General features: G+C 58.5%; 55 protein-coding genes and 1 other RNA gene (2 of these 56 cut by a window edge). 31 read left to right on the forward strand and 25 right to left on the reverse strand.

Annotated features, from left to right (window positions below):
- Together ACODS3_RS21450 and rsd are read left to right on the forward strand one after the other, a co-directional pair.
- Positions 1-505 carry the 3' portion of a disulfide bond formation protein B gene (locus ACODS3_RS21450; RefSeq protein WP_304574132.1) on the forward strand. 23 nt of this gene lie to the left of the window's left edge, so only the last 505 of its 528 coding nucleotides appear in the window; its start codon lies off the left edge, out of view; it ends in the stop codon at positions 503-505.
- 174 nt (positions 506-679) lie between these two features.
- Entirely contained in the window at positions 680-1,153 is a 474-nt protein-coding gene (rsd, locus tag ACODS3_RS21455) for a sigma D regulator (protein WP_201001118.1), read from the forward strand.
- A 76-nt stretch (positions 1,154-1,229) separates the two neighbouring features.
- Here the strand turns inward: rsd and ACODS3_RS21460 are convergent, their stop codons facing one another.
- A complete protein-coding gene (locus tag ACODS3_RS21460; RefSeq protein WP_489036167.1) occupies positions 1,230-1,904 on the reverse strand; it encodes an FKBP-type peptidyl-prolyl cis-trans isomerase in 675 nt (224 codons plus the stop codon).
- A 216-nt stretch (positions 1,905-2,120) separates the two neighbouring features.
- Between ACODS3_RS21460 and ACODS3_RS21465 the strand changes: the two genes are divergently transcribed.
- Positions 2,121-3,050: an AlgP family protein gene (locus ACODS3_RS21465; protein WP_489036169.1), complete on the forward strand. Its 930-nt coding sequence runs from the start codon at positions 2,121-2,123 to the stop codon at positions 3,048-3,050.
- Here the strand turns inward: ACODS3_RS21465 and ACODS3_RS21470 are convergent.
- Positions 3,047-3,511, reverse strand: a complete 465-nt coding sequence (locus ACODS3_RS21470) for a TIGR02444 family protein (protein ID WP_304574129.1) — start codon at positions 3,509-3,511, stop codon at positions 3,047-3,049. The genes ACODS3_RS21465 and ACODS3_RS21470 overlap by 4 nt on opposite strands.
- 46 nt (positions 3,512-3,557) lie before the next feature.
- Here ACODS3_RS21470 and ACODS3_RS21475 point away from each other — a divergent pair, with 46 nt between their 5' ends.
- The 4 genes from ACODS3_RS21475 to ACODS3_RS21490 all read left to right on the forward strand — a co-directional run bounded on the left by ACODS3_RS21475 (position 3,558) and on the right by ACODS3_RS21490 (position 8,184).
- Complete coding sequence (locus ACODS3_RS21475) at positions 3,558-5,468, forward strand: ATP-binding cassette domain-containing protein (protein ID WP_304574128.1); 1,911 nt, start codon at positions 3,558-3,560, stop codon at positions 5,466-5,468.
- A gap of 16 nt (positions 5,469-5,484) precedes the next feature.
- Complete coding sequence (locus tag ACODS3_RS21480; RefSeq protein ID WP_201019432.1) at positions 5,485-6,078, forward strand: mechanosensitive ion channel family protein; 594 nt, start codon at positions 5,485-5,487, stop codon at positions 6,076-6,078.
- Between the two features lie 160 nt (positions 6,079-6,238).
- Positions 6,239-7,120, forward strand: a complete 882-nt coding sequence (locus tag ACODS3_RS21485) for a TauD/TfdA dioxygenase family protein (RefSeq protein WP_201019431.1) — start codon at positions 6,239-6,241, stop codon at positions 7,118-7,120.
- Positions 7,117-8,184 carry an ABC transporter substrate-binding protein gene (locus ACODS3_RS21490; protein ID WP_489036172.1) on the forward strand — a complete coding sequence of 356 codons (1,068 nt, stop codon included), beginning with the start codon at positions 7,117-7,119 and terminating at the stop codon, positions 8,182-8,184. The genes ACODS3_RS21485 and ACODS3_RS21490 overlap by 4 nt, the downstream gene beginning before the upstream one ends.
- Before the next feature lie 3 nt (positions 8,185-8,187).
- On the opposite strand, the gene ACODS3_RS21495 is transcribed toward ACODS3_RS21490, so the two are convergent.
- Entirely contained in the window at positions 8,188-9,147 is a 960-nt protein-coding gene (locus ACODS3_RS21495) for a LysR family transcriptional regulator (RefSeq protein ID WP_201019429.1), read from the reverse strand.
- Between the two features lie 236 nt (positions 9,148-9,383).
- On the opposite strand from ACODS3_RS21495, the gene ACODS3_RS21500 reads away from it, so the two are divergent.
- The 3 genes from ACODS3_RS21500 (at position 9,384) to ACODS3_RS21510 (ending at position 13,750) form a co-directional block, all read left to right on the forward strand.
- The gene (locus tag ACODS3_RS21500; RefSeq protein WP_201019428.1) at positions 9,384-11,582 is read left to right on the forward strand and encodes a TonB-dependent receptor; all 2,199 of its coding nucleotides are present in this window, start codon (positions 9,384-9,386) and stop codon (positions 11,580-11,582) included.
- The gene (locus ACODS3_RS21505) at positions 11,582-13,033 is read left to right on the forward strand and encodes a sulfatase family protein (protein ID WP_489036175.1); all 1,452 of its coding nucleotides are present in this window, start codon (positions 11,582-11,584) and stop codon (positions 13,031-13,033) included. Before ACODS3_RS21500 ends, ACODS3_RS21505 begins: the two co-directional genes overlap by 1 nt.
- An 84-nt stretch (positions 13,034-13,117) precedes the next feature.
- On the forward strand, positions 13,118-13,750 hold the full coding sequence (locus ACODS3_RS21510; protein ID WP_201001124.1) for a LysE family transporter: 633 nt from the start codon (positions 13,118-13,120) through the stop codon (positions 13,748-13,750).
- A gap of 76 nt (positions 13,751-13,826) precedes the next feature.
- On the opposite strand, the gene ACODS3_RS21515 is transcribed toward ACODS3_RS21510, so the two are convergent.
- From ACODS3_RS21515 to ACODS3_RS21530, 4 genes are read right to left on the reverse strand one after another with little or no spacing between them, the layout of a single operon-like run.
- Positions 13,827-14,564: a penicillin-binding protein activator LpoB gene (locus ACODS3_RS21515; RefSeq protein ID WP_201019426.1), complete on the reverse strand. Its 738-nt coding sequence runs from the start codon at positions 14,562-14,564 to the stop codon at positions 13,827-13,829.
- Between the two features lie 3 nt (positions 14,565-14,567).
- On the reverse strand, positions 14,568-15,158 hold the full coding sequence (gene lpoB, locus ACODS3_RS21520) for a penicillin-binding protein activator LpoB (protein WP_201001128.1): 591 nt from the start codon (positions 15,156-15,158) through the stop codon (positions 14,568-14,570).
- A gap of 38 nt (positions 15,159-15,196) precedes the next feature.
- Positions 15,197-15,568, reverse strand: a complete 372-nt coding sequence (locus ACODS3_RS21525) for a YcfL family putative periplasmic lipoprotein (protein ID WP_201019425.1) — start codon at positions 15,566-15,568, stop codon at positions 15,197-15,199.
- A gap of 13 nt (positions 15,569-15,581) precedes the next feature.
- Complete coding sequence (locus ACODS3_RS21530) at positions 15,582-16,976, reverse strand: COG3014 family protein (protein WP_489036178.1); 1,395 nt, start codon at positions 16,974-16,976, stop codon at positions 15,582-15,584.
- Between the two features lie 355 nt (positions 16,977-17,331).
- On the opposite strand from ACODS3_RS21530, the gene ACODS3_RS21535 reads away from it, so the two are divergent.
- The gene (locus ACODS3_RS21535; RefSeq protein ID WP_489036180.1) at positions 17,332-19,209 is read left to right on the forward strand and encodes an FTR1 family protein; all 1,878 of its coding nucleotides are present in this window, start codon (positions 17,332-17,334) and stop codon (positions 19,207-19,209) included.
- A 71-nt stretch (positions 19,210-19,280) separates the two neighbouring features.
- On the opposite strand, the gene ACODS3_RS21540 is transcribed toward ACODS3_RS21535, so the two are convergent.
- Positions 19,281-19,928 (reverse strand): DedA family protein, encoded by a 648-nt coding sequence (locus ACODS3_RS21540; RefSeq protein ID WP_489036181.1) that lies wholly within the window; start codon positions 19,926-19,928, stop codon positions 19,281-19,283.
- 232 nt (positions 19,929-20,160) lie between these two features.
- On the opposite strand from ACODS3_RS21540, the gene hemB reads away from it, so the two are divergent.
- A complete protein-coding gene (gene hemB / locus ACODS3_RS21545; RefSeq protein ID WP_201001137.1) occupies positions 20,161-21,171 on the forward strand; it encodes a porphobilinogen synthase in 1,011 nt (336 codons plus the stop codon).
- Positions 21,172-21,187: 16 nt separating this feature from the next.
- Positions 21,188-23,398 (forward strand): polyphosphate kinase 1, encoded by a 2,211-nt coding sequence (gene ppk1, locus ACODS3_RS21550; RefSeq protein WP_201019422.1) that lies wholly within the window; start codon positions 21,188-21,190, stop codon positions 23,396-23,398.
- Here ppk1 and ppx read toward each other — a convergent pair.
- The 5 genes from ppx to ACODS3_RS21575 form a co-directional block, all read right to left on the reverse strand.
- Entirely contained in the window at positions 23,385-24,887 is a 1,503-nt protein-coding gene (gene ppx, locus ACODS3_RS21555; RefSeq protein ID WP_201019421.1) for an exopolyphosphatase, read from the reverse strand. The genes ppk1 and ppx overlap by 14 nt on opposite strands.
- A 258-nt stretch (positions 24,888-25,145) precedes the next feature.
- On the reverse strand, positions 25,146-25,880 hold the full coding sequence (locus tag ACODS3_RS21560) for an amino acid ABC transporter ATP-binding protein (RefSeq protein WP_201001140.1): 735 nt from the start codon (positions 25,878-25,880) through the stop codon (positions 25,146-25,148).
- The gene (locus ACODS3_RS21565; RefSeq protein ID WP_201019528.1) at positions 25,867-26,517 is read right to left on the reverse strand and encodes an amino acid ABC transporter permease; all 651 of its coding nucleotides are present in this window, start codon (positions 26,515-26,517) and stop codon (positions 25,867-25,869) included. Before ACODS3_RS21565 ends, ACODS3_RS21560 begins: the two co-directional genes overlap by 14 nt.
- On the reverse strand, positions 26,514-27,179 hold the full coding sequence (locus tag ACODS3_RS21570) for an amino acid ABC transporter permease (protein ID WP_201001141.1): 666 nt from the start codon (positions 27,177-27,179) through the stop codon (positions 26,514-26,516). Before ACODS3_RS21570 ends, ACODS3_RS21565 begins: the two co-directional genes overlap by 4 nt.
- A gap of 29 nt (positions 27,180-27,208) precedes the next feature.
- Positions 27,209-27,994: a transporter substrate-binding domain-containing protein gene (locus ACODS3_RS21575; protein WP_201001142.1), complete on the reverse strand. Its 786-nt coding sequence runs from the start codon at positions 27,992-27,994 to the stop codon at positions 27,209-27,211.
- A 251-nt stretch (positions 27,995-28,245) separates the two neighbouring features.
- On the opposite strand from ACODS3_RS21575, the gene ACODS3_RS21580 reads away from it, so the two are divergent.
- From ACODS3_RS21580 to ACODS3_RS21605, 6 genes are all read left to right on the forward strand, one after another.
- Positions 28,246-28,950 (forward strand): FadR/GntR family transcriptional regulator, encoded by a 705-nt coding sequence (locus ACODS3_RS21580; protein ID WP_489036183.1) that lies wholly within the window; start codon positions 28,246-28,248, stop codon positions 28,948-28,950.
- A gap of 122 nt (positions 28,951-29,072) precedes the next feature.
- On the forward strand, positions 29,073-29,402 hold the full coding sequence (gene trxA / locus ACODS3_RS21585; RefSeq protein ID WP_201001146.1) for a thioredoxin TrxA: 330 nt from the start codon (positions 29,073-29,075) through the stop codon (positions 29,400-29,402).
- Positions 29,403-29,628: 226 nt separating this feature from the next.
- Positions 29,629-30,888 (forward strand): transcription termination factor Rho, encoded by a 1,260-nt coding sequence (gene rho, locus ACODS3_RS21590; protein WP_025257997.1) that lies wholly within the window; start codon positions 29,629-29,631, stop codon positions 30,886-30,888.
- 268 nt (positions 30,889-31,156) lie between these two features.
- Entirely contained in the window at positions 31,157-32,623 is a 1,467-nt protein-coding gene (gene ubiD, locus ACODS3_RS21595; RefSeq protein WP_489036186.1) for a 4-hydroxy-3-polyprenylbenzoate decarboxylase, read from the forward strand.
- Positions 32,623-33,591 (forward strand): CDP-6-deoxy-delta-3,4-glucoseen reductase, encoded by a 969-nt coding sequence (locus tag ACODS3_RS21600; RefSeq protein ID WP_489036188.1) that lies wholly within the window; start codon positions 32,623-32,625, stop codon positions 33,589-33,591. The genes ubiD and ACODS3_RS21600 overlap by 1 nt, the downstream gene beginning before the upstream one ends.
- A 205-nt stretch (positions 33,592-33,796) precedes the next feature.
- Complete coding sequence (locus ACODS3_RS21605) at positions 33,797-34,471, forward strand: gamma-glutamylcyclotransferase (RefSeq protein ID WP_201019419.1); 675 nt, start codon at positions 33,797-33,799, stop codon at positions 34,469-34,471.
- A gap of 1 nt (position 34,472) precedes the next feature.
- On the opposite strand, the gene glpT is transcribed toward ACODS3_RS21605, so the two are convergent.
- Positions 34,473-35,816, reverse strand: coding sequence for a glycerol-3-phosphate transporter (gene glpT / locus ACODS3_RS21610; protein ID WP_201001154.1), 1,344 nt, complete (start codon positions 35,814-35,816; stop codon positions 34,473-34,475).
- 272 nt (positions 35,817-36,088) lie between these two features.
- On the opposite strand from glpT, the gene ACODS3_RS21615 reads away from it, so the two are divergent.
- Both ACODS3_RS21615 and ACODS3_RS21620 read left to right on the forward strand, forming a co-directional pair.
- Positions 36,089-36,772 carry an energy transducer TonB gene (locus ACODS3_RS21615; RefSeq protein WP_201019418.1) on the forward strand — a complete coding sequence of 228 codons (684 nt, stop codon included), beginning with the start codon at positions 36,089-36,091 and terminating at the stop codon, positions 36,770-36,772.
- On the forward strand, positions 36,773-37,420 hold the full coding sequence (locus ACODS3_RS21620) for an energy transducer TonB (protein WP_201001158.1): 648 nt from the start codon (positions 36,773-36,775) through the stop codon (positions 37,418-37,420).
- An 89-nt stretch (positions 37,421-37,509) separates the two neighbouring features.
- On the opposite strand, the gene ACODS3_RS21625 is transcribed toward ACODS3_RS21620, so the two are convergent.
- The 4 genes from ACODS3_RS21625 to ACODS3_RS21640 form a co-directional block, all read right to left on the reverse strand.
- Entirely contained in the window at positions 37,510-38,358 is an 849-nt protein-coding gene (locus ACODS3_RS21625; protein WP_201019417.1) for a hypothetical protein, read from the reverse strand.
- Complete coding sequence (locus ACODS3_RS21630) at positions 38,339-38,629, reverse strand: bacteriocin immunity protein (protein WP_201019416.1); 291 nt, start codon at positions 38,627-38,629, stop codon at positions 38,339-38,341. Before ACODS3_RS21630 ends, ACODS3_RS21625 begins: the two co-directional genes overlap by 20 nt.
- Positions 38,626-40,560: an S-type pyocin domain-containing protein gene (locus tag ACODS3_RS21635; RefSeq protein ID WP_201019415.1), complete on the reverse strand. Its 1,935-nt coding sequence runs from the start codon at positions 40,558-40,560 to the stop codon at positions 38,626-38,628. The genes ACODS3_RS21630 and ACODS3_RS21635 overlap by 4 nt, the downstream gene beginning before the upstream one ends.
- A gap of 285 nt (positions 40,561-40,845) precedes the next feature.
- A complete protein-coding gene (locus ACODS3_RS21640; protein WP_201019414.1) occupies positions 40,846-41,823 on the reverse strand; it encodes an NADPH:quinone oxidoreductase family protein in 978 nt (325 codons plus the stop codon).
- A 130-nt stretch (positions 41,824-41,953) separates the two neighbouring features.
- Between ACODS3_RS21640 and ACODS3_RS21645 the strand changes: the two genes are divergently transcribed.
- Positions 41,954-42,361 carry a flagellar basal body-associated protein FliL gene (locus ACODS3_RS21645; protein WP_201001167.1) on the forward strand — a complete coding sequence of 136 codons (408 nt, stop codon included), beginning with the start codon at positions 41,954-41,956 and terminating at the stop codon, positions 42,359-42,361.
- A gap of 6 nt (positions 42,362-42,367) precedes the next feature.
- Here ACODS3_RS21645 and ACODS3_RS21650 read toward each other — a convergent pair whose 3' ends face one another.
- Positions 42,368-42,817, reverse strand: coding sequence for an EVE domain-containing protein (locus tag ACODS3_RS21650; RefSeq protein ID WP_201001175.1), 450 nt, complete (start codon positions 42,815-42,817; stop codon positions 42,368-42,370).
- 188 nt (positions 42,818-43,005) lie between these two features.
- Between ACODS3_RS21650 and ACODS3_RS21655 the strand changes: the two genes are divergently transcribed.
- The gene (locus tag ACODS3_RS21655; RefSeq protein WP_201001177.1) at positions 43,006-43,158 is read left to right on the forward strand and encodes a hypothetical protein; all 153 of its coding nucleotides are present in this window, start codon (positions 43,006-43,008) and stop codon (positions 43,156-43,158) included.
- Positions 43,159-43,209: 51 nt separating this feature from the next.
- On the opposite strand, the gene ACODS3_RS21660 is transcribed toward ACODS3_RS21655, so the two are convergent.
- The 4 genes from ACODS3_RS21660 to ACODS3_RS21675 form a co-directional block, all read right to left on the reverse strand.
- Complete coding sequence (locus ACODS3_RS21660; protein ID WP_201019412.1) at positions 43,210-43,830, reverse strand: 5-formyltetrahydrofolate cyclo-ligase; 621 nt, start codon at positions 43,828-43,830, stop codon at positions 43,210-43,212.
- A gap of 90 nt (positions 43,831-43,920) precedes the next feature.
- Positions 43,921-44,099, reverse strand: a non-coding RNA gene (gene ssrS, locus ACODS3_RS21665) — 6S RNA.
- Positions 44,100-44,129: 30 nt separating this feature from the next.
- Positions 44,130-44,459 carry a cell division protein ZapA gene (locus ACODS3_RS21670; protein WP_201001180.1) on the reverse strand — a complete coding sequence of 110 codons (330 nt, stop codon included), beginning with the start codon at positions 44,457-44,459 and terminating at the stop codon, positions 44,130-44,132.
- On the reverse strand, positions 44,456-44,665 hold the full coding sequence (locus tag ACODS3_RS21675) for a TIGR02449 family protein (protein ID WP_117163697.1): 210 nt from the start codon (positions 44,663-44,665) through the stop codon (positions 44,456-44,458). Before ACODS3_RS21675 ends, ACODS3_RS21670 begins: the two co-directional genes overlap by 4 nt.
- A gap of 148 nt (positions 44,666-44,813) precedes the next feature.
- Between ACODS3_RS21675 and ACODS3_RS21680 the strand changes: the two genes are divergently transcribed.
- The 8 genes from ACODS3_RS21680 (at position 44,814) to gcvH (ending at position 53,764) form a co-directional block, all read left to right on the forward strand.
- Positions 44,814-45,368, forward strand: coding sequence for a YecA/YgfB family protein (locus ACODS3_RS21680; protein ID WP_489036194.1), 555 nt, complete (start codon positions 44,814-44,816; stop codon positions 45,366-45,368).
- Positions 45,369-45,444: 76 nt separating this feature from the next.
- Positions 45,445-46,779, forward strand: coding sequence for a Xaa-Pro aminopeptidase (gene pepP, locus ACODS3_RS21685; protein WP_489036196.1), 1,335 nt, complete (start codon positions 45,445-45,447; stop codon positions 46,777-46,779).
- Positions 46,776-47,963: a 2-octaprenyl-6-methoxyphenyl hydroxylase gene (gene ubiH, locus ACODS3_RS21690; RefSeq protein ID WP_025258011.1), complete on the forward strand. Its 1,188-nt coding sequence runs from the start codon at positions 46,776-46,778 to the stop codon at positions 47,961-47,963. Before pepP ends, ubiH begins: the two co-directional genes overlap by 4 nt.
- A gap of 51 nt (positions 47,964-48,014) precedes the next feature.
- On the forward strand, positions 48,015-49,235 hold the full coding sequence (locus tag ACODS3_RS21695; protein ID WP_489036198.1) for a 2-octaprenyl-3-methyl-6-methoxy-1,4-benzoquinol hydroxylase: 1,221 nt from the start codon (positions 48,015-48,017) through the stop codon (positions 49,233-49,235).
- Positions 49,236-49,395: 160 nt separating this feature from the next.
- Positions 49,396-50,397, forward strand: coding sequence for an extracellular solute-binding protein (locus ACODS3_RS21700; RefSeq protein WP_201001184.1), 1,002 nt, complete (start codon positions 49,396-49,398; stop codon positions 50,395-50,397).
- Between the two features lie 88 nt (positions 50,398-50,485).
- Positions 50,486-52,102: an ABC transporter permease gene (locus ACODS3_RS21705; RefSeq protein ID WP_201019409.1), complete on the forward strand. Its 1,617-nt coding sequence runs from the start codon at positions 50,486-50,488 to the stop codon at positions 52,100-52,102.
- A 147-nt stretch (positions 52,103-52,249) separates the two neighbouring features.
- Complete coding sequence (gene gcvT, locus ACODS3_RS21710) at positions 52,250-53,332, forward strand: glycine cleavage system aminomethyltransferase GcvT (protein ID WP_489036201.1); 1,083 nt, start codon at positions 52,250-52,252, stop codon at positions 53,330-53,332.
- A gap of 45 nt (positions 53,333-53,377) precedes the next feature.
- A complete protein-coding gene (gene gcvH / locus ACODS3_RS21715) occupies positions 53,378-53,764 on the forward strand; it encodes a glycine cleavage system protein GcvH (RefSeq protein WP_201019407.1) in 387 nt (128 codons plus the stop codon).
- A gap of 53 nt (positions 53,765-53,817) precedes the next feature.
- On the opposite strand, the gene ACODS3_RS21720 is transcribed toward gcvH, so the two are convergent.
- Both ACODS3_RS21720 and ACODS3_RS21725 read right to left on the reverse strand, forming a co-directional pair.
- The gene (locus ACODS3_RS21720; RefSeq protein WP_201001189.1) at positions 53,818-54,138 is read right to left on the reverse strand and encodes a DUF2388 domain-containing protein; all 321 of its coding nucleotides are present in this window, start codon (positions 54,136-54,138) and stop codon (positions 53,818-53,820) included.
- 57 nt (positions 54,139-54,195) lie between these two features.
- A protein-coding gene (locus ACODS3_RS21725) for an NfeD family protein (RefSeq protein ID WP_201001191.1) crosses the window boundary here: on the reverse strand, positions 54,196-54,559 show its 3' portion. The gene runs 89 nt beyond the window's last position; 364 of the gene's 453 nt are visible here — the last part of the coding sequence; its start codon lies beyond the right edge, outside the window; it ends in the stop codon at positions 54,196-54,198.

Below are 54,559 nucleotides of genomic sequence, written 5' to 3' on the forward strand. Positions count from 1 at the left end.
CTTGTTCTTCCTGGCATTCATCGCAAGTGCACTGATCATCGGTACCACCATCTACTTGCAGCGTGCGTTCGGCTTGCTCCCCTGCATCCTTTGCCTCTTGCAGCGAACCATCATTGTCGCGTGTGGCCTGCTTTGTCTGGTGGCGGCTGTTCATGGTCCGCAGGAAACCGGTTGGCGCCGTTATTGCCTGGCCCTGCTGTTGCTGTCGCTGACCGGCGTCCTGGTGGCGGGGGTTCAGATATGGCTGCAAACGGCATCTGCCGAAGAGTTGGGCTCCATCATTGGCCGACATGAATATGTGATCAATGCACTGTCGCTCGAGGGCGTGGGTGAACGGCTGCGTAACGACACTTATCTATGCGCCGAAATCAATTGGTCCCTGTTCGGTATCACCCTTCCCGAGTGGAGCCTGCTGGCTTTTGTGATCCTGAGCTTGCTGGCGTTGTATCCAATTTTCAGTGGGTTACATCGCTGGATGTCCACGGGTGGTGGCAGAGGGTATTAAACGCTTGTATGAACTTTCTCTCCTGCGTACCTTGATGGCCTTGGCGTGCGGGCATAATCTGAGCCGCACGCGTCATTGGGAGTATGCTGTCCTGACGCTTTCATCAGGCTAGGTTCTTGCGATACTGTAAGGCCAGCACAGGACCGCATGCCCCTTAAGGGAAGAGAGAACATCATGCTGGAAAGTTGTCGTAATGCTCAGGAACGCTGGGGCGGTGTCAATCTGCTGATTGACCGCTGGTTGCAGGACCGCCATGAATTGGTTCGAGCCTATGACGCTCTCGGCGATACGCCAGAGTTGCTGGCCGCGGATCGTGGGGCACTGCTGAAGTTTTGTGAAATTCTGGTCGACTACGTTTCAGCCGGTCATTTCGAGATCTATGAGCAACTGAACAGCGAAGCCCAGGCGTTCAACGATGAGCGCGGGCTTGAACTGGCCGATACGATCTATCCCCGTCTGGAAGGTATCACCAAGCTTGCTCTGACTTTCAACGATCACTGTGAAAAAGGCGATTGCTCGGATGGCGTAGTCTTTGCCAACGAGTTCAAGAAGCTGGGTGGTCTGTTGCATGAGCGCTTCGAGCTTGAAGACTGCCTGATCGAAGTCCTGCACAACTCCCACAAGGAAGAGGCGGCCTCTCAGGCCTGACCTGCTCCTGTCGTTTTCGGGGGAATGTGTATTGCCAAGGGTGCGTTCGCACCCTTTCGCATTTCTGTCTCTGCCGTTACTGCGAAACGGCGACCAGCTCGATTTCAAAGACCAGCGGCGTGAACGGGTCGATCAGATCGCCTGCGCCTTCTGCGCCATATGCCTGCGCAGAAGGAATCACCAGACGCCATTTCGCGCCCACGGGCATGCCTTGCAGGGCCGTGGTCCAGCCACTGATTACGCTGTCGAGTCGAAACCACTGCGGCTGCGTGCTCTGATCGAAGATCGTGCCGTCGGGCAAGCGGCCGACATAGCGGACTTCCACCCGGCCATTGGCTTCAGGTTTTGGCCCCGTCCCGGGTGTCAGCTCGGTCATCAGAATACCGTCGGCCAGCGTCTTCACGCCGGGCTTGGCTTTTTCGCTGTCCATGAAGCGACGCTCCGCGCTCAGGGCTGCTTCGCTCTGTGAATCGGTGCCTGAAGCTTCGGCTTGCGCCAATGCCGCGTCATGCTCTCTGAGAATCTGATCAATACGCTCTTGCTTGAGCGCCAGAGGCTTGCCCTGATAGGCCTGCTTCAAACCTTCCACCAGCGCCGTCAGGTCAAGGTCCGGGACCTCCTGATGCAGACGCTCACCCAGGCTTGCGCCCAGGCTGTAAGCAAGGTCGTGGGAGTCCTTCGCCGGAGTGGTTTCGCCGGCGTGTGCCAGGGGAATCAAGAGGAACAACGACGTTAACAGGTAGCGCGACATGAATGCTCTCCGGCCTGGGAAGTCAGCGATTATGCCAGTGCAAGGGCTTGCGGTGATGGCTCTGGGCAAGTGAATTTCGTATTGCTCCTGCAACAGTTGCGTTAATCATTTGTTGTCGTATGCAACAGGGTGCATCTGAAGCTGTCAAGATGCCCTAGCGGCGCTTCGGACAGAGGTCTAGTATGGGCCGCAATTTCGTCAGCCAGGAGGTAAGTCATGTCGGCCAAAAAGAAGCCAGTAAACACTCCATTGCATCTGCTCCAACATCTTTCGAGCAGCTTGCTCGAACATCTGGAAGACGCCTGCTCTCAAGCCTTGGCTGATGCCGAGAAACTGCTCGCCAAGCTTGAAAAACAACGCGGTAAAGCACAGGAAAAACTGCACAAGTCTCGCACCAAGTTGCAGGACGCTGCTGCTGCCGGCAAGGCAAAGGCGCAGACCAAGGCCAAGAGTGCCGTTGCAGAACTTGAAGACTTGCTCGACGCACTCAAGGATCGCCAGACCGAAACCCGCACCTACATTCTGCAACTCAAGCGCGACGCTCAAGAGAGCCTTAAACTTGCCCAGGGTGTTGGTCGTGTCAAGGAAGCCGTCAGCAAGGTTCTGACCTCGCGTGAGGCCAAGCCTGCTGCACCTGCGAAGGCTCCGGCTGCCGCCAGGAAAACTGTGGCCAAGGCACCTGCCGCCAAGGCTCCAGCTGCTGCCAAGCCAGCAGCCGCGAAAGCTCCAGCTGCGGCCAAGCCGGTTGCTGCAAAACCGGCAGCCGCCAAGGCTCCAGTGAAAGCTGTGGCCAAAACCGCTGCGGCCAAACCAGCCGCTGCAAAAACGGCCGCCAAGCCGGTTGCCAAACCTGCTGCCAAGCCAGCGGCGACCAAAGCCCCGGCAGCAGCGGCCAAACCTGCTGCGAGCAGTGCGGCAAAACCAGCGGCTAAAGCACCAGCCAAGGCCGCAGCCAAACCGGCAGCCAAGCCCGCCGCAAAACCAGCAGCCAAACCTGCTGCCAAGCCGGCGGTAAAAGCAGCCGCCGCGAAACCGGCAACGCCAGCTCCGGCAGCCAAGCCTGCTCCAGCCGCCGCAGCAACACCGGCTCCAGCAGCGCCAGCGCCATCGACCGCCAATAGCGTCACGCCAACCAGCGGGTCCTAAGGCTGGTCCGCCGCGACGCGCAGCACATGCAGCGCGTCGCGGTTCTTGCCGGCTGCCTCTGCGGATAACCCGTCCAGCCAGCGCTGCAAGTCATCTGCTTCCTCAACTGACCAGTCCTGTGTCAGTGCCTGCAATCTCACGAGCAACTGCTGCTCGGCTTCCAGCTCCAGTGTTTTCACTCGCTCGCGCAATGCGCCCAGCGATGCATCGGTTTGTGCCGCGTTACGCCATTGCGTACGTAATTCTCTGAGAGGGCGCACCACTTCATCGTGCCATGGCGTCGCCAACTGTCCGATTTCCTGTAATCGCTGCGCATCACATTTCACGCCACGTTTGCCCAGCCAGACACCACAAAGCACCATGCAGACATTGGCCCCGTTGGTTTGCAGGCGCAAGCATGCTTGCTCGACACCGGGCCTGGCATAGAAATCGAGGGTGAAACTCCAAAGGTCAGAAGGCATAGTGAGCTACCTGTTTGAGACGAAGCTGGTAGACTCCGCCGCCATTATGATTCGACTTCAAAGCCTTACCTTACAGCGTGGTCCGCAACGTCTGCTAGAAGACGCCGAGCTGACCCTGCACGCCGGCCAGAAAGCCGGCCTGATCGGTGCCAACGGCGCCGGCAAATCCAGCCTCTTCGCCTTGTTGCGTGGTGAGTTGACGCCTGACTCCGGTGATTGTCTGCTGCCTGCCGATTGGCGCATTGCGCACATGCGTCAGGAGGTCGATACCCTTGAGCGTCTGGGTGTTGATTATGTCCTGGACGGCGACCTGCGGCTGCGTGAGGTTCAGCGTCAGCTCGCTGAAGCCGAAGCGGCCCAGGACGGTGCTGCCCAGGCGCGTCTGCATGCCGAACTCGACAGCGCCGATGGTTACACCGCCGATGCCCGTGCGCGCAAATTGCTGGCGGGCCTGGGGTTCACCAACGAGCAGATGGAGCGTCAGGTCGGCAGTTTCTCCGGTGGCTGGAGGATGCGCCTGAACCTGGCGCAAGCCCTGATGTGCCCTTCGGATCTGCTGCTGCTCGATGAGCCGACCAACCACTTGGACCTCGACGCCATTCTGTGGCTGGAAGACTGGCTCAAGAGCTATCCCGGCACCTTGCTGCTGATTTCCCACGACCGTGATTTCCTCGACGCGGTGGTCGATCACATCGCCCACGTCGAACAACGCAAGATCACGCTTTATCGCGGTGGTTACAGCGCCTTCGAGCGCGCCCGTGCCGAACGTCTGGCCCAGCAGCAACAGGCTTACGAGAAGCAGCAGGCGCAACGTGCGCACATGGAAAAATACATCGCACGTTTCAAGGCTCAGGCCACCAAGGCCCGTCAGGCGCAGAGCCGGATCAAGGCCCTTGAGCGCATGGAAGAGCTGTCCGCCGCGCATGTGGACTCGCCGTTCAACTTCGTTTTCCGTGAATCCGACAAAATCTCCAGCCCGTTGCTGGACCTGTCCGAAGCACGTCTGGGCTATGGCGAAAAGACCATCCTGGAGAAGGTCAAACTGCAACTGACGCCCGGTGCCCGCATCGGTTTGCTGGGGCCTAACGGCGCGGGTAAATCGACACTGATCAAGAACCTCGCCGGTGAGCTTGAGCCGTTGGGTGGCCGTCTGGTGCGTGGCGAGAACCTGACGGTTGGCTATTTTGCCCAGCATCAGCTCGACTCTCTGGATGCCAAGGCCAACCCCTTGCTGCACTTGCAGCGTCTGGCACCGACAGAGCGTGAACAGACGTTGCGCGACTTCCTGGGTGGCTTCGACTTCCGTGGCGCTCGTCTGGACGAGCCGGTGGTGAACTTCTCCGGTGGTGAAAAGGCGCGTCTGGCGCTGGCCCTGATTGCCTGGGAAAAACCTAACCTGTTGCTGCTCGACGAACCGACCAACCACCTGGACCTGGAAATGCGCCTGGCGCTGACCATGGCCTTGCAGGAGTTCAGTGGCGCGGTGCTGGTGGTTTCCCACGACCGGCATTTGCTCAAGAGCACCACCGATGATTTCCTGCTGGTCGCCGATGGCCGGGTTCAGGAGTTCGATGGCGACCTGGATGACTACACGCGCTGGCTGGCCGATTACCGCCTGCGTAATGCGCCGGTCAGCAACACGCCGGTCAACGCCGACAAGACCGACAAGAAAGCCCAGCGTCAGCAGGCAGCAGCCTTGCGTCAGCAACTGGCTCCCCACAAACGCGAAGCCGACAAGCTTGAGCGTGAACTGGGAACCTTGCACGAGAAACTGGCCAAGGTCGAAGAAGCTCTGGCTGACAGCACCAACTACGAGGCTGCCAACAAGGACAAGCTGCGTGATCTGCTGGCAGAGCAAGCCAAGCTGAAAACACGGGAGTCCGAACTGGAAGAGGCCTGGATGGAAGCGCTGGAACTGCTTGAGTCGATGCAGGCCGAGCTGGAAGCGTTGTCGTAATTGAAGTGAGGGGCTGATGGAATTTTTCGGGTTGCCGCTGACGGCCTACTGGATCGAACCGCTCTGGCTGGGCATACAGATCCTGTTGATCCTGCTGGCGGGTTACGTGTTGCAGCGCTTGATAGGCCGTTTTCTGACCGGGCTGGGCGAACGCTACCCGCTGCCACCTGAACTTCTGGTGCCGGTCCGTGGCGGTTTGCGCTGGTTGATCATGGGCAGCGCGTTTGTCTTCGTGCTGGGCCGGCTCGGTGTTTCCGCCACTGTGCTGTGGACTGCGCTGTCAGGCTTTGTCGCGGTTGCGGCTGTCGCGTTCTTCGCCATGTGGAGTGTGCTCTCAAACCTGCTCTGCGCCATCCTGATCTTCACCATCGGCCCTTTTCGCATCGGCGATGTGGTTGAGCTGGTCGAGACGCTGGACAAGCCGGGCGTCAAAGGCCGGGTTGTTGCCATCAACCTGATGTTCACCACCCTGATCGAAATGCCCGAGACAGGTGGCGCACTGGTGCAGGTGCCGAACAGCCAGTTCTTCCAGAAAGCGGTTCGCCGCTGGCGTGGCAGCGATGTATTGCCACAGGTGATTGCCGAGAGGCCGACCGGCGAAGCGAAATAGCGGCAGGCTCGGCAGCGTAGGAGCGAATTCATTCGCGAATGAATTCGCCCCGAACCTGCATTCGGCCACTGCATGACTTCCAGACCTGCAATGCATTGGTTGTTCATGGCCTTGCCTGCCTAGAGTCGTGACCCTCTGTTTGGATTCGAGAGGGTGAAACATGCAGCCTGCGGTTATTCAAGACGATCTTCAGGGCCACATCACACGGCTCAACCCCTTGTTGGGCGCGCGGGTCGATGGCATCCAGCTGCAAGCCCTGGATGACCGGCAACTGGCGCTGGTCGAAGCGGCTCTGGTGCGTCACAAGGTATTGTTCTTCCCACATCAGCAATGGACAGCCTTGCAGCAGCGCGACTTCGCTGCGCGGCTCGGTGAGCTGCATGTGCATCCGACCTTTCAGGCGCACGCCGACACTCAGGAACTCGTGGTTTTCAACTACGACGAATCGCGCAAGGGCGCCAACGATACCTGGCATGCCGATGTGACCTTTGCCGAACGTCCGTTGAAATACGGCGTGCTGCATGCCGAAACCATTCCCGAGGTGGGTGGCGACACGCTATGGGTCGATACCGAAGCCGCCTATCAGGCATTGTCCGAACCGCTGCGCGGGTTATTGGACAGGCTGGAAGCGATTCATAGTGTTTTCCCCGCGTTCGACTATGCAAGCAAGCTGGAGCAGCCGGGCATACTCGACAACCTGCTCAGGCTGCCGCCACCCACGCGCCACCCGGTCGTGCGCCGTCATCCGGTTTCCGGGCGGCCTTCGCTGTTCATCAATCGTGCCTTTACCTCACATATCGTCGGGCTTTCCTCGCATGAATCGCGGGCCATTCTGGATCTGCTGTTCCAGCATCTGGAAAACCCTGCCTTTCAGGTCCGCTGGCGCTGGCAGGCCGGTTGTGCGGCAATCTGGGATAATCGCAGCACCCAGCACCTTGCCGTTTCGGACTATTTCCCGGCGATTCGTCGGGTACGTCGCGCCGCCGTGCTCGAAGAGCAGCGTCCGCAAGCCGCCAACCCGTTGAATGGAATCCAGCCATGAGCTTCGTATCGCGAGCCCTGAGTGCATCCTTGTTACTGTTGATGAGCGCTTGGCTGAGCATCGCAACCGTGCAGGCCGAAGAAGCTCCTGAAGTGATTCGCATCGGCGTGCCGGATTTGAGTACCCGTAATAAACCCTACGCGCCGGGAGCGCTGGGTATTGCCCAGCGTCAGCACCAGTTGGAAGAGGCTTTCGCCAGTCGCGGTACGCGCATCGAATGGCACTTTTTCCGTGGCGCAGGCCCGGCAATCAACGAGGCTTTGGCCAATGGCCAACTGGATGTGGTCGGCCTTGGTGATCTGGCCGCGATTATCGGTCGTTCCGGTGGCTTGAAGACTCGTGTGTTGATGGGGTCGCGTGGCAGCAATATGTTCTTGGCCAGCCGCCCCGAGGCAAACATTGCGCGAGTCGAAGACCTGAAAGGCAAACGGGTCGCTCTCTATCGCGGCACAGCCGATCAACTGTCGTTTGGTCGCCTGCTGGCGGAGGCCGGTTTGCGCGAGCAGGACCTGAAAATCACCAGCCTGGACTGGAGTGCCGCGGCGGCGGCACTGCTGGCTGGCCAGGTCGATGCGACCTGGTCGAATTTCAACGTACTGAGTTTGCGGGACAAGGGCATGGCTATTCCGCTGAGTACTCAGACACTGTCGCCACACGCCACCGTTCAGGGCACCACGCTGGCCACTCAGGACTTTATCGACCGTTACCCGCAGGCCACGCAGACACTGGTCGATGTGCTGGTGGATATTGCTGGCAGCCTGTCCGAGCCAGTCGGTTACCAGCAATATCTGGTGGGTCAGGAGCAGGCCAGCGGCATTCCGGTGGCGCTGGCGAAGGAAGAAAGCAAAGGCGCGGATCTGCGTTTTCGCTCCTCGCCACGGCTGGACAGCTTTCTGACGGCAAGCCTGGAAGAGAGCCTGCGCCAGGCCCATGAGTTGCGCCTTGTTCGTCGGCAGTTCGATGTTACCCAATGGCTTGAGCCGCGTTTTGTCGAGCAGTCCATCGCTCGTCACGGCGCATCGCCATGGCCGCGCTACGATGCTCAAGGCAAGGCGCAGCCCTGATTTCTACAGCGCCAGTTGACGCGCCACTTCGTAAGTTGGCCGGGCTGCGGCGCTGCTGCCGGAGTCGTCGATATCCAGCAGCGTTTCGATCATGCAGCGGGCTTCGTTGCTCAAAGGCTGATCGGCGCGCTGCACGATGACAAAGCAGGCGCCGCCATCGCGCAGCAACAGCGGCTCATCGAGGCAGCGCAGGCGCTGGAACGCGCCCGAGGCGGTCAGGGATTCTATGACCTCCAGTTGTGCGACACCGATGCTGTCGGACGACGCCACCAGTTTGGGCAGCAGGTCGTTGTACTGGGTTTCCAGATTCAGCGCCGGTCCTTTTGAACCCCATTGCTCCTGAAGCAGACCGCGTAGCTCCAGCGGCAGCATGGCGGCTGCACGGGGGTAATCCACCAGTTGCCGGAAGTGTGGGGCGGGATGGCCGAGTAGCGGGTGGCCGGCCCGACAGAACAACCCGAAACGCCGGAAGCGCAATGGTCTGGCCAGATAGCGGGTGTCGATATCCATATGCCGCAGGTCTGCCACCAGAAAACTGATCAGCCCTTCATCGAGCATCGTCAGCAGGCTGGACGGCTTGTCCACGCGCACTTCCATGACGGTTTGCGGGAACACGCCGACGAAGCTGGCCAGTGCCTGAGGCAACAGGTGGGCCGAGACCAGCGGGCCAACCCCCACACTCAAGCGGCTGGTGCCTGGGCAAGACTCATCGGCGGCCATCTCGTCACGCAGGTTACTGGCCTCAGCCAGCAGGCGAGTCGCACGTCCACGCAATGCTTCGCCTTTGGCGGTCAGTACCACGCCACGGCTGCCACGTTCTACCAACGGGCCACCCAGTTCGTTTTCCAGCCCCTGAATGCTGCGGCTGAAAGCGGATTGAGTGATGCAGGCGGTTTCGGCTGCACGGGTGAAGTTCAGGTGGTTGGCCAAGGCCAGGAAATGGCGAAGCTGGCGTAAATCCATGGGTCAGACCTTTGAGTCATGCCTGTGATGCGATTAATGAATTTCCCGCTGCCGATGCCTCTTGCTACAACAGCCCCGCATCGCTGGCTACCGCCCAACGTGCAGGCCGGCATTATCCGGTGGCCTTGAGCCAGGGCGGAAAGATCAAAAACGCATAACCTTAGCCGCGTCCGGGCAACACGCTCCGCTACCACCACCCAGGAGGTTTCGCCGACGCCTTAGCATGAGCCTTAACAATGAAGCCTCCTTTTTCCCTGCTCCCACTTGCAGCACTGACCTTGCTGCCGCTGTTTTCTCCGGCACAGGCGGCGTCCTCCAGCCAGCCTGAGGCAGAACAGGCCGATACTGCTCTGAAAGCCGTTACGGTTACGGCCACACGCCGCGAGTCGAGCCTGCAGAAAGTGCCGGTTGCGGTCTCCGTGGTCGATGGCGAACAACTCGAACGAGAAAACCGCAACAGTGTGGCGAGCATTGTGCAGCAGGTCCCGACCCTCAATTTCCGGACTGCGGCGTCGAGCAAGGACACTTCGCTGTTTGTACGCGGCGTTGGCACCATCTCCACTTCGCCGGGTGTCGAACCCAGCGTATCGACCGTGATCGATGGCGTGGTGTATGGCCGTCCCGGTCAATCAACCCTGGACTTGATGGAAGTGGAGCGCATCGAAGTGCTGCGTGGCCCTCAGGGCACGCTGTTCGGTCGTAACGCTTCGGCTGGCGTGTTGAACGTGGTCAGCCGTGACATCCCTGAAAAGACACGCGGTTATGCCGATTACTCGTTTTTCGGCAAGGGCAACGAACAACGCTTGCGCTTTGGTCTGGGCGGTGCGCTGACCGATACGGTCAAGGCATCCCTGAGTACCTTGTGGGCCGATTACGACGGCAATGTACGCAACGACTACAACGGCGACAGCGTCAATGGCTACGGTACCAAAGGGCTGCGCGGCAAGTTGCAGCTCGACCCCTCCGAGAATCTGCGGGTCACCCTGATCGGTGATTACACCGAAGCCAGGAATACCGTGCCAAACGGTGTTCCTTACCAGGCTACCAGCAGTTTCGCGACATCCTTCGCACCTGGTCGGGCCACCTCGACCAACCGCGACGTGCAGAACGATTTCCGGACTCATGCCGAGGACACCCACAAAGGCCTGTCGGCACAACTGGACTGGTCGCTGGGCGCTTATACATTGACGTCGATCACTGCCTGGCGCGGCTGGGACAACGATCAGTCTCAGGATCAGGACCGACTCGCCGGTCTGCCTGTCGATGCATTGCACGATACCGGTCAGGTCGATTACGACCAGTTCAGCCAGGAATTGCGGCTGGCTTCGCCCACCGGGCAGTTCTTCGAGTATGTCGCCGGGGTCTACCTCTATCACGGCGAATCGAAAGAGGACTATCTGAGGAGGCTGGTCACTCTGGGCAATGCGCAATCGGCCACTGGCAAGTTCAGCGCTACCAACGACAGCTATGCGCTGTTCGGCGAAAGCACCTTGAATTTCACGGATGACTGGCGTGCCATTATCGGCCTGCGCCTGACTCGCGACGAAGTGGAGTACGACCACCAGCGGGTTTCCACTTCGCCGCTGACCTTGCGGGCAATGCGTCCTTCTTTCGCTTCGTCCGGTTCACACAGCGATAGCGGGGTATCTGGTCGATTGGGCCTGCAACACGACTTCAACGAAAACCTCACGGGTTACGTCACCTATTCGCGGGGCTACAAAGGGCCGGCCTATAACGTCTATTTCCAGATGTACGATCTGGACACCGAGGCGCTTGATCCGGAAACCTCGAACAACTACGAGATCGGCCTGAAAAGCACGGCGCTGGATCGTCGCCTGACCGCCAACCTGGCGATATTCCGTAGTGATTTCGATAACTATCAGGCCAACTTTTTCGACCAGGTGGGTGGTTCGCCGGTGACTCGGCTGATCAATGCCGGTTCCGTTCGCAGCGAGGGTGCTGAACTGGACCTGGCACTGCAAGCCACCCAGCAATTGAAACTCAGTGGTGCGCTGGCTTATACCCAGGCCCGCATCGAAGATTTCCAGTGCCCGCCTGCGGCTGCGGCCAGTTGCAACGTCAACGGCAAGCCCTTGCCGTTTGCGCCTGACTGGAAAAGTTACGTGCGCGCCGACTACAGCATTCCTCTGCAGAACGGTCTGGATCTGGAGCTGAGCAGCGATTACAGCTGGCAGAGCGAAGTGCAGTACAGCCTCGATCAGAACCTCGACACCCGCCAGGGCTCTTATGGCATCTGGAATGCCAGCGTGGCACTGGCCGATTACAACCAGGGCTGGCGCGTGGCCTTGCTGGGCCGCAATCTGGCTGACCGCTCCTATGCCACGTTGCTGACGTCCAGTACTGGCGGCATTACCCGCATGGTGCCGCGTGATGACGAGCGTTACTTTGGCGTGCAGGTGCGCAAGGATTTCTGATGAGCCTGCCGAACTTTATCGTCATAGTCGCAGACCAGTTGCGGGTCGATTGCCTGCCGGGTTTCAACCCGCGCAGCCCGGTGCAGACTCCGCACCTGGATCGTCTCGCCGGGCGTGGTGTGCGCTTCAGCGAGGCGTTCACCCAGCACAGCGTCTGTTCGCCGTCGCGGGTGTCGTTTCTGTCCGGGCGCTATCCCCACGTCAATGGCCATCGCTCCTTGCAGTATCTGCTCGGCCAGCAGGAGCCCAACTTTCTGCGCAGCTTCAAGGAAAGCGGTTATCACGTGGTCCATGCCGGCGCACGGGGCGATACCTTCGCTGCCGGAGCAGCCGAGCTGTCACTCGACGAGCACGGTTTTGCCGATCCGGCACTGAGCAGCCTTGCCGATTTCATGGGCAAGAATCACGGTCAGGAACGTGATGAGATGGCCCGTGCTCACTATCGTGGCGAGCGTCCTGGCGATGTCGTCGATTTTGACGAGGCCACGATCCGCACTGCCGAGCAATGGCTGAACGGCGCACCCGCGAAACCCTGGGTGCTGTATATCCCGTTGATCTTTCCGCATCCGCCGTTTGCCGTGGAACAACCCTGGTTTTCGCAATACCCGCGTGAAGCGGTTGAGGTGCCGCGTCATGCCACTGGCCCGCGAGCAGGCTTCTATGCCGAACTCGCCCGGCGGCATGGCTGGGATCGTCTGACCGAGGAGCTGTGGCGAGAGATTCGCGGGGTCTACTACGGCATGATTTCGCGACTCGACAGCCATGTCGGACGGCTGCTCGACGGGCTGCAAGCCAGTACCGGTGCCGACAATACATTTGTCACCTTTTTCTCCGATCACGGCGAATATCTGGGGGACTTCGGGCTGGTGGAAAAATGGCCAGCAGGTGTTGATGAATGTCTGGTGCGTACGCCGCTGATCGTTGCCGGTCCCGGCCTTGCTGGCGGCGAGCGCAGCGATGCACTGGTTGAGCTGATCGACGTGTTCCCGACGCTATTGGACCTGGCTGGAGTGAGTGCCGGGCATGCTCACTTCGGACGCAGTTTCTCGGCCTGTCTGTACGATCCGGCGGCCACGCATCGTGATGAAGCATTCAGTGAAGGTGGTTTTCGTATCGAAGAGGCCGACCTGCTGGAGCGCGGGCCTTTCCCTTACGACATCAAGAGCCAGTTGCAGCATGATCGGCCGGAACTGGTGGGCAAGGTCGTGGCGCTGCGCAATCGTGAATGGACTTACGTATGGCGGCTGTATGAGCCCGGCGAGCTTTATCATCGCCCCAGCGATCCCCACGAGCAGCATAATCTGGCCGGTCAGGCGCGTTATGCCTCACTTGAGCAGCAGCTTGCGATGCGGGTATTGCGCTGGTTGCTGGACACTGCCGATGTGATCGACACCCGACAATGGGAGCGTTTCGCGGCGGTGGACCTGCCGCGCCCTGCCAGTCCTCGCTGAGCACGCGCTTTTCTAAGTTTTTCTCTGGCTACTTCATGCGCTAAAGACTAATTTAGCGCCTGACGGATTAGCTTGAGGTGTGTGATGGCGCTTGAAACGTGGCTGGCTTTTTTTGCTGCCTGCTGGATTATCAGCCTGTCTCCGGGGGCTGGCGCCATTGCGTCGATGTCCTGCGGCCTGCGATACGGTTTCTGGCGCGGCTACTGGAATGCGCTGGGCCTGCAGATTGCACTGGTGGCGCAGATCGCGATTGTCGCTGCGGGCCTGGGCGCCGTATTGGCTGCCTCCGAGCTGGCATTCAACCTGATCAAATGGTTTGGCGTGGCCTATCTGGTTTACCTGGGTATCAAGCAATGGCGGGCGTTGCCTGGGGATTTGTCCGATGAGTCGACGGTTCGTCCTGTGGGTCAGCCGCTGAGCCTGGTGTTTCGTGGCTTTCTGGTCAATATCAGCAACCCCAAGGCACTGGTGTTCATGCTGGCGATCTTGCCGCAGTTCATCAACCCTGCCGAACCGTTGCTGGCCCAGTACATGATCATCGCGGTGACCATGGTTGTTGTGGATTCGGTGGTCATGGCCGGTTACACCGGGCTTGCTTCCCGCGTGTTGCGCCTGCTGAAAACGCCGAAACAACAACGCCGCCTGAACCGCACCTTCGCCAGCCTGTTTGTAGGGGCGGCGGGCTTTCTGGCGACGCTTCATCGCGGGACGGCCTGAAAGTAGCAAGCTGAAAGCTACAAGCTACAAGCTACAAGTCAAAGGCTTGCAGCTTGCAGCTTTCCACTTACCGCCCTTAACGCAAAATACGTGGCGCTTCGTCTCTCGGCAGGTTCTGCTGTATCGGCTGGCCGGTGTATTCCACTTCACCGCGCAATTGCTCACGCAACTGACGCGCTACATCGACACCAATCGATTTTGAGGCATCACGCACCACACGACCCCGGTTCAGGGAAATCTTGACGTCCCGGCTGTTGACCAGCTTAGTGTCCTGGCTTTCGCCCATGGCGGTAAAGGCCGAGGTTATTTCATAGGTACGGGTGTTGATCAGGCTGAAATCACCGACTACGGTCAGGCCCATAATGGCCGAGTAGCTGTTGGTGTTGGCTATCTCGCCCACGTCCTGACGGAAGTCGATGTCCGACAATGTGCCGAACAATACGTAGTCCGCGCCTTTGAAGTGGCCGCTCTTGATGCGTGCTATGACGTCGTAGACATCCTCTTTCGAGCCGGTCTTGTAGGGCGTGCCCTGCACCAGCTGGAACAGCCCGGACTTCAGGATCTCGCCCTTGATGTCGCCGCTGAATTTCTGCAACTCGCTCTGTTCGATGTAGCTGGTGCGGGCTTCGTACTCTTCATAGCTCGACGAGCCGCTTTCGCTGTAGTAAGTGGCTTTCGAGTTGCTGTGTGCCGAAACGGTGTGGATGTATTGCTCCACACGTTCCTGATAGGCCATACCTGTCACTGCGATCTTTGGGGCCGCCTGCGCCGAGAAGGCGCAGGCCAGGCCGATAATGCCAATCCATGCACGCATCACTTAACGCTCCGTGGTCTTGCGGATTTCTTTCTCGTCCATCCACTCTGCCAGGCCGCTTTCGACATCGATCAGTTGCAGGCTGAATTTATAGAAGACGTCCTTGTAATCGTTGCTGCGCTTGACGATGGAGCTGATCGAGCCTTCCAGGCGGTATTTGGCCGCGATCATGTTGCCGGTCTTGGCGACAGTGTTCTGCTTGTACAGGCCGCTCTGGTTTTGCAGCTTGAGCTGATCGACCTGGCTCTGCATTTCGGTGTTGTCACTGGCGAAACGGGCTACGCCGCTCTTCATCAGTTGGGTCTTGATGGAGGTGGTGATTTCGCGAGTGTCGATGTACTCGCTGGTCTTGTTCTTCACGTCGTAGACCTGAACCACCGGACGACCTTGCAGGATGCCGGACTGTGCCAGTGAGCGGGTCATGCTCTCGGCAATCATTTGCAGGTCGGTGGAGCCGAACTCATTGGTAATTGTTTCGACAGCCTTGGTGTCTCCGTAGCTGATGTTCTTGCTGCCAAGAACCGGAGAGTTATTGGCGCAACCGCTGGCCAGAACGGCCAGGACGGCGATGGAGCAAATACGTGTAAACAGCATGTGTGGACTCTTCTGATCTGAGCGAAATAGGGAGCGGATCAAGGCGTGTTGATTTCAATGCGGAAATCGGTTGCCCGCGGATTTGGAGCGATAGCCGGCAGTGTGGTGCTTTGCGAGCCATACAGCATCAGGCTTTTCCAGGCTTCTTCGTCCGCCACAGGAAAGCCATCGTTACCCAGCCAGGCGAAGCGGTAATACATCGTCTTGTTACGGCTGCTGGTGTTGGTCAACTGAGCCTTGACGGTCAGGAAGCCATTTTCCCGAGCCACGCGCATGGCACCGACTTCAATGCTTTTAATGTCGCCCAGAGCCACCACTTTACTGGCTGCGCTGCCCGGAGCGGGAGGTGGCGGGGTTGCGCAGCCTGCTAGCAGGGCCAGCGCCAACGCGCCGAAAATCTTGATACGCATGGGGTATCTCCGTTCAGGGTTGTTTGACAGCAAGGGCTTGCGGGACATTCGTCGGAGTGACCTGGGCCGCGAGGCTGTTGGCGAATACCTGATTGCCCAGGGCGCGCAGGGTGACGACCTGATAGCGCTGATCGACCTTGACCTGCACGTGGGTACCTCCCAGCGTGCCAGGCAGTATGACCTGATGCATGCCTTGAGTCAGACGCAGTCGCGCCACGAGAGTGTTGTCCGGCAAGGTGCGCCAGGTGCGGGTGTCGGCGCCTTCGGTGATGGCCGAAGCGATACCGACTGCCAGCCCGGCCAGCGGGTTGACGTCGTTGATCTGCTTTTGCGCGACACCACGGGTAATGGCGCGAAGGGTGGTGCGCAGAATGATGCCCGGCATGTCGTCGCGCAGGGCGCGTCGCGACATGTCAGTGGTGCTGTTGAGCAGCGTCAGGTTGAGCGGCTGGCCGTCCAGGGTTATCTGGTTGAAGACCGGGGTTCCGGTGTCCGGTTTGATGACCGGGAACGATAGCGGCGTAATGACCAGATTGCCGCTGATCGGCAGCGGCAACGGGATGCTCACCGAGTCGCGGGCCGGAGCAAAGCCGCTCTGGATCACGATCAGTACTTCGCTGTTGCCATCCTTGCTGGCGGCCGCGTCAAGATCGGCCAGGGATTTTTCCAGCAGCGGGGTGTTCGGACGCAGTTCTGCCGCCTTGCGATAGCCCGGTGCTGCCAGGTCTTTTTCCCCCAGTGCTTCATAGACAAAGCCGGCCAGATAATGACTGAACGCACTCTGGTAGCTGTTCTTGAGGGCGACGACTTCTGGCGCGTCCAGTGACTCGACAGGGTAGCCTTTCAGATCCTTGAACTGGGTTTTCATGCCCTTGTTTTCGGCTGCCTGCTCGCTCTTGAGGTATTCCTTGTCGCGCAGGTCGGCAATCACGGCTTCACGCTCGTGAGTCTTCTTGATTTCGGTACGGGCACCGTCGAAATCGTTCTGGCCCAGCAGATTGAGTGCCATCTGGGTGGTCAGCATGACCTTTTCATAGTCATAGCCTTCGTAGCGACGCACCTTGTCGTTGACCAGGAAGCTGCCGAACTGGGCGAGGTATTTTTCGGTATCGAACTTGACCGATTCTTCCCACTTGAACACGACCTGATCGGCTGTACGCCAGGCAGCCTGGCTACCGGCGAAATCACCTTTGGAGCGCAGCAACTCACCTTTCTCGAAGTAATAGAGCAGGTCTTTGTCTTCGCCTTTGTTGTTTTTTTCCAGTGTGCCGAGGGCTGCATCGACATTGCCGCTGGCCAGTTGCTGATTGGTTTCCTTCAGTTCCGAGTCATAGCTACGGAAGACGGAGCAGCCTGCCAGGTGGACAGAGGCGACCAGCGCTAGTGCGGTCAGGAAGCGGGAGGGCATGGTGATGATTTCCAGAAATCGATAGCCGGCCAAACGGTTTGGAGGCGGCTACGTAAGTCCATTTGGACAAGCAGCACAAGCGCTGCATGAGTATTTGTCTCTTCCATCAACAGGAAAAAGCCGGGCGATTATAGGCTTGGTTTTTGGAGTGGCAATGTCATTTTGATGGCATTGGCTGTGATTGCTTCAGGCGGCTCACCATTGCGTTGCCCAGGCTTGTCATGAGCTTCCGAGGCTCAGTGACCTTGCGTCAGACTTTTAGTAATGTTTTGTCACAAATATGGGGGCCGAGTATTGAGTCGGGGCGGATGGAAGGGAACAATGCAGCGCATTGCATTCCTGTCGAGATTTATTCATGCCCCCGCGTTCCCGTTTCATGGCCTGGTTGTTACTGCCACTGCTTGCGCTGTGCAGTTTCGGTCTGCTGGCCGACCCTGCCGATGGCGCTGCCCAGGCGCTGCATCTGCTTGACTACATTGGTGCTGACTATCCAGCCACCGTAGCGGATGGCAAGGTCGTTGATGAGCCTGAATACCAGGAGCAGGTCGAGTTTCTCGGCGCGTTGCAGGGCTTGATCGTTGCCTTGCCGCAGCGTGCCGAGCGCGATGCGCTGGAGCAGGGCGTCGCCGCGCTGAAAGAGGCGGTGATCAAGCGGCAAGACGGCGCGTTTGTAGCCCGCCAGGCCCGACAATTGGGGGCAAGGCTGGCGGTTGCCTATGAAATCAGTCAGGCACCGATCATTACACCTGACCCTGCTCGCGGTGCGCCGCTGTATGCGCAGAACTGCTCGGTCTGCCATGGCGACACCGGTGCAGGCGATGGCCCGGCCGGCATTGGCCTGACACCTGCGCCTGCCAATCTGCGCGATGCAGCCCGGCTGGATCGCCTGAGTCTTTACGATATCTACAACACCCTGGGGCTCGGGATCACTGGCACCGATATGCCAGCGTTTGCCGACCAACTGGATGACCGCCAGCGCTGGGATATCGCAACCTACATTGCCAGCTTCAGTGCGCAGCCGGTGAGCACGCCCGCCAAGACCTTCAATCTGGCGGATCTGGCTCGTCAGACGCCAGCGGAAGTCAGCGCCGCCGAAGGCCCTGAAGCCGCCGCGACATTCCGTGCCCAGCGTGCGCAACCGCCGCAGGTCCAGCGTGGCCCGGCACAACTGCTCGATTACACCAGTACGACGCTGGACAAGAGTCTGGCAGCGTACAGCGCTGGCGATCATGAACAGGCTTACGACCTGTCGGTTGCGGCTTATCTGGAAGGTTTCGAGCTGGTTGAAAGTTCGCTGGATAACGTCGACGCCACTGTGCGCAAGGACACTGAAAAAGCCTTGATGGCTTATCGGCAGTCATTGCAGGACGGCCTGCCGCTGGCTCAGGCGGCCCAGAAACTGGAGGCCGCCAAGGCCAAACTCAAGGAGTCCGCAGCCCTGCTGGGCAGCGATGGCCTGAGTGTCTCCCTGAGCTACATCTCCGGCCTGCTGATTCTGTTGCGTGAAGGGCTGGAAGCGATTCTGGTATTGGCTGCGATCCTGGCGTTCCTGCGCAACACCGGGCAGCAATCGGCGGTGCGTAGTGTCAATGCGGGTTGGGGGTTGGCGCTGTTGGCCGGTCTGGCGACATGGGCATTGGCGGCTTATGTCATCGATGTCAGCGGGGCCCAGCGTGAACTGCTGGAAGGCGCGACGGCGTTGTTCGCCAGCGTCATGGTGCTGTGGCTCGGCGTCTGGATGCATGACCGTCGCCATGCCGCGGCCTGGCAGGACTATGTCAAAAGCAGTCTGGTCGGTGGCGGCGGGCGTTTTGGTTTCGCAGTGTTGGCGTTCTTCTCGGTTTATCGAGAACTGTTCGAGGTCATTCTGTTCTACGAAACCCTGTGGCTACAGGCAGGACCTGCCGGGCACAACGCGGTATTGGCCGGCGGTGCCACTGCGCTGGTGCTGCTTGTCGGTCTGGCGTGGGTGATCTTGCGCGGTTCGGCAAAACTGCCGTTGTCATTGTTCTTCGGTATCAACGCTGCGCTGCTGTGTGCATTGTCGGTGGTATTCGCCGGGCATGGCGTCAAGGCACTTCAGGAAGCCGGCATCTTCGGTACACGTCCGGTGCCTTTCTTCGAGTTCGACTGGCTGGGCATTCACGCCGATGCGTATTCGCTCAGCGCTCAGGCCGTTGCGTTGCTGGCGATTGTGGTGTTGTACGGAAGGGGAATGAGGAAAGTAGGCTAGCTACAAGCTACAAGCTACAAGCTACAAGCTACAAGCTACAAGCTTGAGGCTTAAAGCTTGTAGCTTGCCGCTTACTTGCTGTCCGTCTTCTTCTGAAGATCGACCGGCGCTTCGACCTCTACATCAGACGCCGATGCCGATGCGCAGCAGAGTTTTTCCTGGCGTGCGATGCGGGCGTTCTTGATGCGGCGGCGCAGCCACAGGGCCAGGCCGAGCAGGAGCAGGCCACCCAGGACCCAAAGCTCGTACTTCTTGATGTTGCCCAGCAGGCCTTCCATCACGGCACCGAAATGGTAAGCCGCCGAACCCAGGGCCGCAGCCCAGATCGCGGCACCGATACCGTTGAGCACCAGATAACGCAAAGGCGGATAGCCGGACATGCCGATGGCCACGGGCATGACCGTTCGCAGGCCGTAAACGAAGCGGAAGCTCAGCACCCAGATGTCCGGGTGTTTGCGTACCAGCCTCAGTGCCTTGTCGCCCATGAGCTGCCATCGTGGCTTGCGTGCAAGCAGTTTGCGGCCGTGCCTGCGCCCCATGTAGTACCAGAGCTGATCGCCCGCGTAGCTTCCGCAGAAAGCCACGAGGATGACCACGTTGAGGTCCATGTATCCGCGGAACGCCAGGAATCCGGCAAGAACCAAGATGGTCTCGCCTTCAAAGAAGGTTCCCAGGAAGAGGGCAAAGTAGCCGAAATCATTCAAGAAATTCTGGAGCATTGTCTGGATGCTGGCGAAATGAACGCGCAGCCTAACTCGCCGAAGACAATCATGAAAGTGTCGATATGTGTCTCGACGTTAAAGATTCCTACAACCACAATAGTCCATCCTCGTTGTAGGCCTTTTCTGCGGCCCCCGGTCGCAGGTCACACTATGACTGTCACACATTGGTCATAATGGCGGCTTATAACTGTCGCGCTTGCCCGCGTATGCGGGCTACAGGAGTCTCGCCGTGAGCTTTACCCCCGCAAACCGCCTGTTTCCTCTCACTCGCCTGCGTCGTAATCGTCGCGACGACTTTTCTCGTCGACTGGTTCGCGAAAACGTAGTGACCGTCGATGACCTGATTCTTCCCGTATTTGTGCTCGATGGTGAAAACCGTCGTGAAGCTGTTGCCTCGATGCCGGGCGTCGAGCGCCTGAGTATCGATCTGTTGCTTCAGGAAGCCGAAGGCTGGGTTGCCCTGGGAATTCCGGCGCTGGCATTGTTCCCGGTGACGCCGCTTGAGAAAAAATCCCTGGATGGCGCTGAAGCCTGGAACCCGGACGGTATCGCCCAGCGTGCGACCCGCGCATTGCGTGACCGCTTTCCGGAGCTGGGTGTGATCACCGATGTGGCGTTGGACCCGTTCACCACCCACGGTCAGGACGGCATCATTGATGAAGAAGGCTATGTGCAGAACGACATCACCGTCGATGCACTGGTCAAGCAGGCGCTGTCCCATGCCGAGGCCGGTGCTCAGGTGGTCGCGCCTTCGGACATGATGGATGGCCGCATCCAGGCCATTCGTGAAGCGCTGGAACTTGCCGGGCACATCAACGTTCGGATCATGGCTTATTCGGCAAAATATGCCAGCGCCTATTACGGTCCGTTCCGCGATGCGGTAGGTTCTTCACTGAACCTGGGCAAGGCCAACAAGGCGTCCTATCAGATGGACCCGGCCAACAGTAACGAAGCATTGCATGAAGTGGCCGCCGACCTGGCTGAAGGCGCGGACATGGTGATGGTCAAACCGGGCATGCCTTATCTGGACATCCTTTATCGCGTCAAGGATGAGTTCAAGGTCCCGACTTTTGTCTATCAGGTGAGCGGCGAATATGCGATGCATATGGCTGCGATCCAGAATGGCTGGCTGAGTGAGGGGGTGATTCTCGAATCCCTTACGGCCTTCAAACGCGCGGGTGCTGATGGCATTCTTACTTACTTCGCCGTCCGTGCCGCTCAACTGTTAAAAGGGCAATAGCCTCACAGGAACATTCATGAATACCGAAGGACTCACCGAAGCCACTGTTGAAGTCGATGTTCAGGAGGCTACGCCAGTGGTTGAGCCTGAAACTGAAGTTATAGCCGCCATTGAGGCGCCTGCTGCTGTGGCGCCGGCCATTGCTATCCCGAATCTGGACGATAGCAGCCTGTATATCCACCGCGAGCTGTCGCAGTTGCAGTTCAACATCCGGGTATTGGAACAGGCTCTGGACGAGTCCTATCCGTTGCTGGAGCGGCTGAAGTTTCTGCTGATCTTTTCCAGCAACCTCGATGAGTTCTTCGAGATTCGTGTCGCGGGCCTCAAGAAACAGATCACGTTCGCACGCGAACAGGCGGGCGCCGATGGCCTGCAACCGCATCAGGCATTGGCCCGCATCAGTGAACTGGTTCATGGCCATGTTGATCGTCAATACGCGATCCTCAACGACATTCTGTTGCCGGAGCTGGAAAAACATCAGGTCCGGTTCATTCGTCGCCGTTACTGGACGACCAAGCTCAAGACGTGGGTCCGTCGCTATTTCCGCGATGAAATCGCGCCGATCATCACCCCGATCGGCCTGGACCCGACGCACCCGTTCCCGTTGCTGGTCAACAAGAGCCTGAACTTCATCGTTGAACTGGAGGGTATCGATGCCTTTGGTCGCGACTCGGGCCTTGCGATCATCCCGGCTCCGCGTCTGCTGCCGCGCATTATCAAGGTGCCGGAAGATGTGGGCGGGGTAGGCGACAACTACGTGTTCCTGTCCTCCATGATCCATGCTCATGCCGATGATCTGTTCCAGGGCATGAAGGTCAAGGGCTGCTACCAGTTCCGTCTGACCCGTAACGCCGACCTGGCGCTGGACTCCGAAGATGTGGAAGACCTGGCGCGCGCCCTTCGCGGCGAGCTGTTCTCGCGTCGTTACGGCGATGCGGTGCGTCTGGAAGTGGCGGACACCTGTCCCAAGCATCTGTCGGATTACCTGCTCAAGCAGTTCAACCTGACCGAGTCGGAGCTGTATCAGGTCAATGGCCCGGTAAACCTCACGCGCCTGTTCAGCATTACCGGCCTGGACAGCCACCCGGAGCTGCAATACCCGCCGTTCACGCCAGCGATTCCCAAGCTGCTGCAGAACAGCGAGAACATTTTCAGCGTGGTCAGCAAGCAGGACATCCTGTTGCTGCACCCTTTCGAGTCTTTCACGCCGGTTGTCGACATGCTGCGTCAGGCCGCCAAAGACCCGCATGTGCTGGCCGTGCGGCAAACGCTGTACCGTAGCGGCGCGAACTCGGAAATCGTTGATGCGCTGGTCGATGCGGCGCGTAACGGCAAGGAAGTCACGGCGGTGATCGAATTGCGTGCCCGCTTCGACGAAGAGTCCAACCTGCAACTGGCCAGCCGTCTGCAAGCGGCCGGTGCGGTGGTGATCTATGGTGTGGTCGGCTTCAAGACCCACTCCAAGATGATGCTGATCCTGCGTCGCGAGGCCGGTGAAATCGTGCGTTATGCGCACTTGGGCACCGGTAACTACCACGCGGCCAATGCCCGTCTGTACACCGACTACAGCCTGCTGACCTCCGACGATGCCTTGTGCGAAGACGTCGGCAAGCTGTTCAGTCAGTTGATCGGCATGGGCAAGATCCTGCGCATGAAGAAGCTGCTGCATGCGCCGTTCACGCTCAAGAAAGGCATGCTCGACATGATTGCCCGCGAGACGCAATTTGCGCTCGACGGCAAGCCTGCGCACATCATCGCCAAGTTCAACTCGTTGACCGACCCGAAAATCATCCGTGCGCTCTACAAGGCCAGTCAGTCAGGCGTTCGCATCGATCTGGTGGTGCGTGGCATGTGCTGCCTGCGTCCGGGGATTGCTGGTGTCTCGCACAACATTCAGGTGCGCTCGATCATCGGTCGCTTCCTTGAGCACACGCGGGTCTACTACTTCCTCAATGGCGGCGACGAGCAGATGTTCCTGTCCAGTGCCGACTGGATGGAGCGCAACCTCGACAAGCGTGTCGAGACCTGCTTCCCGGTGGATGGCAAGAAGTTGATCCTGCGAGTGAAGAAGGAGCTGGAGAGTTATCTGACCGACAACACTCACAGCTGGCTGTTGCAGCCTGACGGGCGTTACGTGCGCAGCACGCCGACCGGCAACCAGAACGCTCGAAGCGCTCAGGCGACTCTGCTGGAGCGCCTGAGCATTCCGGTACTCAGCGTGCAGTAAAGACGATACCGACTCGGGTCAGCCACTCCGCTTCCAGCGCGAAGTCGGCCTGAGTCAACTGGTTGTTTTCCAGCCAGCCGTCCGGGAACTCAGCATCCAGGTTCGGACCATCGGCGCGCAAGATCACACGTGGCATCTCCTGGGTGCCACGAATGTGATGGAACAGAATCGCAAAGCGCAACAGCACGCACAGGCGAATCAGCTTGATGCCTTCATCGCCGAACTCGGCGAACTTGTCCTTTGGAATATTGCGACGATGACCGCGCACCAGCAGCGCGAGCATTTGCTGGTCTTCGCGTGAGAATCCGGCCAGATCAGAGTGCTCGATCAGGTAGGCGCCGTGTTTGTGGTAGTGATAGTGGGCGATGTCGAGCCCCACTTCATGCACCTTGGCGGCCCAGCTCAGCAGCTCGGCATAGATTTCATCTTCCAGGTCCCAGGCTTCTGCGACTTGTTCCAGTGCATGCAGCGCCTTGCGTTCTACACGGGCAGCCTGTTCCAGATCGACGTGGTAGCGGTCCATCAGCGAGCCGAGCGTACGCTCACGCACGTCTTCATGGTGATGGCGCCCCAGCAGGTCATACAGCACGCCTTCGCGCAGGGCTCCTTCGCAATGGTCCATGCGCTTGAGTTCCAGAGCGTCGAAGATCGCTTCCAGAATCGCCAGACCTGCCGGGAAGATTGCACGACGGTCGGGCTTGATGCCGTCAAAGTCGATTTTCTCGATATCGCCCAGCTTGAACAGTTTGCGCTTGAGCCATGCCAACCCTTCGGCGTTGACCTCGCCCGAGCCGTAACCGTTAGCCTTGAGCGCCAGGCCGATAGCCCGAATGGTGCCGGACGAACCGATGGCTTCATCCCATTTCAGGCGGTGCAGGGCGTGTTCGATGCTCATGATCTCAAGGCGTGCAGCGGTGTACGCCTGGGCATAGCGGGCCGGCGTGACCTTGCCGTCCTTGAAGTAACGCTGGGTGAAGCTCACGCAGCCCATTTGCAGGCTTTCGCGCAGCAGAGGCTCGAAACGCTGGCCAATGATGAACTCGGTACTGCCACCGCCGATATCGGCCACCAGACGCTTGCCGGGGGTATCGGCCAGAGTGTGAGATACGCCGAGATAGATAAGACGCGCCTCTTCACGACCGGAAATGACTTCTACGGGGTGCCCCAGAATTTTTTCGGCGCGATGAATGAATTCGTTGCGGTTGCGTGCTTCACGCAAGGCATTGGTGCCGACGATACGCACGGCACCCAATGGCAGGCCGTTGATCAGTTGGGCGAAGCGCTTGAGGCAATCGAGCCCGCGCTGCATGGACTCTTCATTGAGCTGGCGTTCGTCATTGATACCCGCCGCAAGCTGAACCTTTTCACCCAGGCGCTCAAGTATGCGGATCTCGCCCTGATTCGCCTTGGCAACGACCATATGAAAGCTGTTTGAGCCCAGGTCGATCGCTGCGATCAGGGAAAGATTCTTGGCTTTGGAGTGCGGCATGATCAAAATCTCGTTCGATAACCGCGCCATCGTGCCACGATCCATGCCTGCCGCCAATGTATCAGGCACGGGAACCGCTCTGTGGGGCCGGATTTATCCGGGAAAGCGGTACATCTCGGCTGGATGTTGCTCCCATCAAGCATAAGAGCAACATTCTGTAGGAGCGGTTTTATCCGCGATCAAGTGCGAAGCGCTCGCAAATCTGCGACTGCTGCCAGGATAAATCCGCTCCTGCAAAGCCCTTTCATAATGGCTGGATCAGGCGTGCTCCACCGAGCCGATGAAATTTGCCAGTTCCGGGGTCTTCGGGTTGGCGAACAGTTCTTTCGGGTCGCCCACCTCATGCACCTTGCCCTGGTGCATAAAGACCAGCTTGTCACCCACTTCACGGGCGAAGCGCATTTCGTGGGTCACCATGATCAGGGTCATGCCGTCGGCAGCCAGCTGGCGCACGACGCTGAGGACTTCGTTGACCAGTTCCGGGTCCAGAGCCGAGGTGATCTCATCGCACAGCAGCACCTTGGGCGACATCGCCAGTGCCCGTGCGATGGCTACACGTTGCTGCTGACCGCCGGAAAGACGATCCGGGAAGGCATCGAACTTCTCGCCCAGCCCGACCCGTTCCAGCATTTGTCTGGCCAGCTTTGCGGCTTCGGCCTTGGGCACCTTTTGCACGACCTGAGGCGCGAGCATGACGTTTTCGCCAACGCTCAGGTGCGGAAACAGGTTGAACTGCTGGAACACCATGCCGACCTTCTGTCGCAGCGTGCGCAAGTCTGCGCGGGCTGCGTCCAGGTATTCGCCATCGACTTCGATCACGCCATCGTTGATCGACTCCAGCCCGTTGAGCGTGCGCAGCAGCGTGCTCTTGCCCGAGCCACTACGGCCGATGATCGCCACGACCTGGCCTTCTTCGACAGAAAGGTCGATGCCTTTGAGTACGTGATGGTCGCCGTAGTATTTATGCAGGGCGGAAATTCTAAGCAGAGGCATGCAGTCTCCTTTCCAGATGGCGCGCACAGAGCGACAAGGGGTAGCAAAGGATGAAGTAGCCCAGGGCAACGAAGCCGTAGACCATGAAGGGTTCAAACGTAGCGTTGGCCAGCATGCTGCCGGTCTTGGTCAGTTCGGTGAAGCCGATGATCGAGGTCACGGCAGTGCCTTTGACCACTTGCACCGAGAAACCGACCGTCGGCGCCACGGCGATGCGCAGTGCCTGCGGCAGGATCACATAACGCATCTGTTCAAGGGGTGTCATCGCCAGGCTGGCGGAAGCTTCCCACTGGCCCTTTGAAATCGATTCGACGCAGCCGCGCCAGATCTCGGCCAGGTAGGCACTGGTGAACAGCGTCAAAGCCAGAGCTGCAGCGGCCCATGGGGAAATATCCACGCCCATGAGCGCAACGCCGAAGAACACCAGAAACAACTGCATCAGCAGCGGCGTGCCCTGGAACAGTTCTATATAAAGAGTGGCTGCGACCCGTGGCCCGGTTTTGTCCGAGATGCGCATGCCCATCACCAGCAGGCCGATCAGGCCGCCGCCGATAAAGGCTACCAGCGAGAGGGCCACTGTCCATTGCAGGCCGGTCAGCAGGTTGCGCAGGATGTCCCAAAGGGTGAAATCCATCAGCGGCTCCTCGATATGTAGCGACGTCCGATCCAGGCCAGCAATTGCCGGATCAGCAACGCCATGCACAAGTAAACCAGCGTGGTAACGATGTAGGTCTCGAAGGCACGGAAGTTACGCGACTGGAGGAAGTTGGCGAAAAAACTCAGCTCTTCGGTGGCGATCTGCGAGCAGACCGACGACCCGAGCATCACGATGATGATCTGGCTGCTCAGTGCCGGCCAGACCTTGCTCAGCGCGGGTGCGAGCACCACGTAACGAAACGCTTCGTAGCGGTTCATGGCCAGTGCCGCGGCGGCTTCCAGTTGACCCTTGGGGATCGCCTGAATGCCGGCACGGATGATTTCCGTCGAATAGGCACCGAGGTTGATGACCATCGCCAGAATGGCTGCCTGCCACTCCGAAATCTGCATGCCAAGCGATGGCAGGCCGAAGAAGATGAAAAACAGCTGGACCAGAAACGGGGTATTACGGATCAGCTCGACATAGATGCCGAAGATCGTGGCGAACGGCTGGATCTTCCAGGCCCTCACGACTGCGCCAACGATGCCCAGGCTAACCCCGAGCAACGTGCCAATGGCAGTCAGTTCCAGCGTGAACAAGGCCCCGCGCAGCAAGAGATCAGCGCTTTGCAGGACCGGTGTAAAGTCGAATTGATAAGCCATTGGCGGATCCTGTGATCAGAACGCAGTGATCAAAGATCGGCTGGCAGCGGCTGCTTGAGCCAGGTCACGGAAGCTTTTTCCAGCGAACCGTCAGCCTTGGCAGCGTTGAGGATTTCGTTGACCTTGCCCAGCAGCTCCGGCTGGCCCTTGTTCACGCCGACATAGACCGGCGAATCCTTGAGCTTCACTTTCAGGGCCGGGATGCGTTTCGGGTTGCGCTCGCTGATGGCGACCATCACCACGTTGCCGCTGGCGATCAGGTCAGTCTGGCCAGCCAGGTAGGCGGCGATGGTCGAGTTGTTGTCTTCGAATCGCTTGATGGTTGCGCCTTCGGGAGCGACAGCGGTCAGTTCGATATCTTCGATAGCGCCACGGGTCACGCTGATGGTCTTGCCCTTGAGGTCATTGATGTCTTTGATCGGGGCATCAGGTGGGCCGAACACCGCCAGATAGAAAGGTGCATAGGCGCGGGAGAAATCGATGACCTTCTCGCGATCCGGGTTCTTGCCGAGGCTGGAGATCACCAGATCGACCTTGCCAGTGGTCAGGAAGGGAATGCGGTTGGTGCTGTTGACCGGCGTCAGCTCAAGTTTGACTTTCAGTCTGTCGGCCAGCAGTTGTGCGGTGTCGATATCCAGGCCGCGTGGTTTCATGTCCGGGCCGACCGAACCAAACGGAGGGAAGTCCTGAGGTACAGCGACTTTCAAGGTGCCGCGCGCTACTACGTCATCCAGACCGTTGGCATGGGCAGGGGTCTGGCTCAGCATCAGGCTGGCAAACAAGGCAGTAAGCAGTGCGCTGTAACGCTTGGTCATGGGAAATCTCCGAACGGAACGAAAGATGTTGGCTTGTCCCGTAGTGCACAGCTCATGCCAGTCATTCTGTTTGTGCCATAACTCGGGCTTTTCGGGCCGAATTTGGTCTTACTGGTCTGAACAGTTGGTTTGTCGGGTGCCCTGCTTTGGCGCGCCTGAAAGCCACGCCGCCCCAGCGCTGGGCGTCGCTTGCCGGATGATGAAGATGGCGATAAAAGGGGTTTTTACTGGACTGACTGGCCTGAACAGTGATGCCGCAAAACTCACTCGCAGTACCTGAATCGGCTCTTCGAGCAATCCGCAAACTGATTGCCGAGCAAGGCTACAAACCTGGCGACAGCCTGCCCTCGCAGCGGGATCTGGCGGTTTTGCTGGGCGTCAGTCGAGCCTCGTTGCGCGAGGCCTTGTCATCGCTGAGTGCCTTGGGAATTGTCAGTGTGCAGCCGGGCAAAGGGGTTTTCATTCAGTCGATTTCTGAACCAGAACAGCGCACGGCCGGTTTTTCCTGGCCTTTCGATACCCGGGTTTCTCCAGCGGATACGTTTCAACTGCGTTATGCGCTGGAAGGCTTTGCCGCTGGTCTGGCCGCTGTCACCCTGACCGCCGACGAGCGGGACGTACTGGAAGACAATGTCGAAGCCATGCGCCTGGAGTTGCGCGCCGGGGATTTCGAGGCGGCGTCCAGGCTGGACTTCGAGTTCCACCGCCACATTCTGGTCGCCAGTGGCAATCAGGCCATGTTGGGAATTGTGACCGCAGGTGCCGATATCTTCCTCGAAAGTCAGAAAATGCCTTTCATTCGTGCAGGAAGAGTCATGGAAACCTGGCAGGAACATCGCAAGATTTTGCGGGCCCTTTCCCGGCATGCTTCCGGTCCGGCGCAAAAAGCCATGCAGGAACATATCCGTGGTGCTGCATTGCGCACGGGTATCGTCTTCGTTTCACCCGCCAGCTAAATGCGGGGCTATAACCATATTCATGGGTTCCGATAGCCAGACTCAATGATCCTCGGCTTCCTGAATGGCATCAGGCCCGCTATGATGAGCGTCGTTTTTAGCCTACGACCTCGGAGAACTCCATGAGTAGCGACCTGATCAAACACGTCACCGACGCCAGCTTCGAAGCCGATGTCCTCAAGGCTGCGGGCCCTGTGCTTGTTGACTACTGGGCTGAGTGGTGTGGCCCGTGCAAGATGATTGCCCCGGTTCTGGACGAAATCGCCAGCACCTACGAAGGCCGTCTGACCATCGCCAAACTGAACATCGATTCGAATCCGGATACCCCGGGCAAGCATGGCGTGCGTGGTATCCCGACCCTGATGCTGTTCAAGGACGGTAACGTCGAAGCCACCAAGGTAGGCGCCTTGTCGAAGTCGCAACTGGCTGCTTTCCTCGACGCCCATCTTTGATGTATCTAAAGCCCCGCGAATAGCGGGGTTTTTTCTGGCGTCGTACTAGACGCCTGGAAAATCAAGTGGTACATTCGGCCCCGCAATGGATTCTCCATTGCCCCCTGCAAGCCGTCGCCGACGCTCTCCTTTCGATTTAGTACGCGATCCTGTCGCCTTCTCTGCGGCGCGGCCTCATTAAGCCAAAAGCTTAATTTCCCTCCATACATGATTACGTCATTCCCATATGAACCTGACTGAACTCAAGCAAAAGCCGATTACCGATCTGCTCGAAATGGCCGAACAGATGGGCATAGAAAATATGGCCCGTTCGCGCAAGCAGGATGTGATTTTCTCCCTGCTGAAAAAGCACGCCAAAAGCGGCGAGGAAATTTCTGGTGATGGCGTGCTGGAGATCCTCCAGGACGGCTTCGGCTTCCTACGCTCCGCGGATGCTTCCTATCTCGCAGGCCCGGACGATATCTATGTCTCGCCTAGCCAGATCCGTCGTTTCAACCTGCGTACCGGCGACACCATCGTTGGCAAGATCCGCCCGCCGAAAGAAGGCGAGCGTTATTTCGCCCTGCTCAAGGTCGACACGATCAACTTCGATCGTCCGGAAAACGCCAAGAACAAGATTCTGTTCGAGAACCTGACGCCGCTGTTCCCGAACGTACGCATGAAGATGGAAGCCGGTAACGGTTCCACCGAAGACCTGACCGGTCGCGTGATCGATCTGTGTGCTCCAATCGGTAAAGGCCAGCGTGGTCTGATCGTTGCGCCGCCGAAAGCGGGCAAGACCATCATGTTGCAGAACATCGCGTCGAACATCACTCGCAACAACCCGGAAGTTCATCTGATCGTTCTGCTGATCGACGAGCGTCCGGAAGAAGTGACCGAAATGCAGCGTACCGTACGCGGCGAAGTGGTTGCTTCCACGTTCGACGAGCCACCAACCCGCCACGTGCAGGTTGCTGAAATGGTGATCGAGAAGGCCAAGCGTCTGGTCGAGCACAAGAAGGACGTCGTGATCCTGCTCGACTCCATCACTCGTCTGGCCCGCGCCTACAACACCGTGATTCCAAGCTCCGGCAAGGTACTGACCGGTGGTGTCGATGCTCACGCCCTGGAGAAGCCAAAGCGTTTCTTCGGTGCTGCGCGTAACATCGAAGAAGGCGGCTCGCTGACCATCATCGCCACCGCGCTGGTTGAAACCGGCTCGAAGATGGACGAAGTGATCTACGAAGAGTTCAAGGGTACGGGCAACATGGAGCTGCCTCTGGATCGCAAGATCGCAGAGAAGCGTGTGTTCCCGGCCATCAACATCAACCGCTCCGGCACCCGCCGTGAAGAGCTGTTGACTGCTGACGACGAACTGCAACGCATGTGGATCCTGCGCAAACTGCTGCATCCTATGGATGAAGTTGCTGCCATCGAGTTCCTGGTCGACAAGCTCAAGCAGACCAAGACCAACGATGAGTTCTTCCTGTCGATGAAACGCAAGTAACCGGCAGCCTGAACAAGAAGTGGCGTCCCTCGGGGCGCCATTTTTTTTGCGTAAGAATTCCCGTGGGAGGGGCCTTGGCCGCGACGGCAATGCTTCAGACAGCGGTGTTTCTTCTGAATGTCGCAACGCTTTTCGCCAGCAAGCTGCCTCCAACGAATGACATTCATGTCTTTGTCCCAGAATAAATTCACTCCCATGCCTGCTCATGGCTGCCACGATTCTGCAGAGCAGGTACGATGTGCACCTATTTGAATAAGTGGCCGGGTTAATGAAATTCAAGGACCTAAGGGATTTCGTGCAGCAGCTTGAGCAGCGCGGAGAGTTGAAACGCATTCAGATGCCCATTTCCCCTGTGCTGGAAATGACTGAGATCTGCGACCGAACGCTGCGTGCCAAAGGCCCGGCCCTGTTGTTTGAAAAGCCGGTCGGCTTCGACATTCCGGTGCTGGGCAACCTGTTCGGTACGCCTGAGCGTGTCGCGATGGGCATGGGGGCCGAATCCGTCGAGGAATTGCGGGAAATCGGCAAGTTGCTGGCCTTCCTCAAGGAGCCGGAGCCGCCCAAAGGCCTGAAGGATGCCTGGTCAAAGCTGCCCATCTTCAAGAAAGTCATCTCCATGGCCCCCAAGGTGGTCAAGGATGCGCCGTGCCAGGAGATCGTCATCGAAGGCGATGACGTCGACCTGAACATGCTGCCCGTCCAGACCTGCTGGCCTGGCGATGTCGCTCCGCTGATCACCTGGGGCCTGACGGTCACTCGTGGGCCGAACAAGGAGCGCCAGAACCTGGGCATCTATCGCCAGCAGGTGATCGGGCGTAACAAGGTCATCATGCGCTGGCTCAGCCATCGTGGCGGCGCGCTGGACTTCAAGGAGTGGTGCATCAAGCATCCCGGAGAGCCGTTCCCGGTGGCCGTTGCCCTGGGCGCCGACCCGGCGACCATTCTGGGTGCCGTAACGCCTGTGCCTGACAGCCTGTCCGAGTATGCCTTTGCAGGTCTGCTGCGTGGCACTCGCACCGAGCTGATCAAATGCCGTGGCAACAACCTGCAAGTGCCGTCCAGCGCGGAAATCGTGCTTGAGGGCGTGATCCATCCCGGTGAAATGGCCGATGAAGGTCCTTATGGCGACCACACCGGTTATTACAACGAAGTGGACAGCTTCCCGGTGTTCACCGTCGAGCGCATTACGCACCGGATCAAGCCGATCTATCACAGCACTTACACCGGTCGTCCGCCGGATGAGCCTGCGATTCTGGGTGTTGCCCTGAACGAAGTGTTCGTGCCGATTCTGCAAAAGCAGTTTCCGGAGATCACTGACTTCTATCTGCCGCCCGAAGGCTGTTCCTATCGCATGGCCGTCGTGACCATGAAGAAACAGTACCCTGGCCATGCCAAACGGGTGATGCTGGGTGTCTGGTCATTCCTGCGGCAGTTCATGTACACCAAGTTTGTGATCGTCACCGACGACGACATCAACGCTCGTGACTGGAACGACGTGATCTGGGCCATCACCACGCGCATGGACCCCAAGCGCGATACGGTCATGATTGAAAACACGCCTATCGATTATCTGGACTTTGCTTCACCGGTCTCCGGGCTGGGTTCCAAGATGGGGCTGGACGCTACGCATAAATGGCAGGGCGAAACCACACGCGAGTGGGGCCGGGCTATTGTCAAGGACGAGGCGACTACACGTCGGGTCGATGAAATCTGGAATCAACTGGGAATAGATTGATGCGTGTAACGTTGCAGCCGTCGGGCGCAGTGCTGGAAACTCTGCCGGGCGAGCGGATTCTCGATGCGGCACAGCGTCTGGGCTATGAGTGCCCGCAGAGCTGCCGCAATGGCAATTGCCATGTCTGCTCGGCGCTGTTGGTGCATGGCCGCGTGAAGCAGGCCAGTGATGAGCTGACCCATGGCGAGATCTACACCTGCCTGGCCGAGCCCCTGGAAACCTGCGAAGTCCTGTGGGATGCGGTCTTGCCGCTTGGCGAACTGCCGGTTCGCAAATTCGCCTGCCAGCTCAGCGAATGCGTGGAAGTGGGTGGCGATGTCTGGCGGGTTGGCCTGCGGGCACCTGCTGGCAAGCTGCCGCGCTATCACGCCGGGCAATACCTGATGATCGAGCGCGAGAACGGCGAAAAGTCGGCTTTCTCGCTCGCTTCTGCGCCGCACCGCGGGCGGGATCTGGAATTGCACGTGCTGGTCCGCGAGGCCAGCGCCCGCGCACTGATCGAACAGCTTCAGCGCAACGCAATGGCACGGGTAGAGCTGCCTTTTGGCGATACCCATCTTGCCGACCTTCCCGATGGCCCGCTGGTATTGATTGCCGCAGGTACGGGCATGGCTCAGATGAGCAGCCTGATCGAGCATTGCCGCGCCAAGGGTTTCAGCCATCCGGTGCATTTGTACTGGGGTGTGCGACGTCCTGAGGATTTTTACGAAATCCAGCATTGGGACGAGTGGGCAACGCTGCCCAACCTGTTCCTGCACAAGGTCGTCAGCGACCTTTGTGGTTGGGAAGGGCGCTGTGGGATGTTGCATGAAGCGGTCCGCGATGACATCAGCGATCTGTCCTCGATCCATGTCTATGGCAGCGGCTCGCCCGCCATGATCTACGCGACCCTCGATGCCTTGGTAGGTGCCGGAATGGACGCTCATCAGATGCGTGCTGACGTTTTTGCCTACGCGCCTCGTGCATAGCTTCTGACTGACGGCCTTGTAACCGGATTGCAATTTTTTTCATTCGCTTATAGCTTATGGCGATGAAAAACATCATCGTATGCTTTTTCGCAACACAGGCCCCGGCCTGCAGCAAGACCCGCACCACGATACCTTGGCGCCGCTTATCCATGAGCGGGTCCTCAGGGCTCGGTTATGACTGACAGCCAGGCTGTCAGGGAGGCAAATGGACAATCCAATCAATGAATTGGCGGCGGCCGTGCATGACGGCCTTGGTCTGAAATATCCGCCAGTAATCGATCTTGGCCCGCAACTGACCCGTGAGCAATTGCTTGCATCTATGAATGCCACCATGCGGCGCCACAAGGGCGGCCCTGTCTGGCTGTTCGCCTATGGCTCGCTGATCTGGCGTCCTGAATGCAAGGCCGTCGAGCGTCAGCGCGCGCGCGTTCACGGCTACCATCGCGGTTTGTATCTGTGGTCCCACGAGCATCGGGGCACACCCGAAGTGCCCGGCCTGGTATTTGGTCTGGATCGTGGCGGCTCCTGCACGGGGTTCGCCTATCGCTTGCCGGATGAATGCCTTGAAGAGTCCCTGTTTGCGCTCTGGAAGCGCGAGATGCCTTATCCCTCTTATCGACCGCACTGGCTGAGCTGCCGTCTTGAAGATGGCACCCAGGTACAGGCTTTGGGATTTGTGCTGGAGCGGCATCTGCCCAGTTACGCGGGCAACCTGCCGGACAGTGTGCTGAGCCAGGTGCTGGCCAGTGCGAGCGGACGGTATGGCACCACCCGCGATTACGTGGAGCAGACCGCCAACGCCCTGCGTAGCCACGCCATGCCAGACCTGAATCTGGAGGCGCGGCTGAAGCGTTGCCGGTCTAACCCGGTTGCACTTTGACTCAAGCTTCCCGGGACGTGCTGGCAACCTGCTTGTGACGTAGTGTGGGCGCAAGGAACGCCATCGCCAGGATGCAGGCACCGATCAGCAGCACGAAACCGCCATCCCAGCCGAAGTGGTCAACGGTGTAACCCATCGCCGCACTTGCTGCGACCGAGCCGCCCAGATAACCGAACAGCCCCGTGAAACCTGCCGCAGTACCGGCAGCCTTCTTGGGTGCCAGCTCCAGGGCTTGCAGACCGATCAGCATCACCGGACCGTAGATCAGGAAGCCGATGGAAACCAGAGCGATCATGTCGACGGTCGGGTTGCCTTCGGGGTTCAGCCAGTACACCAGCGTTGCGATGGTCACCAGGAACATGAACACCATGCCGGTCAGGCCACGATTGCCCTTGAAGATCTTGTCCGACATCCAGCCGCACAGCAGCGTGCCCGGAATGCCCGCCCACTCGTACAGAAAATAGGCCCACGAAGTCTTGTCGACCGTGAAGTGTTTGGCTTCTTTCAGGTAGGTTGGAGCCCAGTCCAGCACGCCATAGCGCAGCAAATAGACGAACACGTTAGCCAGGGCGATGTACCACAGCAGTTTGTTGCGCAGCACGTACTTGACGAAGATTTCCTTGGCGCTGAATTCTTCTTCATGGCTGGCATCGTAGCCTTCCGGGTAGTCGTTCTTGTAGTGCTCGATCGGTGGAAGACCGACCGACTGCGGCGTGTCGCGCATGGTCGCGAAAGCGAATACCGCTACCAGCAAGGCTACGGCTGCCGGCACATAGAATGCCGCGTGCCAGTCGTTGGTCCAGCCCATGCCCAGCAGAAACAGCGGGCCGATCAGGCCTCCACCCACGTTATGCGCCACGTTCCAGACCGAAACCACACCGCCGCGTTCTTTCTGCGACCACCAGTGCACCATCGTCCGCCCGCTCGGTGGCCAACCCATGCCTTGTGCCCAGCCGTTTATGAACAGCAGCACAAACATGATTGTGACACTGGACGTCGCCCAGGGCGCGAAACCGAAAATGAACATCACCCCGGCCGACACCAGCAACCCGAACGGCAGGAAATAGCGTGGGTTGGACCGGTCCGAAATCAGTCCCATCAAGAACTTCGACAGGCCGTAAGCAATCGCAATGGCCGACATCGCCACCCCCAGTTGCCCGCGTGTGTAGCCTTCCTCAATCAGGTAAGGCATCGCCAGGGAGAAGTTCTTGCGCAGCAGGTAGTAACCGGCATAACCGATGAAAATACCGGCGAAGATCTGCCAGCGCAGACGACGGTAAGTGCTATCGACCTTTTCTTCGGGTATGGGTGCCAGGTGCTTGGCAGGACGGAAAAACGCAAACATGCAGACGCTCCGGGTTTTTATTTTTTGCGAATGCGAATATTACATTTTCGTTACAGAAAAAAGCAGTGCTTTTTCTGAAAGTTCAGTAGGAAATGTGAGGCTGTTCGTGTTCTTTTGTGAACATCGGATTTTGGTTTGCGCTGCCTGATTTGTTTGGGATTGGTCCTACGCGGCAATGGGATTTCGTGTCCTTATGCGCCCTGAGGGAGGCTTCTACTATCGCGATCGCTACGCCATGCAGGCGTTCATATCGCGGTTTGTAGAGGTTATGGATGAAGCTTTTCGTGTTTGTTTTGGTTCTTTTGCTGCCGCTGTCGGTGCAGTCTGCCGATGCCTTGCTGGTCCCGTTGTTTACGCCCAGGCCCGAGTACCCGCCAGCCTTGATCAGGAGCCGATACACCGGAAAGGTGCGAGTCCAGCTGGTGGTGACTTCCAGCGGCAATGTGCAGGACGTTCGGGCTATAGAAAGCGGGCATCCAGAACTGACTGAAGCCGCTGTGTGGACCTTGGCCCAATGGCGTTATCGCCCATGGATCGGAGCCATTGGCGCGCCTTCGCAAGTCAGCATTATGGTCCCTGTCATTTTTGGCTCTCACGGAAGCAGGCACTTCAATGATGAAATTGATGTCGGCCTGAGCAATATCCGCTGTGCTTATGTGAATAACGAAGTCGATACGCAAACAAGGGACTTCCCGGAGGAGCCTTTGAATAAAGTCGACGTGTTCTGGTACACCGGTCAGTTCCTGTTCAGCAGCTATGCCGCTCTTTTACGCAGTGAAGATGAGCGAAAAGTCTTGCTTGAGCAGTTGGGGCAATCGATACCAGAGATTGTGAAACGCTGCCGGCTTAATCCAGAGCACAGCTATGGGGACTACCTTCCCGTTTCCATCAAGAGTCTGTTGAGTGGTTTGACACAGACCGACTATGTACCCAGCGTCTTGCAAGGAGCGCTGTGAATGTCGAGAAAACCTCATGGGCTGGGTGCGTTGTTGTTTACAGGTTTTTTGTTTGCGGGCTGTGCAAAAGCTGCGGACTCATACCCGGTGCCATTGTTTATGCCGGATATCGAGTATCCAGAAGAGCTGCGCGGTTCACGTGTAAAAGGCGATGTTGTCGTACGGATCTTTATTCAGGCCGATGGCGGGGTTCGATTCCTTGAGGTACTTGATTCGACCGAGCCAAGATTCGTCGCTGCAACCAAGCGGGCTATAGAGCAATGGCGTTTCGAGCCCTGGACGCCGTCAGGCCCCAATCCTGAGGGCGAAGTGGTGAAGGTCACATACAGCTATTTAGGGCGGCCGCATAAAGGACCGTCGCTTACCGCCAATGTCGAGTTAAAGAAGGTGTCATGCCGTCAGCTTATTAAAGAAAGAGATGAAAACTGGCGGGAAAAGGGTTCGTCTTATAAGGCGGATATCTTGACCCGAACGGAGCACTACCTTTCAAGTGGGCATGTCATACAGCAGTTTCTTTCAGCCGATGCGCGGGAGGCGCTGGTCATGGAGTTTATTAACGCGACTCCGGGCATTCTGGAAAACTGTCGAAAAAATCCCGACAGAAAGTATGTGGATTATCTGCCGGAGAATGTCCGGCGGAGTTTGTAGCGTGGGGTGTTTGTATTTTTCGCGAATAAATTCGCTCCTACGGTCTGCGTAGGAGCGAATAAATTCGCGAAGCCTGTTCTGGGTGGGCGTCAAGCGGCGGCTTGGCTCATCCTGAGAATTTCATCGAAGTGGACATCGTCGGACAAGTCCGCATGTGGCTGCATCGCCTCATGAAACGCCATGATTGCAACCTCAATACTTGCTCCAAGGCTGCTCAGCGCCAACTTGATCTGCTGACTGGCTTCTGGTCCTGGAACCCACGCGACTGATTGAGTGGCAACCTGCGGTGGGTTCTCGGCCGTTTCACTTTGCGCCTGACGTGCGGCCAGCGTTCGTGCAGCCTCCTCGACCTGGCTGCGTGCAAGTGCCAGCGCAGCCTGCTTTGCTTCTTCGATCTGACGCTTGGCCAGCTCACGAGCCTCTTCTTCAGCCTTTATCCGAGCTGCTTCTTCAGCAACGCGCTGTGCCTGGAGGCGAGCGGCCTCGGCTGCCAGGTGTTGAGCTTGCAGTTGCTCTTGCTCGACCAAGCGGCCTGCAACTGGCGCAATGCGCTGTGCGAACTCGGCCAGAAAACGATTGGATTCCAGTGCGATGTGAGCGTTGTAGATGTTCATTGTGAACCCTATCCACGTCATTCCTGCGTTCTGGTGCGCAACTTGACTCTCTATAGACTCCTTGGTGTGCGGCATATGGCCCAAGTACAGCTTGGCATCACTGAGGTCTTGGGGGGCAATCACTGCAAGTTTGCTCGCCGCAAGATGTTCGGCACTCACGCGATAACGCGCAACCACCTGAGAGGGTGCCATGCCGGTTGTGTTGCCGACTTGACCAGCCAGCTCTTTTTGCAGAAAGTCAGGCAGTTTATGAAGTTGGTGTTGAAACTCTTCCATGAAGTTCTCTCTTGTTAAAAAGGTTGTATTAATGATGTGGTTGATCATGGTGGTTGTCGGGTGATTTGAATCCCGGTTTTCCATTCTGAGCACGCCATCTTTTTACTGTTTCCAGAATGCCCTGATTGGTGGGAACTTCTGCGTAATAAATCAAATCTGAGCCGTCAGGGTGCTCCGTTATTTCTATAAAGTGGTCCAATAAGAGATCCGTGTGTCTTTCAAATTCTTCTCCGGGCAGGTTTCTAGGGTTGGTGAACTCGTTGATAAGGTCTAGAAACTCTTGCTCTGTGTAATTTTCCAGTTTTCTTTTGAGGTTCATTGCAATTTCCTGTGATGTTCGATGTGCTGTCTGGGAGGAAGTACTCTCAAGTTATCAATGTCGTAAACACCCCCGCCGTTCGCTATTTCATGCACATGATGGATCTCAAAAACTTTCCGTCCTCCCACTTGATCAGCCAGCTTTGGTCGTGGAGCACGTCCGGACTTCATCAGCGCAAGGTTGTATGGTGTAAATTGTTCCTGAAGCTCTGGGTCACTGGCTATCGCCTTCCAGATTTCTGCTCGTAATCTGCCAAAACTACTGAACTGTCTACCCCTCAACTGATCCGCAATATGCGAAGGAATGGGAGCCCCTTGCGCACGCGTGTTTTCGCCTAGCCAGATGCCTGTTACCGGTTTTCCGTATCCTGTTGCGACTCCCGGAATAGTCCGCGGGTCCTTGAAAAGCAGGTAGGTGTCCGGCAGGCCGGAGCCTGGCGGGAATACCAGGATGTAATCGTCAGGGTCGTCATTGACGAAGCTAGGCAGTTCGTCAACGCGGGTGCCTTGTGGCGATACATCCACTCCCGGGTCAACCGGCAAGGCCGGTTTCTGGCCTGGAAAACGGGTGGAGCTATCTGCCGGTTGTTCAATTGGAGTCCAGACCAGTGCTGGCTGGGTATCGCCGTCACGAATAAATTCGTAGGTATTGTTCTGAGCGTTGTATGTGAAATTTCGGACACGAACTTTAGTGCCGATTTTTACGCCGTCTGCCACCACCCACTTGGCAACCGATTGTTGGCCGTCGTCCTCCATGACCAATCGGTGTGGAACATCAATGCTGCCGTTGACGCTGGCAACGTATTCCATATCCACCTGTGACGGCAGATTGAGTTGTGAGGCCGGGCTTGCAACTACGGTGGGTGTGAGTTCGGCGTTGCCTAACGTGGGCGAGTACAGCGCCAAGGCAACGCCAGGGCTCAACTTCAACCGACTGATTGCCGTTTTGATGAATATCTCTTTAGCGATCTGTCCGGCCTTTTCCAGCCCTTCGGCAGGGGTGGGCAAACTGCCGGACGTGTTCGATGCGGCGATTGCCGACCACAAACGCTCGGCACCAGCCCGTGGCGATGGAGCATTGTTCTGACGGGCTTGCGACATCCGGGCGTGACGCTCGGACAACTCCGTAGAGCGCTGCTCCAGAAAAGCCACCGACTCAGCGAGCAACCTGGCTTCATGCGCATTGCTCACGGCATCCGTCCAGGCCTGATGGGCCTGTTGAGCACGCTGCTGATCGCCTTGGCTGCGGGATTCCAGGTAGTGGCGATACTGCTCAGGTGTGGTGGCTGACAGCGCCTCGCCATGCGCCAGCGTTTTGAGGTTGCGTTGCTCCAGCTCCGCCTGTTTGCGGGCCAGCAGGTAGTTGATCCGGGATTTTTCCTGAAGGATCAGGTCCGCTAACGGTTGGTGGGTCGGGTTATCCGCCAGTGGTTCAAGGTCAGATTGAATCTCACCTAGTAGCGCGGTGGGCAGCCCCGGTGCGGTCTGGTTGTAGCGTTGATCAAGATCAGACCTGACTGTTTGTTGAGTCTGGATGAAGTCGCTGATTGTTTGTCGATACGCCTGAGCGGCTGCCGCTTGAGCGCGTGCTTGTTCTGCGGCTTGTGCTTGCGCGTGAGCCTGAGCACGTGCCTGCTGTTCAGCTTGGGCTTGGGCTGCCGCCTGCTGTTGAGCCTGGGCCTGTAGGTTGGCTCTGTGTTGCGCAATGGCCTTTGCGCGCTTTCTGGCTCTTTTACGACTATTGCCACCGAAACCGCCCCCAATGCCGCCGATGCTCCCGCTGCCCGGCCCGAAGCCAGTGCTCCAGCCGCTACCACTACTATGCCCACCGCCTCTGCCATAGGGGTTGCCGGTGGGGTCAAAAGGGCGATTGTGCTTATCGGCATCCTTCCCCGAAGTTACCCAAATATTCTTTCCTTCTTGGTCACTCATACAGTTTCTCCTTTGCTGTATGGTGAGAAGTTACTCAGTAGTTATCAGGTAATGAGGTAAATAGTTGTTGTGTGAAAATGATTTATTGTTATTAATTTGGTGTGTCAGAAGCGTCTGTCAGACTCTCTGAGTGATAGAGTTTTGCGGTAAATATTTATTTTTGTGTTGAGGATTTTAGTTGTTTTAATGCGTGTACTAGCTTGCCTGTTAAGGCCGCAGAGACTTTCTGACTTTAAAAGTCACACGCTGAGCCGCCCTTGCGGCGACCCAGGTTTTAATTTCATTTCAACCAACCGCCACCACCACTTTCCCCACCGCACTTCTTTTCCCCAGCACGTCAATCGCCTCTGCACCTCTTTCCAGCGGGTAAACCTGCGATACCAGCGGTTTCAACTTTCCTTCTGTATACCAATCAAACAATTGCTTGAAGTTCGCGGCATTGTCTTGAGGTTGTCTTTGCGCGAAGGAGCCCCAGAACACGCCGACTACTGATGCACCCTTTAATAGCGCGAGGTTTACGGGCAGTTCGGGGATGCGGCCGCTGGCGAAGCCGACGACCAGCAGGCGGCCGTTCCAGGCGATGGCGCGTACGGCCTGATCGAAGAGGTCGCCGCCGACCGGGTCGTAGATGACATCGACGCCGTTGCCTGCGGTCAGGCGTTTTACTTCGTCCTTGAGGCTGGTTTCGCTGTAGTTGATGAGTTCGTCGGCACCGGCGTTTCTGGCCACTTCGAGTTTTTCGGCAGTGCTGGCGGCAGCGATGACGCGGGCACCCAGGGCTTTGCCGATTTCCACGGCGGCCAGGCCCACGCCGCCGGAGGCTCCGAGCACCAGCAGGGTTTCGCCGGGTTGCAGGTTGGCGCGTTGTTTGAGGGCGTGCATGGAGGTGCCGTAGGTCATGCTGAATGCGGCGGCGGTGTTGAAGTCCATGGCTTGCGGGATCGGCAGTACGTTGTAGCCCGGCACGGCAACCTGTTCGGCGAAGCTGCCCCAGCCGGTCAGCGCCATGACCCGGTCGCCGGGTTTGAGGTGGGTTATCTTTTCACCGACCTGCGAGATGATTCCCGCTGCTTCGCCGCCAGGTGAAAAAGGGAAGGGCGGCTTGAACTGGTATTTGCCTTCGATGATCAGCGTGTCTGGAAAGTTGACCCCGGCAGCCTTTACATCGAGCAGGATTTCGTTCTTTTTGATGACGGGGCTGGCGACGTTTTCCAGTACCAGGGTGTCGGCAGGACCGAAGGCTTTGCAAAGCAGTGCTTTCATCGGACTATTCCTTTTCCAGTAATGGCCGATAAGGTCGGATATGCAGGTTTTCGGGTCAATGAGCATGGCCCGGCCTTATAAGCGTGTATAAGCTGTAACCTACGCGGCAACCCGTATTAAGGAGTGGACTGTGAAAGCGTGGATCTTGATGTTGTTGGCCTTGTCGCTGCCTGCCCTGGCGCAGGAAGAAGCCAAAGAAGGCGAGGGCGAGCCCAAGGCGGCTTATGTTTCCCTGACGCCTCCGTTTGTGGGTAACTACGCTCTTGATGGCGGGCCGAAGTTGCGCGTCTACAAGGCCGATATCGCCCTGCGCGTTACCGGTGCCGAGGCTCAGGCTGCGGTCAAGCGCAATGACCCGCTGATCCGTAATCTGCTGGTTGCCCTGTTTACCCAGCAGACTGTCGACTCCATGAGCAGCGCCGATGCGAAGGAAAAGATTCGTCAGGAAGCGCTCAAGCAGGTCCAGCAAGTGATGACCAGCGAAGAGGGCAAGCCGATCGTTGAAGACTTGCTGTTTAACAACTTCATCGTTCAGTAACGCTTTTCAGCGCAGTGCCAGGATCGCCGACCACTGTTCGGCGGTCACGGGCATGACCGAGAGTCGACTGCCTTTCTGCACGAGAGGCAGTTGCTCAAGCGCCGCTTGTTGTTTCAGATAACCCAGCCCCAGCACTTTCGGGAATATGTCCACGAAGGCTACATCGACTGCGCTCCAGGGGTTTTTCTCGGCGCTTGCCTTGGCGTCGAAGTAATGGCTTTGCGGCTCAAGGGCTGTCGGGTCCGGGTAAGCCGCTTCGATAATCCTGCCAACTCCGGCAATGCCCGGCTCCGGGCAACTGGAGTGATAGAAAAAGAACTCATCCCCCACCGCCATGCTGCGCAGGAAGTTGCGGGCCTGATAGTTGCGCACGCCATCCCAGCGGGTTTTGACGAGGCGTTGCAAGTCACTGATCGAAAGTTCGTCGGGCTCTGATTTCATCAGCCAATAGGCCATTGGGTGTTCTCCATGGAAATGCACAACATCGGGATGTTTTTATGACAAACCGACAGTCGGTTGGCGCCACTATTTGCGTACTGGTTCACGTTATCGCAAAATGCCGCTTTTTTAAGCACCCTGCTGTTACACAGCCTGTACAGAAGCGGCTGTTGGCAGCGCTTTGATTTGCCGAAGGAGGGCAGTCAATGAAACGCAAGCCGGATTTACTGTGGGTTTTAGTTGCATTGTTCGGCTTGGGTATCGTGACTACCGGTTATGCGCAGAGCTTGTGGACCAACAAGGTGGATGCTCCTGTCGAGATCACTCAGCAGCAACAGAAAGTGCCCGGCCGGCATTGAGGTTGTAAGCATCCTTCTTTTCCGGGGGCTATGCCTGTAGCTCCCGCCGCGTCACTTTCCCGATTCCTGCTGTGCCAGATACCAGCGTCTGTCCGATACCGTGCCTTGCAGCGGTACGTCCCAGCTTGCCTGTGCGAGTCGTTCGACCTTCTGGCATTCATGGGCCATGCCCAGCAGTACCGGTTTTTTCCAGGTTTTTCTGCGCGCCAGATAGGCCAGGCTTCGGTCGTAGAAGCCGCCACCCATCCCGAGGCGTCCGCCTTCGTCATCGAACCCGACCAAGGGCATCAGGATCAGATCCAGTGCCCAGATATTGCGCTGCCGTGCGCGGTTGATACGCGGCTCCGGGATGCGAAAACGGTTGGGTATGAATTTCTCGCCGGGACGCACGCGCTGGAAAACCATTCTGGTACGCGGCCATGCGTTGAGCACCGGCAAGTAAGTCGCCTTGCCCCGGCGTTGGGCAGCGCGTAGCAAAAGGCGTGGGTCGATCTCGCCGTCCATGGGCAGATACAGCGAGACATGCCGGGCGCGACGAAACAGTGGGTGTTGCGCCAGTTGGCGATAGAGGCCGTGGGCGGCTTCGCGTTGCTGGCTGCGGCTCAATGCACGACGCGCCTTGCGTAGCTGGCGGCGCAGTTGTGTGCGTGTGAGCGACGATGTGCTGATCATAAGTGCAAGATCATGCAGGCTGATCCGTGAGGTTGAAACCAGAGACAGGATCGTCACTGCCGGCAGCAGAACCGGCAATGAATTGAATGTGGACTCCCCGACGAACCGCTGTCGGTTTAGCCCTTGAACCCGAAAGTTCAAGGTGGAGATTGCAGGAGGTTTTAAGGCTTTCCGTCGAGCGGACATGCACACCAACCCCAACGTGCAACCCCCGTGGTTGTGCGTATCGGCTCAGGGACATGACCGACTGGCAAGCACTCCAGGGAGCGGCGCAAGTATACAGAAACGTCCGGAAATAATCAGCTGCGTGGTGAATCGGGTGTTGTCGGGGTTTCTGTGGACAGTGCCAGATCGACTCTTTCCAGCAGGTCGCGGACGTGTTCGCGGGTCGAACCGCTGGTTTGCACGTCAGGCAGATTCTGTTTGTGCAGCAGGTCGTGAGTGATGTTCAGGGCGGCCATGACGGCAATGCGGTCTGCGCCAATCACTTTCCCGCTGCTGCGGATTTCACGCATCTTGCCATCCAGGTAGCGGGCGGCGCTGACCAGGTTGGTGCGCTCTTCCTGAGGGCAAATGATCGAGTATTCCTTGTCGAGGATTTGAACGGTAACGCTGTTGCCATTACTCATGAGTCTTGCTCCAGGGCCTTGAGGCGCGAAATCATGGACTCGACCTTCTGCCGGGCGATTTCGTTCTTTTCAATGAGGTGGGCGCGTTCCTCGCGCCAGGATTTTTCCTGAGCTAGTAGGAGTGCATTTTGGCTTTTAAGTTGCTCTGTGTGTTTGAGCAGCAATTCCAGCCGGTTCATCAGGGCTTGCAGATCGGTGTCTTCCATTGTTTTCCACTGAGTACTTTCTGATGAATGGCACGGAGTCGGTTAACGCCACTGCCTCTAACCGCCGCGTTGATGATCTTGTTGCGCGGATAGTCTAGGATACAAGGCCTTCATTCTAGACATTGCGCCGTTTGGCGACTAGCTGCCCATGCCCATTCAGAATTCCCCGTACAAAGCATTTGCCACTCTGCTCAATACCAGTGGTCATCCTGTTTCCCCTGCCGAGCTGCACGGCCTGTTGCTGGGGCGCAGTTGCGCCGGTGCCGGCTTCGATAGCGAAGGCTGGTTTGCCGATGCTTCCGTACTGCTGGAGACCGAGCCTGAGGACAACGTTCGTCAGGCATTGGTCGGCTTGCAGGAGATGGTCAAGGGCGAGTTGACCGGCGATGACATGACCGTCGTGCTGTTGCTGCCTGGCGATGACGAGCCGCTGACCGAACGTGCGGCCGCACTGGGTCAATGGTGCCAGGGTTTCCTGTCGGGCTTTGGTCTGGCAGTCGGAGATGCGGTGTTGAGCATCGAGGCCACTGAAGTGTTACAGGACTTGGCTGCCATCGCTCAGGTCCAGGATGCACTGGAAGAATCCGAAGACGGCGAAAGCGACTATATGGAAGTCATGGAGTACCTGCGTGTCGCACCACTGCTGCTGTTCACCGAATGCAGCAAGGCCGTTGCGCCACAGCCCAAGCCTTCCCTGCACTGATTGTTCATCACGGCGCGCTGTGTCAGGGCTTCAAGAGTCCTGACCGGCTAGCTCCACCAAGGGACCCCGTCTGCCCATGATCAATATTCCGAAGTCCGAATACGCACGCCGACGCAAGGCCCTGATGGCCCAGATGGTGCCCAACAGCATCGCCATTCTTCCGGCAGCGGCTGTCGCGATTCGCAATCGTGATGTCGAGCATGTCTACCGGCAGGACAGCGATTTCCAGTACCTGAGCGGCTTTCCCGAGCCGGAAGCGGTGGTGGTGCTGATTCCGGGGCGTGAATATGGCGAGTACGTGCTGTTCTGTCGTGAACGCAACCCGGAGCGCGAGTTGTGGGATGGCCTGCGTGCAGGCCAGGAAGGCGCCATTCGTGATTTCGGTGCAGATGATGCGTTTCCGATCAACGATATCGACGACATCCTGCCGGGCCTGATCGAAGGGCGCGAGCGGGTTTACTCGGCCATGGGCAGCAACCCTGAATTCGACCGGCATCTGATGGAGTGGATCAACACCATTCGCTCCAAGGCGCACCTGGGTGCGCAGCCGCCGAACGAGTTCGTTGCGCTGGATCATCTGCTTCACGACATGCGCCTGTATAAATCGGCAGCGGAAGTGAAGGTCATGCGTGAGGCAGCACAGATTTCTGCACGCGCCCATATCCGGGCGATGCAGGCCAGCCGTGCGGGGCTATATGAATTCAGCCTGGAAGCCGAGCTGGATTACGAGTTTCGCAAGGGCGGGGCAAGGATGCCGGCCTACGGGTCCATCGTCGCGTCGGGCCGTAATGCCTGCATCCTGCACTATCAGCAGAACGACGCGCCGCTCAAGGAGGGCGATCTGGTGTTGATCGACGCCGGTTGCGAGATCGACTGCTATGCCAGCGACATCACTCGCACCTTTCCGGTCAGCGGGACATTCTCGGCAGAGCAGAAGGCAATCTACGAACTGGTGCTCAAGTCTCAGGAAGCGGCGTTCGCGGCCATCGGACCGGGCAAGCACTGGAACCAGGCACACGAGGCGACGGTCAGGGTTATTACTGCCGGGCTGGTTGAGTTGGGCCTGTTGCAGGGCGATGTGGACGAGTTGATCGAGACCGAAGCGTACAAGCCGTTCTATATGCACCGTGCCGGGCACTGGCTGGGCATGGATGTGCATGATGTCGGCGAATACAAGGTCGGCGGCGAATGGCGGGTACTGGAGGTCGGCATGGCGCTGACCGTGGAGCCTGGGATTTATGTCTCTCCCGACAATCAGAACGTCGCGAAAAAATGGCGAGGTATCGGTGTGCGAATCGAGGATGACGTAGTGGTGACCAAGAAGGGGTGTGAAATTCTTTCTGGCGGCGTGCCCAAGACTGTCGCTGAAATCGAGGCCCTGATGGCCGCTGCACAGGCTCAGGTCGCATGAGCCGCTTCAATCTTGCCATCATCGGTGGCGGTCTGGTGGGTGCCAGCCTCGCTCTGGCCTTGCAGGCGGGCGCCAAGGCGCGCGGTTGGAAAATCGTCCTGATCGAACCTTTCGCCCCCGGCGACAGCTATCAGCCCAGCTACGATGCACGCTCTTCGGCGCTGTCGTTCGGGGCGCGGCGCATTTATGAACGCCTTGGCCTGTGGCATCAGATTACCCGGCGCGCCGAACCCATCATGCAGATTCAGGTGTCCGATCGCGGGCGCTTCGGTGCGACCCGTCTTGCTGCCATGGAAGAAGGCGTGCCGGCGCTGGGTTATGTGGTGGAAAACGCCTGGCTGGGCCAATGCTTGTGGGCGGGGCTGGATCGGGAGGTCGTGACATGGCGCGTGCCCGCCGAGGTTACGCACATGCAGGCCCTGGCCGGCGGCTATCGATTGACCCTCAATGACGAAACCGAACTGGAATGTGATCTGGCGGTGCTGGCCGATGGTGGCCGCTCCAGCCTGCGCGAACAGTTGGGTATTGGCGTGCGCGAACGCTCTTATGATCAGAGCGCCTTGATCGCCAACATCACCCCGAGCGAAGCCCATTGCGGACAGGCGTTCGAGCGCTTCACCGATGACGGTCCCATGGCTCTGTTGCCATTGCCGGAAAATCGCTGCGCGCTGGTCTGGACCCGCAAGGGCAACGACACCCAGCGGCTTGCGGCGCTGGATGACCGCAGCTTCCTCAGTGAACTGCAGAATGTATTCGGTTACCGCCTGGGCACCTTGCGTCAGGTCGGTTCGCGGCATGTGTATCCGCTTTCCCTGGTGGAAGCCGAAGAGCAGGTTCGTTCGCATCTGGTCGTGCTGGGCAATGCCGCCCACAGCCTGCACCCGATTGCCGGTCAGGGGTTCAACCTGTCGCTTCGTGATGCCGACGCCCTGGCTGAAGCATTGCTGGAAAGCGACAAGTCGCCGGGTGATCTGGCGACTTTGTTGGCCTATCGTGAAAGGCAACGCCTCGATCAACAGATGACCGTGGGCTTTTCCGACAAGGTCACCCGCCTGTTCGGCAGCACACAGCCTGTGGTCACCGCAGGCCGCAACCTGGGGTTGCTGGGGCTGGACCTGCTGCCGCCCGCCAAACGCTGGTTCGCCCGTCAGGCCATGGGCCTGGGGACTCGATCCGATGTGTGACCCACAAACTTTCAGAACACGGCCACGGCCGCAAGCGAGAACGATCTAAGCATGGAAACCCGCGCAGATGTGCTGATTGTCGGAGCCGGAATGGTCGGCAGCGCCCTTGCATTGGCCTTGCAGGGCAGCGGCCTGGATGTGGTGGTGGTCGATGGCGGCCCGCTGAGCGTCAAACCCTTCGACTCGCAATCGTCCTTCGAGCCCCGCGTCAGTGCTCTGTCGGCAGCCAGCCAGCGGATTCTGCAGCGTCTTGATGTCTGGGAAGGCATCACCGCCCGTCGCGTCAGCCCTTATGGGCAGATGCATGTGTGGGACGGCAGCGGCACTGGCGAAATCCATTTCTCAGCGTCCAGCGTGCATGCTGAAGTGCTGGGTCATATCGTCGAGAACCGTGTGGTGCAGGACGCTCTGCTGGAACGACTGCACGACAGCGATATCGGTTTACTGGCCAATGCCCGTCTGGAGCACATGCGTCATTCCGGTGACGACTGGCTGCTGACCCTGGCCGACGGTCGCCAGTTGCGTGCGCCGCTGGTCATTGCTGCCGATGGTGCCAATTCGGCTGTACGCCGCCTGACAGGCACACCGACCCGCGAGTGGGATTATCTGCATCACGCCATCGTCACCAGCGTGCGAACGGCCGACTCCCATCGCAAGACCGCCTGGCAGCGTTTTACCGACGATGGTCCGCTGGCGTTCCTGCCGCTGGAGCATGAAGAAGAGCACTGGTGTTCCATCGTCTGGTCGGTGACTCCGCTGGAAGCCGAGCGCCTGATGGCGCTGGATGACGAAACCTTCTGTCGCGAACTGGAGCGGGCTTTCGAGGGCCGTCTGGGACAAATGCTGACGGCCGACCCGCGAGTATGTGTTCCGTTGCGTCAGCGTCACGCCAAGCGCTATGTCGCGCCGGGGCTGGCACTGATTGGCGATGCCGCACACACCATTCACCCTTTGGCCGGTCAGGGTGTGAACCTGGGCTTTCTCGATGCTGCCGTACTGGCCGAAGTGTTGCTGCATGCCGCTGAGCGTGGTGAGCGACTGGCCGATGTCCGTGTGCTCGGTCGTTACGAGCGCCGCCGAATGCCGCACAACCTGTCACTGATGGCGGCCATGGAAGGTTTCGAGCGCCTGTTCCAGGCCAACCCGCTGCCGCTGCGCTGGTTGCGCAACACCGGCTTGAAAGTGGTCAACAAGATGCCGGAAGCCAAGGCCATGTTCGTGCGTGAAGCCTTGGGATTGTCCGGTGAACTCCCTGAGCTTGCACGCCTGTAGGAGCAGATTCATTCGCGAAACCTTCACGGAAACCTTCGCGAATGAATTCGTTCCTACAGTGGCTTGAAACATCTGGTAACGCCTCGGGTGGCTGTTCGATTGTGATCGAAAATGGGATTAACTACCATTTCGCCTCATTTTTCGAACGCGAGAGACTCCCATGCAGGCTAGCAAGCGTCTTCTGGCTGCTTTGACACTGACCGTGCTCGGCAGCACCGCCCAGGCTGCCGATGAGGTCGTGGTGTACTCATCGCGTATCGATGAGCTGATCAAGCCTGTCTTCGATGCCTACACGGCCAAGACCGGGGTGAAGATCAAGTTCATCACCGACAAGGAAGCCCCGCTGATGCAGCGCATCAAGGCCGAAGGCGAGAACGCCACGGCTGACCTGTTGCTGACCGTAGACGCCGGTAACCTTTGGCAGGCCGAGCAGATGGGCATTCTCCAGCCGTTCACGTCGCCTGTGATCGACGCCAATATCCCGCCCCAATATCGTTCTTCCAGCCATGCCTGGACTGGCCTCAGCCTGCGCGCGCGGACCATCGCCTACTCGACGGACCGGGTAAAGCCCGCCGAGCTGAGCACTTATGAAGCTCTGGCGGACAAGAACTGGGAAGGGCGTCTGTGCCTGCGCACGGCCAAGAAAGTCTATAACCAGTCCCTGACGGCGACCCTGATCGAAACCCACGGCGCTGAAGCATCCGAGAAGATTCTCAAGGGCTGGGTCAACAACCTGTCCACCGATGTGTTCTCCGATGACATCGCGGTGCTTGAGGCAATCAATGCCGGGCAATGCGACGTCGGCATCGTCAACAGCTATTACTACGGACGTCTGCACAAGGAAAACCCGGACCTGGCAGTGAAGCTGTTCTGGCCGAACCAGTCGGACCGCGGCGTACACGTCAACCTGTCGGGCATCGGTCTGACCAGACATGCACCGCACCCTGAGGCTGCCAAGGCTTTGGTTGAGTGGATGACCGGGCCAGAGGCACAAACCATCTTCTCCGGCACTAACCAGGAGTTTCCGGCCAACCCGAAAGTCGCGCCATCGGCAGAGGTTGCGAGCTGGGGCGCGTTCAAGGCCGATACGATTCCGGTCGAAGTGGCGGGCAAGCGTCAGGCCGAAGCGATTCGCATGATGGATCGTGCTGGCTGGAATTGATTTAATACCCGCCACCCCCCGTAGGAGCGCATTCATTCGCGAATGAATTCGCTCCTACGGGGTTCTCCATGTTTTTTGAGAATCCCCCTTGGCCCATCCCGCCCAACGCCGCTGGTATCCCCTTGTTTTTGCCATCGCCGCTTTGGTGCTGTTGCCGCTGAGCGTGCTGTTGCTGTCCTGGGAAACCATCGACCGGGAGATCTGGTCGCATCTGCTTGAAACCCAGATGGTTCGCCTGCTGAGCAACACGCTGATTCTGGTACTGGGCGTCGGCGTCGGTGTGACGGTGCTGGGCGTCAGTCTGGCGTGGCTGACCAGCCTTTGTGAGTTTCCCGGCAGACGCTGGCTGGACTGGGCCTTGATGCTGCCGTTCGCGATTCCGGCTTATGTGCTCGCGTTTGTCTTTGTCGGCCTGCTGGATTTCTCCGGCCCCGTGCAAACCCTGATGCGTGAATGGTTTGGCAACGGCCTGCGTTTGCCGCGTGTGCGTTCCACGGGCGGGGTGATCATCGTTCTGGTGCTGGTGTTCTATCCCTACGTCTATCTGCTGGCTCGCACGGCGTTCCTGGCACAAGGCAAAGGTTTGATGGAAGCTGCCCGCGTGCTGGGGCAAACGCCTTTGCAGGCCTTCTGGCGAGTGGCGCTGCCCATGGCGCGCCCGGCAATCGGAGCCGGCGTGGCACTGGCACTGATGGAAACCCTGGCGGACTTCGGTGCTGTGTCGGTGTTCAACTTCGATACTTTCACCACGGCCATCTACAAGACCTGGTACGGCTTCTTCAGCCTTTCCAGTGCGGCGCAATTGGCCAGTCTGTTACTGCTGGCGGTCATGGTCGTGCTGTATGGCGAGCGTCGGGCACGGGGCGCCAGTCGTGCGACCAACGAGCGGCCCCGAGGCAAGGCGCTCTATCACCTGCGCGGTCTGAAAGCGCTGGCGGCCACTGGCTGGTGTGGGCTGGTCTTTATCTGTGCGTTTGCCGTGCCCATGCTGCAATTGATCGTCTGGGTCTGGCAGCGAGGTCGTTTCGATCTGGATGAACGTTATACCGGCCTGATCCTGCATACGCTGTATCTGGGCGGCATCGCTGCGCTTATAACTGTCTGCGTGGCGCTGATCCTGGTCTTTGCCCGACGCATGGCGCCAACCCCGGTGATTCGCTCCGGCGTGAGCCTGGCCAATCTCGGGTATGCGCTGCCCGGTTCGGTCCTGGCCGTGTCGATCATGCTGGCATTCAGTTATCTGGACCGGGAGTTGGTGATTCCACTCTCCGGCTGGCTTGGTGGCGCTGGCAAGCCTCTGCTGCTGGGCAGCCTGTCGGCTCTGGTGCTGGCTTATCTGGTGCGCTTCATTGCAGTGGCCTATGGGCCGCTGGAAAACAGCCTGTCACGCATCCGGCCCTCGCTGCCGGAGGCGGCCCGCAGCCTTGGGGTCAGCGGGCCAAAGTTGTTTTTCAAAGTGTATCTGCCGCTCCTGATTCCGGGCGCACTGAGCGCGGCGTTATTGGTCTTTGTCGACGTGCTCAAAGAGATGCCCGCCACCTTGCTCATGCGTCCGTTTGGCTGGGATACCCTTGCCGTGCGCATCTTTGAGATGACCAGCGAGGGCGAGTGGGCGCGTGCTGCATTGCCCGCGCTGACGCTGGTACTGGTCGGGTTGTTGCCCGTGATCGGGTTGATCCGGCGATCGGCGCGGCAGATTGGTTAGTCACTCCCCATACGGCTACAATGCGCCGCAATCGGTGCGGTCTGTCAGACCGTTCGGCTTGCTGTCATTTGTTGCAAACCTCTAGCCACGAGGGGCTGCCTTTGATCTGCCGGTCCGCACCTTCGCCACGCCCGGAAGGAGAAACCCATGGGACAGCGTACCCCCCTCTTTGACCTGCACCTCGCGCTTGGCGCGAAGATGGTCGATTTTGGTGGCTGGGACATGCCGTTGCATTACGGATCGCAAGTTGAGGAGCACCATCAGGTACGCCGCGATTGCGGAGTGTTCGACGTCTCTCACATGCATGTGATCGATGTCATGGGCAGTCAGGCCAAGGCCTGGTTGCGTTACCTGCTGGCCAACGATGTAGAACGGCTGCAAAGTCCGGGACGTGCGTTGTACAGTGCCATGCTCGATGCCCGTGGCGGCATCGTCGATGACATGATTGTCTACCTCACCGCCAGTGGTTATCGCCTGGTGGTCAATGCGGCCACCGGTGCCAAGGACCTGGCCTGGATGCAATCGCACCTGACCGGTTTCGACGTGCAACTGGTCGAGCGCACCGGGCTGGCAATGCTGGCGATTCAAGGGCCGCGTGCCAGAAGCCGGATTGCCGAACTGGTGTCCAGCGCACGTGCCGAGATCATTCATCAGCTCAAGCCTTTTGAAGCCCGTGATGACGGTGACTGGTTCATTGCCCGTACCGGTTATACCGGCGAGGATGGCCTGGAAATCATCGTGCCGGCCGAGCAGGCTCCCGGCTTTTTCAATGATCTGGTCGGCGCTGGCATTTCCCCTATCGGTCTGGGCGCGCGCGATACATTGCGTCTTGAGGCTGGCATGAATCTTTATGGTCAGGACATCGACGAAAATGCTTCGCCGCTGGTCTCGAACATGGGCTGGACCATCGCCTGGGAGCCAGCAGAGCGCGACTTCATCGGCCGCGATGCACTGGAGAGCGAGCGTGCGGCAGGTGTAGCCTCGAAACTGGTCGGGCTGGTGCTTGAAGAGCGCGGCGTGTTGCGGGCGCGTCAGGTCGTGCGTGTCGCAGAAATTGGCGAAGGAGAGATCACCAGTGGTAGTTTCTCTCCTACGCTAAGCAAGTCGATTGCTCTGGCGCGTGTTCCGATGGCGACTGCCGACCGGGCCGAGGTGGAAATCCGCGGCAAATGGTATCCGGTGCGTGTGGTGCAGCCAGCGTTTGTACGTCATGGCAAAACCCTGATCTAACCTATCTGGCGGGTTTTCCGCTGACTCGATGTAGAGGATGACTAAATGAGCAATATTCCCGCCGAACTGCGTTTCGCCGAAAGTCACGAATGGGCGCGTCTGGAAGCAGACGGTACGGTAACCGTTGGTATCTCCGACCATGCTCAGGAAGCGCTGGGTGACGTGGTTTTCGTCGAACTGCCGGAAGTGGGCAAGGTTTTCGCCGCCACTGACGCCGCTGGCGTGGTCGAGTCGGTCAAGGCTGCCTCCGATATCTACTCGCCTGTCGCTGGCGAAGTCATCGGGGTCAACGAAGCATTGGCCGATGCTCCGGAACTGCTGAACAGCACTCCGTACGAAGCCTGGATCTTCAAGCTCCAGCCGTCCGATGCCACCGCTGATCTGGCAAAACTGCTGGATGCCGCAGGTTACAAAAGCGCCATCGGCGAGTAACCGAAGGGCAAAAGAATGCCGCTCGAACGAGCGGCATTTTTCATGGGCGCCTATTACTGGTTTTCTGCAACCAGGTTCTTGGCGAGGATCGCGTTGGCCAGTTCCATGTCGGTGGCATTCAGCCCCGGGTTGTCCTTGCGCACCTGCTGGATAGCGGCTTCAAGGAATGGCCCGCGGATACCACCATCGCTGGCGACGAAGCTGCCGGCGTCATCCTGTGCGGCGACGATCAGCTTGTGATCCTTGAAGGTCAGGTAAGTCGAGCCGGTGGTAGCACCGGACGAAATCACGTTACGCCAGAAACCGTCGGCCATCGCTGAACCGACCGGAAGTGACAGTAAGGCACATGTGATGACAGCAAGTTTGAGACGCATGGTGTACTCCGACTGTGGTTGTTCTGAGGGGTTGGATAGCCGGAGCAGCACATGAGTTCAATTTAAGTCGAGGGCCTCGACCTTCAGGATCACACCGTCCTGACCAATGACCTTTACCAGACTGCCCTCCGGCGCGTCCGGTCCTGTCACGATCCAGACGCTGTCAGCCGCCTTGATCTTGCCCCTTCCATCGACAATCGCGGTCTGGACGGTGAAGGTGCGACCTATCAGTTCCTGTCCGCGCATGTTCAGCCCTGGCTGATCCGATGGGCGGGCCACGCTGCGTTGCCGATGCCACCAATAGGCGGCAGTCAGCACGGAAAACAGGGCAAAGAGCAGAAACTGCAAGGCCCACGGCATCTCGGGCATGACGAAAGTCAGGACGCCGACCGATGCCGCCGCAATACCGATCCATAGCAGA

The organism is Pseudomonas sp. FG43, from assembly GCF_057809175.1.

What these genes read in the sequence shown, in the direction of transcription:
- ppk1 (WP_201019422.1), top strand. Translation starts at nt 21,188, where the DNA reads ATGAATACCGAAGGACTCACCGAAGCCACTGTTGAAGTCGATGTTCAG.
- glpT (WP_201001154.1), bottom strand. Translation starts at nt 35,816, where the DNA reads ATGTTTGCGTTTTTCCGTCCTGCCAAGCACCTGGCACCCATACCCGAA.
- ACODS3_RS21475 (WP_304574128.1), top strand. Translation starts at nt 3,558, where the DNA reads ATGATTCGACTTCAAAGCCTTACCTTACAGCGTGGTCCGCAACGTCTG.
- gcvH (WP_201019407.1), top strand. Translation starts at nt 53,378, where the DNA reads ATGAGCAATATTCCCGCCGAACTGCGTTTCGCCGAAAGTCACGAATGG.
- ACODS3_RS21675 (WP_117163697.1), bottom strand. Translation starts at nt 44,665, where the DNA reads ATGGAAGACACCGATCTGCAAGCCCTGATGAACCGGCTGGAATTGCTG.
- ACODS3_RS21580 (WP_489036183.1), top strand. Translation starts at nt 28,246, where the DNA reads ATGCCGCAAAACTCACTCGCAGTACCTGAATCGGCTCTTCGAGCAATC.
- ACODS3_RS21630 (WP_201019416.1), bottom strand. Translation starts at nt 38,629, where the DNA reads ATGAACCTCAAAAGAAAACTGGAAAATTACACAGAGCAAGAGTTTCTA.
- ACODS3_RS21620 (WP_201001158.1), top strand. Translation starts at nt 36,773, where the DNA reads ATGTCGAGAAAACCTCATGGGCTGGGTGCGTTGTTGTTTACAGGTTTT.
- ACODS3_RS21615 (WP_201019418.1), top strand. Translation starts at nt 36,089, where the DNA reads ATGAAGCTTTTCGTGTTTGTTTTGGTTCTTTTGCTGCCGCTGTCGGTG.
- ACODS3_RS21500 (WP_201019428.1), top strand. Translation starts at nt 9,384, where the DNA reads ATGAAGCCTCCTTTTTCCCTGCTCCCACTTGCAGCACTGACCTTGCTG.
- ACODS3_RS21695 (WP_489036198.1), top strand. Translation starts at nt 48,015, where the DNA reads ATGGAAACCCGCGCAGATGTGCTGATTGTCGGAGCCGGAATGGTCGGC.
- ACODS3_RS21470 (WP_304574129.1), bottom strand. Translation starts at nt 3,511, where the DNA reads ATGCCTTCTGACCTTTGGAGTTTCACCCTCGATTTCTATGCCAGGCCC.
- ACODS3_RS21700 (WP_201001184.1), top strand. Translation starts at nt 49,396, where the DNA reads ATGCAGGCTAGCAAGCGTCTTCTGGCTGCTTTGACACTGACCGTGCTC.
- ACODS3_RS21650 (WP_201001175.1), bottom strand. Translation starts at nt 42,817, where the DNA reads ATGGCCTATTGGCTGATGAAATCAGAGCCCGACGAACTTTCGATCAGT.
- pepP (WP_489036196.1), top strand. Translation starts at nt 45,445, where the DNA reads ATGATCAATATTCCGAAGTCCGAATACGCACGCCGACGCAAGGCCCTG.
- ACODS3_RS21640 (WP_201019414.1), bottom strand. Translation starts at nt 41,823, where the DNA reads ATGAAAGCACTGCTTTGCAAAGCCTTCGGTCCTGCCGACACCCTGGTA.
- ACODS3_RS21530 (WP_489036178.1), bottom strand. Translation starts at nt 16,976, where the DNA reads ATGCCCTCCCGCTTCCTGACCGCACTAGCGCTGGTCGCCTCTGTCCAC.
- ACODS3_RS21480 (WP_201019432.1), top strand. Translation starts at nt 5,485, where the DNA reads ATGGAATTTTTCGGGTTGCCGCTGACGGCCTACTGGATCGAACCGCTC.
- ACODS3_RS21460 (WP_489036167.1), bottom strand. Translation starts at nt 1,904, where the DNA reads ATGTCGCGCTACCTGTTAACGTCGTTGTTCCTCTTGATTCCCCTGGCA.
- ACODS3_RS21490 (WP_489036172.1), top strand. Translation starts at nt 7,117, where the DNA reads ATGAGCTTCGTATCGCGAGCCCTGAGTGCATCCTTGTTACTGTTGATG.
- ACODS3_RS21670 (WP_201001180.1), bottom strand. Translation starts at nt 44,459, where the DNA reads ATGAGTAATGGCAACAGCGTTACCGTTCAAATCCTCGACAAGGAATAC.
- ACODS3_RS21605 (WP_201019419.1), top strand. Translation starts at nt 33,797, where the DNA reads ATGGACAATCCAATCAATGAATTGGCGGCGGCCGTGCATGACGGCCTT.
- ACODS3_RS21600 (WP_489036188.1), top strand. Translation starts at nt 32,623, where the DNA reads ATGCGTGTAACGTTGCAGCCGTCGGGCGCAGTGCTGGAAACTCTGCCG.
- ACODS3_RS21525 (WP_201019425.1), bottom strand. Translation starts at nt 15,568, where the DNA reads ATGCGTATCAAGATTTTCGGCGCGTTGGCGCTGGCCCTGCTAGCAGGC.
- ACODS3_RS21485 (WP_201019431.1), top strand. Translation starts at nt 6,239, where the DNA reads ATGCAGCCTGCGGTTATTCAAGACGATCTTCAGGGCCACATCACACGG.
- ubiH (WP_025258011.1), top strand. Translation starts at nt 46,776, where the DNA reads ATGAGCCGCTTCAATCTTGCCATCATCGGTGGCGGTCTGGTGGGTGCC.
- ACODS3_RS21505 (WP_489036175.1), top strand. Translation starts at nt 11,582, where the DNA reads ATGAGCCTGCCGAACTTTATCGTCATAGTCGCAGACCAGTTGCGGGTC.
- gcvT (WP_489036201.1), top strand. Translation starts at nt 52,250, where the DNA reads ATGGGACAGCGTACCCCCCTCTTTGACCTGCACCTCGCGCTTGGCGCG.
- ubiD (WP_489036186.1), top strand. Translation starts at nt 31,157, where the DNA reads ATGAAATTCAAGGACCTAAGGGATTTCGTGCAGCAGCTTGAGCAGCGC.
- ACODS3_RS21495 (WP_201019429.1), bottom strand. Translation starts at nt 9,147, where the DNA reads ATGGATTTACGCCAGCTTCGCCATTTCCTGGCCTTGGCCAACCACCTG.
- ACODS3_RS21655 (WP_201001177.1), top strand. Translation starts at nt 43,006, where the DNA reads ATGAAACGCAAGCCGGATTTACTGTGGGTTTTAGTTGCATTGTTCGGC.
- ACODS3_RS21720 (WP_201001189.1), bottom strand. Translation starts at nt 54,138, where the DNA reads ATGCGTCTCAAACTTGCTGTCATCACATGTGCCTTACTGTCACTTCCG.
- ACODS3_RS21570 (WP_201001141.1), bottom strand. Translation starts at nt 27,179, where the DNA reads ATGGCTTATCAATTCGACTTTACACCGGTCCTGCAAAGCGCTGATCTC.
- rsd (WP_201001118.1), top strand. Translation starts at nt 680, where the DNA reads ATGCTGGAAAGTTGTCGTAATGCTCAGGAACGCTGGGGCGGTGTCAAT.
- ACODS3_RS21465 (WP_489036169.1), top strand. Translation starts at nt 2,121, where the DNA reads ATGTCGGCCAAAAAGAAGCCAGTAAACACTCCATTGCATCTGCTCCAA.
- ACODS3_RS21535 (WP_489036180.1), top strand. Translation starts at nt 17,332, where the DNA reads ATGCCCCCGCGTTCCCGTTTCATGGCCTGGTTGTTACTGCCACTGCTT.
- ACODS3_RS21660 (WP_201019412.1), bottom strand. Translation starts at nt 43,830, where the DNA reads ATGATCAGCACATCGTCGCTCACACGCACACAACTGCGCCGCCAGCTA.
- ppx (WP_201019421.1), bottom strand. Translation starts at nt 24,887, where the DNA reads ATGCCGCACTCCAAAGCCAAGAATCTTTCCCTGATCGCAGCGATCGAC.
- ACODS3_RS21510 (WP_201001124.1), top strand. Translation starts at nt 13,118, where the DNA reads ATGGCGCTTGAAACGTGGCTGGCTTTTTTTGCTGCCTGCTGGATTATC.
- ACODS3_RS21515 (WP_201019426.1), bottom strand. Translation starts at nt 14,564, where the DNA reads ATGCGTGCATGGATTGGCATTATCGGCCTGGCCTGCGCCTTCTCGGCG.
- ACODS3_RS21560 (WP_201001140.1), bottom strand. Translation starts at nt 25,880, where the DNA reads ATGCCTCTGCTTAGAATTTCCGCCCTGCATAAATACTACGGCGACCAT.
- ACODS3_RS21540 (WP_489036181.1), bottom strand. Translation starts at nt 19,928, where the DNA reads ATGCTCCAGAATTTCTTGAATGATTTCGGCTACTTTGCCCTCTTCCTG.
- ACODS3_RS21625 (WP_201019417.1), bottom strand. Translation starts at nt 38,358, where the DNA reads ATGATCAACCACATCATTAATACAACCTTTTTAACAAGAGAGAACTTC.
- ACODS3_RS21680 (WP_489036194.1), top strand. Translation starts at nt 44,814, where the DNA reads ATGCCCATTCAGAATTCCCCGTACAAAGCATTTGCCACTCTGCTCAAT.
- ACODS3_RS21635 (WP_201019415.1), bottom strand. Translation starts at nt 40,560, where the DNA reads ATGAGTGACCAAGAAGGAAAGAATATTTGGGTAACTTCGGGGAAGGAT.
- lpoB (WP_201001128.1), bottom strand. Translation starts at nt 15,158, where the DNA reads ATGCTGTTTACACGTATTTGCTCCATCGCCGTCCTGGCCGTTCTGGCC.
- ACODS3_RS21575 (WP_201001142.1), bottom strand. Translation starts at nt 27,994, where the DNA reads ATGACCAAGCGTTACAGCGCACTGCTTACTGCCTTGTTTGCCAGCCTG.
- rho (WP_025257997.1), top strand. Translation starts at nt 29,629, where the DNA reads ATGAACCTGACTGAACTCAAGCAAAAGCCGATTACCGATCTGCTCGAA.
- trxA (WP_201001146.1), top strand. Translation starts at nt 29,073, where the DNA reads ATGAGTAGCGACCTGATCAAACACGTCACCGACGCCAGCTTCGAAGCC.